This is a genomic window from Blautia sp. MSJ-9, from assembly GCF_018919065.1.
Lineage (GTDB): Bacteria > Bacillota > Clostridia > Lachnospirales > Lachnospiraceae > Blautia_A.
Map to the genome: position 1 here is coordinate 1 of NZ_JAHLQG010000049.1, position 57,671 is coordinate 57,671.

General features: G+C 41.5%; 47 protein-coding genes, 1 rRNA gene and 2 riboswitches (1 of these 50 running past the window's edge). Of the genes, 39 read left to right on the forward strand and 9 right to left on the reverse strand.

Features of this window, described 5'->3' with window-relative positions; translation table 11 throughout:
* From KQI87_RS13905 to KQI87_RS13945, 9 genes are all read left to right on the forward strand, one after another.
* A 23S ribosomal RNA gene (locus KQI87_RS13905) occupies positions 1 to 222 on the forward strand; the annotation flags it as partial.
* A 673-nt stretch (positions 223 to 895) separates the two neighbouring features.
* Complete coding sequence (locus KQI87_RS13910; protein ID WP_173697338.1) at positions 896 to 1,984, forward strand: galactose ABC transporter substrate-binding protein; 1,089 nt, start codon at positions 896 to 898, stop codon at positions 1,982 to 1,984.
* Positions 1,985 to 2,068: 84 nt separating this feature from the next.
* On the forward strand, positions 2,069 to 3,577 hold the full coding sequence (locus KQI87_RS13915; RefSeq protein ID WP_173684383.1) for a sugar ABC transporter ATP-binding protein: 1,509 nt from the start codon (positions 2,069 to 2,071) through the stop codon (positions 3,575 to 3,577).
* 19 nt (positions 3,578 to 3,596) lie between these two features.
* Entirely contained in the window at positions 3,597 to 4,583 is a 987-nt protein-coding gene (locus tag KQI87_RS13920; protein ID WP_216460659.1) for a galactose/methyl galactoside ABC transporter permease MglC, read from the forward strand.
* 97 nt (positions 4,584 to 4,680) lie between these two features.
* Positions 4,681 to 5,013: a hypothetical protein gene (locus tag KQI87_RS13925; protein ID WP_173684385.1), complete on the forward strand. Its 333-nt coding sequence runs from the start codon at positions 4,681 to 4,683 to the stop codon at positions 5,011 to 5,013.
* Between the two features lie 84 nt (positions 5,014 to 5,097).
* A complete protein-coding gene (locus KQI87_RS13930; RefSeq protein WP_216460660.1) occupies positions 5,098 to 6,696 on the forward strand; it encodes a response regulator in 1,599 nt (532 codons plus the stop codon).
* 72 nt (positions 6,697 to 6,768) lie between these two features.
* Positions 6,769 to 8,568, forward strand: a complete 1,800-nt coding sequence (locus KQI87_RS13935) for a sensor histidine kinase (RefSeq protein WP_216460705.1) — start codon at positions 6,769 to 6,771, stop codon at positions 8,566 to 8,568.
* The gene (locus KQI87_RS13940; RefSeq protein WP_216460661.1) at positions 8,565 to 9,515 is read left to right on the forward strand and encodes a substrate-binding domain-containing protein; all 951 of its coding nucleotides are present in this window, start codon (positions 8,565 to 8,567) and stop codon (positions 9,513 to 9,515) included. The genes KQI87_RS13935 and KQI87_RS13940 overlap by 4 nt, the downstream gene beginning before the upstream one ends.
* A 27-nt stretch (positions 9,516 to 9,542) precedes the next feature.
* Positions 9,543 to 10,571: a galactose ABC transporter substrate-binding protein gene (locus KQI87_RS13945; protein WP_216460662.1), complete on the forward strand. Its 1,029-nt coding sequence runs from the start codon at positions 9,543 to 9,545 to the stop codon at positions 10,569 to 10,571.
* Positions 10,572 to 10,653: 82 nt separating this feature from the next.
* Here KQI87_RS13945 and KQI87_RS13950 read toward each other — a convergent pair whose 3' ends face one another.
* From KQI87_RS13950 to KQI87_RS13960, 3 genes are all read right to left on the reverse strand, one after another.
* Positions 10,654 to 11,028 (reverse strand): BlaI/MecI/CopY family transcriptional regulator, encoded by a 375-nt coding sequence (locus KQI87_RS13950; protein ID WP_026649458.1) that lies wholly within the window; start codon positions 11,026 to 11,028, stop codon positions 10,654 to 10,656.
* 348 nt (positions 11,029 to 11,376) lie between these two features.
* Entirely contained in the window at positions 11,377 to 12,018 is a 642-nt protein-coding gene (locus KQI87_RS13955) for a GNAT family N-acetyltransferase (RefSeq protein ID WP_025580832.1), read from the reverse strand.
* 64 nt (positions 12,019 to 12,082) lie between these two features.
* Positions 12,083 to 14,131, reverse strand: a complete 2,049-nt coding sequence (locus KQI87_RS13960) for a M28 family peptidase (RefSeq protein WP_253292538.1) — start codon at positions 14,129 to 14,131, stop codon at positions 12,083 to 12,085.
* Between the two features lie 525 nt (positions 14,132 to 14,656).
* Positions 14,657 to 14,839: riboswitch (cobalamin riboswitch) on the forward strand.
* A gap of 139 nt (positions 14,840 to 14,978) precedes the next feature.
* On the opposite strand from KQI87_RS13960, the gene KQI87_RS13965 reads away from it, so the two are divergent.
* The 11 genes from KQI87_RS13965 to KQI87_RS14015 all read left to right on the forward strand — a co-directional run bounded on the left by KQI87_RS13965 (position 14,979) and on the right by KQI87_RS14015 (position 27,189).
* On the forward strand, positions 14,979 to 16,187 hold the full coding sequence (locus KQI87_RS13965) for a hypothetical protein (protein ID WP_117676950.1): 1,209 nt from the start codon (positions 14,979 to 14,981) through the stop codon (positions 16,185 to 16,187).
* Positions 16,188 to 16,262: 75 nt separating this feature from the next.
* A riboswitch (cobalamin riboswitch) is annotated at positions 16,263 to 16,462 on the forward strand.
* A 196-nt stretch (positions 16,463 to 16,658) separates the two neighbouring features.
* A complete protein-coding gene (locus tag KQI87_RS13970; protein ID WP_196002694.1) occupies positions 16,659 to 18,221 on the forward strand; it encodes an ABC transporter substrate-binding protein in 1,563 nt (520 codons plus the stop codon).
* Between the two features lie 55 nt (positions 18,222 to 18,276).
* Positions 18,277 to 19,224, forward strand: a complete 948-nt coding sequence (gene nikB / locus KQI87_RS13975) for a nickel ABC transporter permease (protein ID WP_306452298.1) — start codon at positions 18,277 to 18,279, stop codon at positions 19,222 to 19,224.
* 4 nt (positions 19,225 to 19,228) lie between these two features.
* Entirely contained in the window at positions 19,229 to 20,056 is an 828-nt protein-coding gene (nikC, locus tag KQI87_RS13980) for a nickel transporter permease (RefSeq protein ID WP_008707164.1), read from the forward strand.
* A gap of 11 nt (positions 20,057 to 20,067) precedes the next feature.
* On the forward strand, positions 20,068 to 20,850 hold the full coding sequence (locus KQI87_RS13985) for an ABC transporter ATP-binding protein (RefSeq protein WP_055053312.1): 783 nt from the start codon (positions 20,068 to 20,070) through the stop codon (positions 20,848 to 20,850).
* Positions 20,843 to 21,814 carry an ABC transporter ATP-binding protein gene (locus tag KQI87_RS13990; RefSeq protein WP_055053313.1) on the forward strand — a complete coding sequence of 324 codons (972 nt, stop codon included), beginning with the start codon at positions 20,843 to 20,845 and terminating at the stop codon, positions 21,812 to 21,814. Before KQI87_RS13985 ends, KQI87_RS13990 begins: the two co-directional genes overlap by 8 nt.
* A complete protein-coding gene (locus tag KQI87_RS13995; RefSeq protein WP_216460664.1) occupies positions 21,814 to 23,169 on the forward strand; it encodes an MATE family efflux transporter in 1,356 nt (451 codons plus the stop codon). Before KQI87_RS13990 ends, KQI87_RS13995 begins: the two co-directional genes overlap by 1 nt.
* A gap of 213 nt (positions 23,170 to 23,382) precedes the next feature.
* Positions 23,383 to 23,601, forward strand: coding sequence for a cation transporter (locus KQI87_RS14000; protein ID WP_055053315.1), 219 nt, complete (start codon positions 23,383 to 23,385; stop codon positions 23,599 to 23,601).
* A 152-nt stretch (positions 23,602 to 23,753) separates the two neighbouring features.
* Entirely contained in the window at positions 23,754 to 25,619 is a 1,866-nt protein-coding gene (locus tag KQI87_RS14005; protein WP_216460665.1) for a heavy metal translocating P-type ATPase, read from the forward strand.
* Positions 25,620 to 25,749: 130 nt separating this feature from the next.
* A complete protein-coding gene (locus tag KQI87_RS14010) occupies positions 25,750 to 26,058 on the forward strand; it encodes an ArsR/SmtB family transcription factor (RefSeq protein WP_081017038.1) in 309 nt (102 codons plus the stop codon).
* Between the two features lie 186 nt (positions 26,059 to 26,244).
* Complete coding sequence (locus tag KQI87_RS14015) at positions 26,245 to 27,189, forward strand: M14 family metallopeptidase (RefSeq protein WP_216460666.1); 945 nt, start codon at positions 26,245 to 26,247, stop codon at positions 27,187 to 27,189.
* A gap of 354 nt (positions 27,190 to 27,543) precedes the next feature.
* Here the strand turns inward: KQI87_RS14015 and KQI87_RS14020 are convergent, their stop codons facing one another.
* Positions 27,544 to 28,026, reverse strand: coding sequence for a DUF2284 domain-containing protein (locus KQI87_RS14020; RefSeq protein WP_216460667.1), 483 nt, complete (start codon positions 28,024 to 28,026; stop codon positions 27,544 to 27,546).
* A 240-nt stretch (positions 28,027 to 28,266) separates the two neighbouring features.
* Between KQI87_RS14020 and KQI87_RS14025 the strand changes: the two genes are divergently transcribed.
* Entirely contained in the window at positions 28,267 to 28,839 is a 573-nt protein-coding gene (locus KQI87_RS14025) for a TetR/AcrR family transcriptional regulator (protein ID WP_216460706.1), read from the forward strand.
* 221 nt (positions 28,840 to 29,060) lie between these two features.
* Complete coding sequence (gene fucO / locus KQI87_RS14030; protein WP_216460668.1) at positions 29,061 to 30,206, forward strand: lactaldehyde reductase; 1,146 nt, start codon at positions 29,061 to 29,063, stop codon at positions 30,204 to 30,206.
* Positions 30,207 to 30,309: 103 nt separating this feature from the next.
* On the opposite strand, the gene citX is transcribed toward fucO, so the two are convergent.
* Positions 30,310 to 30,831: a citrate lyase holo-[acyl-carrier protein] synthase gene (citX, locus tag KQI87_RS14035; protein WP_216460669.1), complete on the reverse strand. Its 522-nt coding sequence runs from the start codon at positions 30,829 to 30,831 to the stop codon at positions 30,310 to 30,312.
* 112 nt (positions 30,832 to 30,943) lie between these two features.
* Positions 30,944 to 32,032, reverse strand: a complete 1,089-nt coding sequence (citC, locus tag KQI87_RS14040) for a [citrate (pro-3S)-lyase] ligase (RefSeq protein WP_216460670.1) — start codon at positions 32,030 to 32,032, stop codon at positions 30,944 to 30,946.
* A 534-nt stretch (positions 32,033 to 32,566) separates the two neighbouring features.
* Between citC and KQI87_RS14045 the strand changes: the two genes are divergently transcribed.
* The 11 genes from KQI87_RS14045 to KQI87_RS14095 all read left to right on the forward strand — a co-directional run bounded on the left by KQI87_RS14045 (position 32,567) and on the right by KQI87_RS14095 (position 46,464).
* On the forward strand, positions 32,567 to 33,661 hold the full coding sequence (locus tag KQI87_RS14045) for a hypothetical protein (protein ID WP_216460671.1): 1,095 nt from the start codon (positions 32,567 to 32,569) through the stop codon (positions 33,659 to 33,661).
* 145 nt (positions 33,662 to 33,806) lie between these two features.
* Complete coding sequence (locus KQI87_RS14050; RefSeq protein ID WP_216460672.1) at positions 33,807 to 35,147, forward strand: MATE family efflux transporter; 1,341 nt, start codon at positions 33,807 to 33,809, stop codon at positions 35,145 to 35,147.
* Positions 35,148 to 35,387: 240 nt separating this feature from the next.
* The gene (locus KQI87_RS14055; protein WP_216460673.1) at positions 35,388 to 36,029 is read left to right on the forward strand and encodes a GTP pyrophosphokinase; all 642 of its coding nucleotides are present in this window, start codon (positions 35,388 to 35,390) and stop codon (positions 36,027 to 36,029) included.
* 137 nt (positions 36,030 to 36,166) lie between these two features.
* Positions 36,167 to 37,840 (forward strand): GGDEF domain-containing protein, encoded by a 1,674-nt coding sequence (locus KQI87_RS14060; RefSeq protein ID WP_216460674.1) that lies wholly within the window; start codon positions 36,167 to 36,169, stop codon positions 37,838 to 37,840.
* Entirely contained in the window at positions 37,830 to 39,728 is a 1,899-nt protein-coding gene (locus KQI87_RS14065; protein WP_216460675.1) for an EAL domain-containing protein, read from the forward strand. The genes KQI87_RS14060 and KQI87_RS14065 overlap by 11 nt, the downstream gene beginning before the upstream one ends.
* Positions 39,729 to 39,867: 139 nt before the next feature.
* Positions 39,868 to 41,094, forward strand: a complete 1,227-nt coding sequence (gene sstT / locus KQI87_RS14070) for a serine/threonine transporter SstT (RefSeq protein WP_216460676.1) — start codon at positions 39,868 to 39,870, stop codon at positions 41,092 to 41,094.
* Positions 41,095 to 41,197: 103 nt separating this feature from the next.
* Positions 41,198 to 41,449, forward strand: a complete 252-nt coding sequence (gene spoIIID, locus KQI87_RS14075; protein ID WP_055152517.1) for a sporulation transcriptional regulator SpoIIID — start codon at positions 41,198 to 41,200, stop codon at positions 41,447 to 41,449.
* A gap of 115 nt (positions 41,450 to 41,564) precedes the next feature.
* Positions 41,565 to 42,401 (forward strand): alpha/beta hydrolase, encoded by an 837-nt coding sequence (locus KQI87_RS14080; RefSeq protein ID WP_216460677.1) that lies wholly within the window; start codon positions 41,565 to 41,567, stop codon positions 42,399 to 42,401.
* A gap of 338 nt (positions 42,402 to 42,739) precedes the next feature.
* Positions 42,740 to 44,242 (forward strand): alpha-N-arabinofuranosidase, encoded by a 1,503-nt coding sequence (locus tag KQI87_RS14085; protein ID WP_216460678.1) that lies wholly within the window; start codon positions 42,740 to 42,742, stop codon positions 44,240 to 44,242.
* Between the two features lie 24 nt (positions 44,243 to 44,266).
* A complete protein-coding gene (locus KQI87_RS14090) occupies positions 44,267 to 44,539 on the forward strand; it encodes a DUF6171 family protein (protein ID WP_216460679.1) in 273 nt (90 codons plus the stop codon).
* Complete coding sequence (locus KQI87_RS14095) at positions 44,536 to 46,464, forward strand: glycoside hydrolase family 127 protein (protein WP_216460680.1); 1,929 nt, start codon at positions 44,536 to 44,538, stop codon at positions 46,462 to 46,464. Before KQI87_RS14090 ends, KQI87_RS14095 begins: the two co-directional genes overlap by 4 nt.
* A gap of 95 nt (positions 46,465 to 46,559) precedes the next feature.
* Here the strand turns inward: KQI87_RS14095 and KQI87_RS14100 are convergent, their stop codons facing one another.
* Entirely contained in the window at positions 46,560 to 47,483 is a 924-nt protein-coding gene (locus KQI87_RS14100; RefSeq protein WP_216460681.1) for an ArsR/SmtB family transcription factor, read from the reverse strand.
* A 187-nt stretch (positions 47,484 to 47,670) separates the two neighbouring features.
* Here KQI87_RS14100 and KQI87_RS14105 point away from each other — a divergent pair, with 187 nt between their 5' ends.
* A complete protein-coding gene (locus KQI87_RS14105) occupies positions 47,671 to 48,627 on the forward strand; it encodes a family 43 glycosylhydrolase (RefSeq protein ID WP_216460682.1) in 957 nt (318 codons plus the stop codon).
* Positions 48,628 to 48,671: 44 nt separating this feature from the next.
* Positions 48,672 to 50,246, forward strand: coding sequence for a glycoside hydrolase family 43 protein (locus KQI87_RS14110; RefSeq protein ID WP_216460683.1), 1,575 nt, complete (start codon positions 48,672 to 48,674; stop codon positions 50,244 to 50,246).
* A gap of 52 nt (positions 50,247 to 50,298) precedes the next feature.
* Here the strand turns inward: KQI87_RS14110 and KQI87_RS14115 are convergent, their stop codons facing one another.
* Entirely contained in the window at positions 50,299 to 51,222 is a 924-nt protein-coding gene (locus KQI87_RS14115; protein ID WP_216460684.1) for an ArsR/SmtB family transcription factor, read from the reverse strand.
* Positions 51,223 to 51,616: 394 nt separating this feature from the next.
* On the opposite strand from KQI87_RS14115, the gene KQI87_RS14120 reads away from it, so the two are divergent.
* The 4 genes from KQI87_RS14120 (at position 51,617) to arfA (ending at position 56,764) form a co-directional block, all read left to right on the forward strand.
* A complete protein-coding gene (locus tag KQI87_RS14120) occupies positions 51,617 to 53,011 on the forward strand; it encodes an ABC transporter substrate-binding protein (protein WP_216460685.1) in 1,395 nt (464 codons plus the stop codon).
* 265 nt (positions 53,012 to 53,276) lie between these two features.
* Entirely contained in the window at positions 53,277 to 54,176 is a 900-nt protein-coding gene (locus KQI87_RS14125; RefSeq protein ID WP_330593985.1) for a carbohydrate ABC transporter permease, read from the forward strand.
* A gap of 1 nt (position 54,177) precedes the next feature.
* The gene (locus tag KQI87_RS14130) at positions 54,178 to 55,053 is read left to right on the forward strand and encodes a carbohydrate ABC transporter permease (RefSeq protein WP_216460686.1); all 876 of its coding nucleotides are present in this window, start codon (positions 54,178 to 54,180) and stop codon (positions 55,051 to 55,053) included.
* 187 nt (positions 55,054 to 55,240) lie between these two features.
* Positions 55,241 to 56,764, forward strand: coding sequence for an arabinosylfuranosidase ArfA (gene arfA, locus KQI87_RS14135; protein ID WP_216460687.1), 1,524 nt, complete (start codon positions 55,241 to 55,243; stop codon positions 56,762 to 56,764).
* A gap of 112 nt (positions 56,765 to 56,876) precedes the next feature.
* On the opposite strand, the gene KQI87_RS14140 is transcribed toward arfA, so the two are convergent.
* Positions 56,877 to 57,671 carry the 3' portion of a MurR/RpiR family transcriptional regulator gene (locus KQI87_RS14140; RefSeq protein ID WP_216460688.1) on the reverse strand. The gene runs 33 nt beyond the window's last position, so the window shows 795 of its 828 coding nt (coding positions 34–828); the start codon falls outside the window, past its right edge; the stop codon is at positions 56,877 to 56,879.

Sequence of the window (57,671 nt, forward strand, 5' to 3'; positions counted from 1 at the left end):
CGGGCCGCTGGTGCATCGGTTAGACTGCCAAGTCTACGGCCGAGTAGCCAAGCCCGGAAGGGATAAACGCTGAAGGCATCTAAGCGTGAAGCCCCCCTTAAGATGAGATATCCCATTCGAAAGAAGTAAACCCCCTTGAAGACGACGAGGTAGATAGGGCAGAGGTGGAAGTGCAGTAATGCATGGAGCTGACTGTTACTAATCGGGTGAGGGCTTGACCAAGAAATCGCAGGAAGTAATGATCTCAGGGAAATGTCAGCATGTATGTAGTTTTGAAGATATAGTAGAAACCAGCTAGTTGTTAGCTGGTTTTTTTGTGCTTAAAAATAGGTCTAAGAGGGACGTCAGAAAAAAGAATGGTTTCCCATGCGGTTTCGGAACCTAGGAATTCTAAGGGTCTGGAGATCTGCTAAAAGCATGAGGAAAAATGCAAAACTCGCCGCGAAAGGGCTCAGACAGGTTGCTATTTTTCCTCATAACGCAGATCCCCACACCCTAAGAATTACTACGGTCCCTGCAAATGCATGGGAAACCATTCTTTTTTCTGACTGTTTATTGACTTAAGTGGGACAGATTTACTGGTGAGAGAATAATTAAATAATTAGCGGTGTGGGAGAAGAATATACAAAGTATGTAAATATATAACGGCATATAATAGGAAGCAATTAATAAAAATGACAATGAGATTTTAAAAGTTTAGAAGAATCCTTGTTATTCTGCATAAAAAACAAAGGATTTCGAAGAAAAACAGAAGTATTTTGTATAGTTTTTTCAAGAATCCATTGTTATAATACAATCACAGTAAAACAAACGGGCACGCGAGAGAGTGAGCGTTGACAAAGGCTCTGCGTGTTTAATAAACAAATCAAACGTAAATTCAAGGAGGGTTTTTACAATGAAAAGAAAATTAGTGAGCTTAGTACTTGCAACAGCAATGATCACATCATCTATGGTGGCAATGCCTGTATTCGCATCTGATGACACAGCAACAGAGGAAACAGCTGACGAGAAGAAAGATGATGCTGCAGATGATACAGAAAAACCTGATGTAGATTTATCAGACAAAAAAGTTGGCATTTGTATTTATCAGTTCTCTGATAACTTCATGACTCTGTTCCGTACAGAACTGGAAAACTATCTGATCGAGCTTGGATTCTCTAAAGATAACATCACAATCCAGGATGGTGCTAATGACCAGGCTACACAGTCCAACCAGATTGACGCTTTCATTGCTGATGGTGTAGATTTACTTATCATCAACCCGGTAAACTCCTCCTCTGCAGAGAGTATTACAGATAAAGTAGTAGCAGCTAATATCCCGCTTGTATATGTAAACCGTGAGCCAAGCGAAGATGAAGAGAAGAGATGGGAAGACAACGGCTGGAACGTTACATATGTAGGATGCGACGCTCGTCAGTCCGGAACAATGCAGGGTGAGATCATTGCTGATCTTGGTCTTGACACAATTGATAAGAACGGAAACGGAAAAGTTGATTATATCATGATCGAAGGTGACCCGGAGAACGTTGATGCTAAATATCGTACAGAATTCTCTGTAAAAGCTCTTGAGGATGCAGGACTTGAAGTTAACCAGCTTGACGATCAGGTAGGTAACTGGGATCAGGCTACAGCTCAGCAGCTTGTTGCTAACGACTTAAGCCAGTTTGGTGATGATGTAGAAGTTGTATTCTGTAACAACGATGCTATGGCACTTGGTGCTCTTCAGTCTATCGAAGCTGCCGGACGTACAGTTGGCGATAACATCTTCCTTGTAGGTGTAGATGCTCTGTCCGAGGCTCTTGATAAAGTAGAAGAAGGCAAAATGACAGGTACAGTATTTAACGATCATATTTCTCAGTCTCATTCAGCAGCAGATGCAGCTGTTAAATATCTTGCAGGCGAAGAAAATGAACACTACATCGGCTGTGATTACGTAAAAGTAACTACAGACAACGTAGCTGATATTAAAGAAATGACAAAATAATTTAATTGATCTTGCTCAGAAAGGTGCGGGTGACTTAAAAGGCACCCGTACTTTTCTGTGAGAAAAGGGAAAGGGAGGAGAAATATGTCTGAGTACAAACTGCAGCTGAAGGGCGTCTGCAAATCTTTCCCAGGTGTTAAGGCACTTGATAATGTACAGCTGTCACTCCGTCCGGGTACAGTACATGCTCTTATGGGAGAGAATGGTGCAGGAAAGTCTACTTTGATGAAATGTTTATTCGGTATTTACAAAATGGATGCCGGAGAAGTCTACTTAGATGGACAGAAAATTGTAGTTAATAATCCTGATGAAGCAATGAAATATGGTATCGCAATGGTACATCAGGAGTTACAGCCGGTTCCGGCAAGAACAGTAGCGGAAAATCTTTACCTTGGACGTTTTCCTACAAAGAAATACGGTCCTTTACAGGTAATTGACCATAAAAAGATGTATGAAGATACAGCATACTGGCTGAAAGAAGTTAAGATGGATTTTGATCCGAAGGCTCTTCTGGGTGATCTTTCTATCGGACAGATGCAGTCAGTAGAAATTGCAAAAGCAGTTTCACACAATGCGAAGGTGGTAATCTTTGATGAGCCTACATCCTCATTATCAGATAACGAAGTAGAAGCTCTTTTCAGGATCATGAATGATCTGAGAGATAAAGGTGTTGCCATGGTTTACATTTCTCATAAGATGGATGAGATCAAACGTATTGCAGATGATATCACCATCATGCGAGACGGTACATATGTAGGAACCTGGCCTGCAGCCGAAATGACTACAGAAGATATCATTACCAAGATGGTAGGACGTGAGCTGACCAATGTATATCCGGAAAGAAAGAATAAACCAGGAGAAGTGGTCATGGAGGTGAAACATTTAAGTTCTATCCATGAGAAATCATTCCAGGATGTATCTTTCACACTCCGCAAAGGTGAAATTCTTGGATTTGGCGGTCTGGTAGGAGCTCAGAGAACAGAGCTTCTGGAAGGCGTTTTCGGAATGAGAGCGATCCAGTCCGGAGAGATTTATATTAAAGGCAAAAAAGTAAATATCAAACATCCGGCAGATGCCATGAAAGCCGGAATCGGTCTGATCACAGAGGACAGACGTGGAAATGGTATTTTTGGATGTCTTTCCATCAAGGATAATGTAGGTGTTTCTATTTATAACAAACATCTGAAAGCCGGATTTGTGCTTGATCATAAGACGATCAACGGAATCGTAGACGACAGTATCAAGAAGCTGCGTATCAAGACTCCGAATATGCAGGAGCATATCGCAAACCTGTCCGGTGGTAACCAGCAGAAGGTTATCGTTGCAAGATGGCTGGCAAATGATCCGGATATCCTGATCATGGACGAGCCTACCCGTGGTATCGATGTTGGTGCAAAACACGAGATCTATGAGATCATGAACGACCTGGCAGCAGAAGGCAAAGCCATTATTATGATTTCTTCAGAAATGGCAGAGCTGCTTGGTATGTCTGACCGTGTTTATGTAATGTGTAACGGAAAGATGCGCGGAGAACTTACAGAGGAAAATGAAATGACTCAGGAACATGTTATGAGTTATGCTACAAAATTCTGATGATGGGAGGAGAAAAATAATGGGTAAAAAGAAATTAAGCTTTAAAGAGATTATGACAAATTATGGTGTTATCATCATCATGGTTTGCCTTATCGTATTCACAGGAATCACAAGACCAAACTTTATAACAACAAACAACCTTACTAATATTCTTGCAACTATGAGTTTCCGTCTGGTAATCGCACTTGGTATTGCCGGATGTATCATTACAGCAGGATGTGATCTTTCCGCAGGTCGTATGATTGGTTTCGGCGGATGTATCGCAGGTACACTGCTTCAGAAAATGGACTATTCCGCTAAATTCTATCCGGATATGAAACCGTTAAACATCTGGCTTGCACTTCTGGTCGTTATGCTGATCTGTGCAGCATTCGGTCTGGTAACAGGTTTCTTTATCGCATACCTGAACGTACCGCCATTCATTTCCACAATGGCTATGATGGAAATCGTTTATGGTATCTGCAGTATTTATACAAATGCAACGCCTCTTGGAGGATATGTAAGTGAGTATACAGGACTTGCTACAGGTAAATTCCTTGGAATGAGCTATCTGGTATGGATCGCAATCCTGGTTGGTGTTATCACATGGTTTATCTTCAACATGACCCGTCATGGAAAATATATGTATGCAATCGGTGGTAACCCACAGGCTGCAGAAGTTGCCGGTGTTCCGGTTAAGAAAACTCTTATCATTATCTATGCAAAAGCAGCAGCTATGTATGGTCTTGCAGGATTTATGATGGGTGCAAAAGCCGGCGGTGCATCTGTTCAGTTAGGTTATGGTTATGAAATGGAAGCTATCGCAGCTTGTACTATCGGTGGTGTATCTGTAACCGGTGGTCGTGGTAAAGTATCTTCCGCTCTGGTCGGTGTTGCAGTATTCGAATTCCTGAAAGCAGCACTTCAGTTCCTGGGAGTAAATGCATACGCTCAGTACATCGCACTTGGTGTTATCATCTTCATTGCTATTTCACTGGATATCAGAAAATACATTGCAAGAAAATAATAAAAAGTATATAATGTTACATATAGGGCCGCCGTTTTGGTACGACGGTCCTTTCTTTATATATACAGCTGCGAAATAAAAAGAGGAGAAATAAAAAATGGGAAACAGTTATTTATCAAATGCAATGATTCCGCTGATGATGACTCTTGTTCTTGGATATTATGCAGCCCGTCTGCTGATCTTTCATGATACAGAATCCATCACAGGGAAAGATAATGGAAAGAAACTTAAGGACAAAGAGAAATATGTGGCAGAATCAGGAAAGCTGATACTTTTTCTTGCGGCAGGTTCTTTTGTTATGGCAATCTTAATGTACTTCAGTGTCCATGCGGCAGTTGTGGAAATTGCGGTGTGGTTTGTGGTTTTCGGTATTTTATGGAAACGTATGAATGATAAATACGGAACTCCGAATTCACATAAGAAGAAATAAGATAACTATTTGACAGAGTGCTGATTGTGAAGGCACTGAACGGTTACGAGACAAAAAAACAAAAATGTAGAGACAGGTGTAGAGATGGAGAAGTATTCAGTACTGCTTGTGGATGATGAGGAAGATGTTATCCAGATTATTATGAAAAAGATGGACTGGGAAAGTATGGGGTTTCAGATTGCGGGCTATGCGCATAATGGTGTGGAAGCTCTGGAGATGGCAGAGGAACTGCAGCCGGATGTGGTAATGACAGATATTAAGATGCCGTACATGGACGGACTGACCTTAAGCCGTAAGCTAAAAGAACTTTATCGCACAGTCAAGATTATTATTTTTTCAGGTTTTGATGAATTTGAATATGCAAAAGAAGCAATTCAGATTGAAGTGGAGGAATATATTTTGAAGCCCATTGATGCCGGAAACCTGAAAGAGGTATTCGGGCGTATCCACGAGAAGATAGGGCGGGAGATGGATGAGAAGAGAAATGTGGATAAGCTGAGAGAATATTACATGGAAAGTCTTCCGATTCTTCAGGAAAATTTCTATACCTCTCTGATTGACGGACGTATTCCTGAGGGGGAGGTTGAAAAATATCTTTCTAACTATCAGATTGATCTTACCGGCCCCTGTTATGTAGTTTCTATTTTACATATCAGCACTACAGATATTCCACAGAATATGAATCCTTTTTTGCTGGGGGTATCAGTGAAAAAGCTGGCAGAAGAACATATGGAAGGGGAATGGAAATCAAGGATTCTGATGTATCTGGGAGATATTGTGGTAATCACACAGCTTGAAGAACAGGAACAGATTACTGCGTTTACGGATTTTATGGATCAGTTCTGTCGTCTGGCAAAGCATGTATGTGAAGCAATGGTAACTGCAGGGATCGGATATGTATGTGACAATCTGCCGGATATCCGGCTGTCATGGCAGGGTGCAAGGAGTGCTGTTTCCTATCGCGTGATCTATGGAAATGCGCGTGCGATCAATATTGCGGAAATTGATCCTATGGAGAATGTGGATGAACGTTGGGAGGAACAGGAAATACAGAAGATTCTTAAAAGAATCCGTATGGGAACAAGAGAAGAACTGGAAACAGAAATCAGTCACTGTGTATGCAGGTTTCTTCAGGATGGAACTACTATGCAGAAATATCAGATTTTTATTATGGGACTTCTTACAGAACTTTTTCGTTTCTGCAATAACAATCAGTTGGACAGTGTTGAATTTTACGGTGAAAAGGGGGAAGCTTTTGATAAGTGCATGCAGATGGAATCCCCGAAGGAACTGGAGCAGTGGCTTCTGAAAGTCTGTGAGAAGTTACAGGAAACCGTTCAGCAGGAACGGCAGGCAAGTACCAGATCTTTTGTTTCCAGAGCTGTGGAATATGTGCAGGAACATTACAGCGACAGAAACATTACTATAGAATCCGTATGTCGTGAACTGGGTGTGAGTGCTGCATATTTTTCTACGATCTTTAAAAAAGAAACAGGTAAAACATTTATCAGTTTTCTGACAGATTACAGAATGGAAAAAGCAGTGGAGCTTCTCATGACTACCAGTGATAAGACTTATATTATTGCGGAAAAAGTGGGGTATGCAGATCCTAATTATTTCAGTTACGCATTTAAAAAGCAGTACAGTATGTCGCCGTCTAAGTATCGTACTGCCAACAGTTAATAACAAAAGACAGGAGAATCAGTGGAAAAGATCAGAGAATTATTAACCCATAAGAACAAAAAAACAAGAAGTATGCAGATGACAATATCTATTTCTTTTACAATTCTGTCTGTATGCTGTATGTGTCTTCTTGGAGTTATGCTTTATCAGCAGTTTACCAGAAAAGCAGAGAATCTTACAGTCGAAAATTCAAGGCAGCTTCTTAATCAGACGACCATCAATCTGGAGGATTATCTGAGGAATATGCGTCGTATTTCGGATGCAATGTATTATACGGTAATCAAGAATACAGACATCGGAAGTGAGAGTCTGGAGGATTCTATGAATCTTTTGTACGAGGCGAACAAGGATAAGCTGGTCAGTGTGGCATGTTATACAAATGATGGGAAGCTGACAGAAGCATCTCCCATTGCCACAGAGAAACCAGGAGTTGATGTAAAATCGCAGAAATGGTTTCAGGATGCTGCCGGAGAACTGGAAAACTTTCATTTCTCCACACCTCATGTGCAGAATCTCTTTGATGACCCATCTTACAGATATTACTGGGTGGTTTCCTTAAGCCGTACGGTGGAGCTTACCAGAAATGGAAATACCATGCTGGGTGTTCTTCTGGTTGATATGAATTACAGCAGTATTGAGCAGCTTCTTGAGAAGGCAAACACAGACACTTCCGGTGAATATGTATATCTGATGGCACCGGACGGGGAAATTATCTATCATCCCAAGCAGAACCTGATCCACATGGGGCTGTATGAGGAAAATAATACCGAGGCAGCAGGATATGAAGATACTACTGTAAAAGAGAATTTCCATGGTGAAAAGCGACTGGTAACAGTAAAAACCATCAGTTACACAGGCTGGAAGCTGATCAGTGTGGTTCCCATGAAATCTTTCAGCATGGGGATGACAGGTATGAGAAATCTGGTAGTTCTTCTGGTAGCTCTGACAGTACTTGCGGCGGTGATGCTGAATCAGATGGTTTCTGCCAGAATATCAAAACCACTGCGCCGCCTGAATGATTCGGTGAAGGAGTGGGAAGCCGGAAATATGAATCCGGATATTTATATAGGCGGTTCCATGGAAGTAGAGCATCTGGGAAAAACACTTCGCTCTACGGTTGCGCAGATTCGTCAGCTTATGGATGATATTGTAGTGGAACAGGAGGAGAAGCGAAAGAGTGAACTGGATGCCCTGCAGTCTCAGATCAACCCGCATTTCTTATATAATACACTGGATTCTATTGTCTGGATGATTACAGGTGAAAGATATGATGATGCGGTATTTATGATCACGCAGCTTGCCAGTCTGTTTCGCATCAGTCTGAGCAAGGGTAAAACTGTGATTAAGATTGAGGATGAAGTCAAGCATGCCAGAAATTACATGAATATCCAGAAGATCAGATATAAGAACAGCTTTGAAGTGGATTTTCAGATAGAGGAAGATATTCTGGATGGGTGTATTGTAAAGCTGGTGCTTCAGCCTTTGCTTGAGAATGCTATTTATTATGGTATGGAATTTATGGACGGAGAGGGTGAAATCCATGTCCGGGGTTACCGCAAGGATAAGGATGTTTATCTGGAGGTGGAAGATAATGGACTTGGAATGCCGGAAGAAGAGGCCGCAGAGCTTCTTAACGGAAAAGAAAGACCGCATAAGCATGGCTCAGGCGTTGGTCTGGTCAATGTCCACAGCCGTCTGAAGCTTCGCTTCGGAGAGGCTTATGGTCTGGTTATTCACAGTTGCCCAGATGAGGGAATGATGGTACAGATCCATATTCCGTATATTCCATATACAGTGGAGACGCAGAAATTTCTGGAAAGTGGAAAGGATTATTCTTCAGTGTCAGCATCCGGAAAGGAGGGTTCGGAATGAAAAAGAACAGAATATCAGGCCTCCTTTTTCTGCTGGTGATCCTGGCTGTGATTGGATACAGTGCACATGAAATGGTAAATCAGGGGAAAGATGAAGATTATATATCTGTATCTGTTGTTGTAAATGACAGCAGCAATGTCCGGTGGGATGCTTTTCGTTCCGGTCTGGAGCAGGGAGCAGAAGATAATCATGTACATCTGAATCTTGTTTCTACAGGCACGTTTCAGAACGCACAGGAAGAACACACAATTGTGAAAAGAGAACTGGATGGAGAGGCAGACGGTGTGATCGTTGAGCCTTATTCCAGTGAGGCAGATGTGATCCTTCCAACAGAATCAGCGAAACCGGTGGTACTTGTGGGAACAGGGATAGAGACAGACAGACTTTTTACTTCTGTAATGACAGACCATGGGAAGCTGGGGAAAAGTCTGGCTGATGCAGTCATTCAGGGCAAAGCAGTTAAAGTAGGGATCTTGAGCGGAAACCAGAGTCAGCTGGGAATGAGGCAACGGTTAAAGAGTGTCAAGGACAAGCTGGAAGAAGCAGGAATAGAGATTTCCTGGATACTCTCGGAAAAGGAACTTGACAAGAAGATGCGAAATGTAGAATATTTTGCAGAGCATCCGGTAGATACAGTAATTTCTCTTGATAATGATGATACGGAAAAAGCGGTGGATATTATTCTGAATGATGACCGTATCTCATGGAAACTCTATGGAGAAGGTCGTTCTGAGAAGCTGATATATTATCTGGATAAGGGGACGATACAGGAACTGGCAGTTCCCAATGAGTATTATATGGGATATCAGAGTATAGTCCTTGCAGCGCAGAATATCAGGTATTATACGGACAAAACAGAACAGGCAGAAGTTGAATTTTATATGGTATCCAAAGATAATCTCTATGATGAAGAAACAAACAGAATTTTGTTTCCGGCTGTAAGATGACCGGACAGACAGATGGGGGAAAAGAAAATGCACAGAAAATATCTGGCACTGGCAGGTGTTCTGAGTCTTGTAACTGTTACTGCCGGAGGATGTAAGGGCAGTGAGGAGAAGGATGTCAAAAATATTAAAATAGGAGTTACCTTATACAGCCAGTATGACACATTTATCTCAGAATTGATGACGGAATTTACAGAATACGCAGCAGATAAGGAGGAATCCAGCGGTGTGGCGATCAATCTGGAAATCCTGGATGCATCACAGAGTCAGCTGACGCAGAATGAACAGGTGAAAAACCTGATTGATAAAGGATGTGATGTGGTGTGTGTCAATCTGGTCGACCGTACAGAGCCTACAACGATCACAGATCTGGCTGAGAATAATCAGGTTCCGATCATATTTTTTAATCGTGAACTGGTTACAGAGGATCTGGAACGTTGGAGTGAACTGTATTATGTGGGAGCAGATGCTTCTCAGTCCGGTGTGCTGGAAGGAGAAATTGCGGCAGATGCATTTAAGAAAAATGCAGATATTGATAAAAATGGTGATGGTATCTGCCAGTATGTGGTTCTGGAAGGTGAAGCCGGACATCAGGATTCCATTGTAAGAACGGAGTATTCGGTGAATACTATGGTTGAAAAAGGAGTGGAAACAGAGAAGCTGGGATATGCCATAGCAAACTGGAACAGGGCGCAGGCTCAGACAAAAATGGCAGCTCTGCTGACGCAATTCGATGGAAAGATTGAGATGATCATTGCAAATAATGATGATATGGCACTGGGAGCAATTGATGCGTTAAAGGCATCTGATATTCCGAAAGAGAACTGGCCCGGAGTTGTGGGGATTGACGGTACAGATGAGGGGATTGAGGCTGTAAAGAATGAGGAAATGCTTGGAACGGTTTATAATGATAAAGAGGGGCAGGCGCGTGAAATGCTGAATCTTGCATTTGTAATCGCAACGGATGGAGATAAGAGTGATATTCCGTTGATCGACGGAAAATATGTGCGCACGCCATATCATAAGCTTACGTTGGAAAATATAGAAGAGTCTGAGTAATTTCTCTGATCCGGTATTTATAGTAATTCTGTAAATAAAAAAGGCTGTTGTTAATGACAGCCTTTTTATTGAGCATTTTTGATTAAAGTGTCTGTATATAAGATAATAATTCAGCTTTCTCAGCTGCGCTTAATTTATTTCCTGCTGTAAATGCAGCGATGAAATCTTTGATGGCTCCGTTGTAAGAATCCTTTACAATCTCCTGGGCATAATTTTCATAGAATTTCTTTGAGGTGACAGATGGAATATAGATAGCTCTTTTTCCGCTCTTGTCAACATTCAAAAAGCCCTTCTGTGCCAGACGGGAAAGAAATGTGTTTACTGTCTGTTTCTTCCATGCTTTCTTTTCTTCCTCATTAAAGTGAACCATAATCTCAGAAAAAGTTGCAGGTGTTTCTCTGGTCCATAAATATTGTAAAATATAAAATTCTGTTGCGCTCATTGCATTTCGTACCATTATTATAAGTCCTCCTTATCAGTGTAGTGATGTGTACTCTGGGGTTATTAAAATTTTTATTGCCAGGTAAATACTTTTGTTTCTGGTAATCGTGGATGTTCAGCAGTCCGTTGAATGGAATGTCTCTGAACAGTTAACAGTAATTAAGAATAGTAGCGGAAAAGTACATATGGTACCATAAACAAACAGATGTGGAAAAGTTTTATCCAACATCTGTATGCTTATTTTAATATAAAAGTATAAATATTACTAGACGTAGAAATAGACAAAAATGTAAGTGAAAAATAGGTTAATTTATCAATTACGGAGCCTTTATGTTAATAATTGCGAGAGCAGTACAGATACAAATTATACAGTAGCCTCTCTGATCATGCAATATTGTTTCAGATCAAAGTGAGGTTTTTCCACTATCCCATATGTTTTAAATCCGAAGTGTTCATAAATAGGAACGTTATTGGGATTATGGGTTTCCAGAGAAATCAGCATCTTGTGTTTCTGGGCGTAATTTATCACTTCATCCATCAGAAGTTCTGCCAGCCCATGATGTTGGTGTCCGGGGTCTACCGCAAGGTAGATCACATGGAGACGTTCTGTCTGGTGAAGCTGATCAGTCCAGCTTGAGTTCAGGTAGTCTTTGCCCTGAATGAAATTCCAGAAGGTTTTCAGGCTTGGATCTTCTTTGATCAGCCATCCGTCAGTGGTAAGTGCAGCTCTGGCCTCTGTGAGACAGTAGTGCAGAAAATTGTAAGGTTCGCTTTCGTCAGAAACAACCAGGATACTGTTCAGTTCGCTGCTGTCAGAATAAATCTCGCATGTCTGAAAGAATTCCGTCAGATCGCAGGAAAAAAGCTCCGGCAGCAGTCTTTCTCTGGTGTCATCATCAGGAATCAGGGTATGATACAGCGGATCCTGTGCGAAACAGACGGTTAACAGTTTCTGTAATCGTGGTAAATCTTCTTCCTGTACTCTGTACAAATTATCACTTTCCATGGTATGTAGTAATCTCCTTATTTATTGCCGGGAACATTGCTGTTCCCGGGAGTGGTAATGTTTCTTAAAAAGACAGTAGATTATTATAGATGTTATCCAACATTGCAGACAGCTTATTAACGGAGGTGTTTAAGTAGCGGATATCGTCCTTATAATAAGCCTTCTGTCTGCGCAGGGCAGCTTCCAGACGACGGATCTCACTGTCGAGTTCCGGTGTTTTTTCTTCCATGCGCTGCTTCAGTTTCTGCACGATCCCGTAGAGATTTTCGTGATGCATGATACGTCCGGCACCCCACATCAGGCGGTCTTTTGGCTGGTGAAGAATGTATTCGGTGAAGTGATAGTAAACTTCTTCATCGAAGAGAAATGCGTACATATTATTGTCTACTCGATAGAGGGCCTTCAATGCATCTGTAATATTTCCCTCGGATAAAGCCCGGCTTGCTTTTTCCAGCTGTCGGATATTTTTGGAGGCAGCTTCCTGTGGGAAAATTACTTCATCTTGCCAGTTGAGACGTACCAGATAGTCTTGTGCCTTGCGGAAAGTTTTCAGCAGCTCCAGTCCGGCATATTCCCATTTGTGGCGGAAAGCAATGCGGGCGTCGGAGTCTGAAAGTGTGGCATATTCCGCATTAATCTGGCAGATTTTGTCATAAATATTTTCGGCAGAATCTATAATTGTCTGCAGGTTTCTGAGCAGAACATTCTGCTCAGGATCAGCAAATGAGAGTGCATTTTCGTGGATACTTTCTGCGACTGCGTTCATGGTATTGCTGAAATTCATCGGTGGCAGGACAAGTCTGTCAATGGCCATGATCAGTTTCAGATAGCATTCATGATGAAACTGATAGACAGCTTCCTGGTAAACATCCTGATTATCATATTGGGAATGATAATAATTCTGCATGAATGGTCCGGCACTGAAGTCATTGACTGTGGATGGGATACCTGCAATCGCCATGGAGAAATCATCAGACCATGTCTCGATGGGAGAGAGAACTGTAATCCCGTCAGGATATGCTTCCTTCGGGACAGTCAGGCTGTCTGTAAACTGTCTGATGAAATCTGCATATTCATAGGTACAGCGGATGGCATCCTGCGTATTGTGTGCGTGTGCAGGAAGTTCAAAGTTCAGGTCTGCAATCACTTTACCCTGCCAGTCAGGATGTACGCGGAATACCTGATTGTAGGCTCCTGTTGACCAGTCGTATTTGGAATCAATGATTCCCCATTCCTCGGCAGCCATTGCACAGAAGACGAGAGTGTGGGCAGGTTTATAGCCGCCCTTTACCAGTGCACGGGCAATGCCGAGCATCATGGCGACTGCTGCATTATCGTCCTGGAATCCATCGAAATAGGAATCATAGTGTGCGGACAGCAGGATCATAGAGTCTGTCTCAGTCCCCTGTATTTTACCTGTGATATTGCCTGCTGTTGTGTCCGGGATCACTCTGGAACGGGCATCCAGTGATACTTTTAATGAGGATCTGCGTAATAAAGCAGCATCCTGTTCTGGAGTGTTACGGATATCTTCTGAATCAGCGGTATTGTCTTCGCAGGCGGAAATTTTATTCCGGAGGGCACGCTTCAGGATACGTGCATCTGCCTGAGACAGGGAGAATGCAGGTGCGAAATCAGGACCTGCGATATCCTGTGCATTCAGCGCAGTTTCTGCGATTTCTCCGTAGCCGTTTGCCTGAACTGCGATCAGGGCAGCAGCGCCGCGCAGATAAGCCTGATAAACAGGGAAGCTGATCCACCATTCGTCGCGTTGGTTGATCTCAACCATAACCAGCTTTCCTTTTACGTTTATGCCTTCATAATCTGCGGCAGTTCCTTTTCCCAGATAAACGAGTTCATAATCTTCAAATCCGTCTGTCTCGAAATTTGTCTGATATCCGCCCATCTGAAAGGTGTGTTCCTGCCCGTCATCATCTGTAAATTTCAGGACTGCCTTCTCGAATTCCCATCCGTCCAGTGAGAATGTATCTCTGGTTACATCGGTAAGTCCGATAGCTTTCATTTCCCTGTATAACATATCTCCTGTAGCTGTTTCTGCAGCGGAACCTGCAGTACGATAGCCCAGAACAGGGTTTGTTTTCTCTTTTTCCATGCGTCTGGCAAGCTGGTAGGACCAGTCTGTGTCAATGCAGGAAATACAGGAATCTTCAATGTTCAATTTATTTCGCCTCTTTCCTGATTTTGTAAAATGATATACTGTAAGTTTTTATTATATAGTAAACTATAAATGAGCAAATTTGAAAAACTGTACAATTGAATCCACGGTATGCGGATAGCAAAAAGTATAAAGCAGTTGAATGTTCGCGTAATGTGCACAACCAGCTATGAATTTTGTGCACTTTTAGATATTTGCTCATTTATAGTAGTAAAAATATTTTAGCATAAACAAAGAAATGCCACAAGAGAAGGTAGTGCTGCAAAGAGACCCTTATTATGGAATAGATACTGGAATCTGAATATTCAAGACCATAGTAAAAGTGAATAAAAAAACATATAAATATTAGATGTAAATTATTGACGTTAACCAAATGGAATTATATAATAAAAATATAATGAAGTTGGGGAAAAGCCTTAGCGCGGAGTAAAAATAGTTTTTGACTTTTAGCCCCTGATATCATATTATAAAAATAATGCATGTTTCCAGTAATATGGAATTAAAAGGGAAACCGGTGCAAGTCCGGTACGGTCCCGCCACTGTAAAAGGGAGCTTTTTATCATATATGTCACTGCTTAAGAGGCGGGAAGACGATAAAATGCGATGAACTTAAGTCAGGAGACCTGCTTGCATTAAAAAAGGTTATTTCTTACGGTGTATAAGAAAGGCTTTATTTTTATACCTAAAATACATTTTAAGAAAAGGATCTTTTTTATTTCAGGAAAGGATGTGAGAAAAGAAAACTTGAATTTTTATACAAATACGACAGAAAGGTAAAAAAGGAATGAAAAAGATAATAAGTTTTATATTGACAATGATTATGCTGCTTACCTGCACCAGTATTTCAGTTATGGCAGCTGACACTCAGAGTGATACAACAAATCAGGACGGAAAAATGACAATAGGAGTGTCCGTATATAATCTGAATGATGCAGAAGTAAGAGCATTTAGAAATTATTTTGAAAATTATGTCGGTATGGCTTTTGATGTCGAGTTTTTATATTCTTCCAGTATAAGTACAGCAGAAGAAGAAATCAGCTTTATCAACGAGCTTCATGAAAGAAATGTAAAGGGAATTATTTCTTTCCTTTCCTCAGATCTTGAAGAAGTTCTTCCGGTATGTGAAGAATATGGTATGTATTATGTACGTGGCTCAGGAACGATCAGTGATGAAATGTATGAGAAAGTAAAGGATAATCCTTATTTTCTGGGAACAATAGGAACATCTGTTGAAACAGAAATGGATGCGGCTGCCAATATGGCGGAGTATTTTGTTTCAGAGGATCAGAATAACCAGAATCATTACATAATAGCATGTGGAGGATCTGCTATCGGTAATGAGATGCATCGTCTGAGAACGATTGGTATTCTGAATAAGCTTCAGGAAGCATATGGCCTGTCATATGAGAAGTCTGTAGAAGAACTGGTGAATACGCAGGATACTGAAGAAATTGAAACAGGCAGTGACATTAAGATTACTCTGGTTCCGGGGTATCCAAAAGATCACCTGGATGAAAAGCTGGCTGATTCGCTGAATACAGGAGAGTATAATGTTATTCTGAGTGTAGTGAGCGCAAGTGATTTTATCAAGATAATTGATGCTTATGAAGAAGAGAACAGTACAGATGTATTGTTGGGTTCCATTGACTGTTTTACAGAAGATACATACGAAATGTTTAATAAAAAGGGATATAACGGCAAGGAAAGAATCGACTATCTTGTAGGAAAATACGGTGCTATCGTTGCACCATCATTTGTTGCCATGAAAAATGCTCTGGAAGGCTTTGCAGAAGATTACCGTGAAGATGGAAGTGCTTTCCGGCTGCAGCAGTCATTCTGGACAGCGGATTCAGTAGATGAGTTTAATAAGCAGTATGCGTTATCTATTGGAATGTATGATAATACATATAGTGTAGAGGATATGATGGAAGTTCTGAAATCCTATACACCGGAAACAAATTTTGAGAAATTCCGGAAATTTACGGAAAAATAGATAGAAAATAAGAGTCTAAAATAATTGACGTATACATGATGGTATGTTATGATAAATGAGTATTCATACGGTCATTTAATGATTTTAGAGATAAGTTCAGACCAGCAGAAGCGTCCTGCTGGTCTGATTAAAAGGGAAACCGGTGTAAATCCGGTACGATCCCGTCACTGTGATAGTTGGTTTTCAGCTGAATGCCACTGGAAGATATTTTTCTGGGAAGGTGCTGAAAATGGGTAAGCTTAAGTCAGGAGACCTGCTTATTTCTGGTAAAAGAGATTCTTGCGGACGACGAGAAATCCTGATTAAGAGTTACAACTTCATGTGTTGCATATATATGTTTGATTCTTTAATGGTAAGATTTCGTGACGGATGTGGGAGCATCTGTCTTTTTTTTCGTTCAAAATCACAGGAATGGACAGTATGAGAAGGAAGAAAAACAACGAAGAAACAAAAAAAGAAAGGAAGTAAAGGATGAAAAAAACAAAAAGAGAATTACTTGTGTTAGCAGCGGCAACAACAGTTGCATTATTAATGGGAGTTACTGTACAGGCGAAGGGTGATGAGAAGGTTTTAAACTTCGGATGTCAGATGTACACAGATGGATGTGTAAACAGTGCAAATGATGAAAACGGTGGATGGAATGCTATGAGATATGGTATTGCTGAAGCATTATTTAAATTCGATGACAATATGGAAGTTATCCCGTGGCTTGCTGAGAGTTATGAAGTAAATGACGAGCATACAGAATGGACGATCAAGCTGAAAGACGGAATTAAATTCTCTGACGGATGTGATTTAACTCCGACAAAGGTAAAAGAGTATTTTGATCACATGAAAGAGGTAGGACCTTCCGGATCTGCCAAACCGGAGAAATATCTGGAATTTGAAGCAGAAGTTACTGTAGATGATGATGCAAATACTATTAACATCAAAACAAGCAAACCATATGCAAACCTTGTAGGACAGCTCTGCCACCCAACTATGGGAATCACAGATGTAGAACATATTGAAAACTACGATAATGGAATTATTGGAACAGGTCCATACAAGATTGAAGAATTCAATGGTGTAGGTGTTGGTTATACATTAGCTGCAAATGAGTATTATCGTGAAGATGTTCCATACGATAAGATCAATCTGCTGTTCATGGGAGATAACTCCGCAAAAACAATGGCTCTCCAGAGTGGTCAGGTAGACTTGGTTGAGAATATCACAAATGTAGCAGATATTCAGGATTTCCAGGACAGTGATGACTTTACTGTTGATATTGCATCCGGTGTACGCTGCGGATTTGCATGGATGAACTTTGATGGTGTTCTTGGAAACAAAACACTTCGTCAGGCAATCCTGATGGCAATTGATAATGATACAATCTGTAATTCCAGAACAATCGGTGGACTTTATACACCAGGATTCTCCGTACTGCCTTCTACTCTGAACTATGACTATGACAAACTGGAAAATCCATATACCTATGATCCGGAAAAAGCAAAACAGATTCTGGATGATGCAGGAATCGTTGATACAGACGGAGATGGAATCCGTGAACTGGATGGTCAGAATATCAACCTCAGATATATTTCTTATGAAAACCGTCTTCTGAATGACTTTGCAGATGCTCAGGCACAGTATCTTGCAGAAATCGGTATTGGTGTTGTTCCTGAATACGGAAGCTCAGATGATCAGTGGAGTAAACTTGCAGCACTGGATTATGACTTTAATAACAATAACTGGATCACTGTTGGTACCGGAGATCCTCTGGCATATATGGCTAACTGGGCAACTGATACCAGCTACTGCGCATACTCCAACCCGGACTATGACAAGTTATATGAAGAATTAAAAGGTGAAATGGATCCGGAAAAGAGAAAAGATCTGATCTTCCAGATGCAGCAGATTCTGGTAGATGATGCAGCGGTTCTGATTGATGGATACTACAACTCATCTATGATCTACAGTAAGAAAGTTGGTTCTGCACATATCCATACAGCAGATTACTACTGGCTGTCAACAGAAATTACTCCTGCAGAATAAGAAAAGTCTGCGAATTGTGAAGTTACTGAATAGTTACAAACAGAAATAAAAAGAGGTGTCTTTTTTGAGTAAAAAGCAAATAATCAAGCGTTTATTACAGATTGTGATCGTATTGATCGGTATCAGCTTTATTACATTTGCACTGACCTTTATGTCACCAGGTGACCCTGTACGAAACATGTACACGGCAACCGGTGTAATGCCTACTGAAGAAATGGTTCAGGAGACACGCGAGGAACTTGGTCTGAATGATCCGTTTCTGGTGCAGTATACCAGATGGCTTAAGAACTGTCTGAAAGGTGACTTTGGCAAATCATACAGCTTAAATAAACCAGTTACAGAACTTCTTGCAGCCAGATTATGGCCGACTTTGAAACTTACATTAATGGCCATGATCCTTATGCTGGTTATTTCTGTACCTTTAGGTATGTTGTCTGCCATATATAAAGATAAATGGATCGATTATCTCGTCCGGGGAATTACATTCCTCGGATGTGCGATGCCTAACTTCTGGGTTGGACTTCTGTTAATGCTGGCATTCTGTGTTTATATCAATGCATTTCCGGTTATCAGTTCTGCGGGAGACTTTAAGAGTCTGTTTCTTCCGGCTTTGACACTTGCGATTGCAATGTCTTCCAAATATACCAGACAGGTAAGAACAGCGGTGCTGGATGAACTGAGTCAGGATTATGTGATCGGTGCACAGGCAAGAGGAGTAAAGAAATCAAAGATTATCTGGGGCAATGTATTTCCAAATTCATTGCTTCCGCTGATCACAATGTTTGGTCTTTCCATAGGATCACTTCTTGGAGGAACCAGTGTTGTAGAAGTAATCTTCTCTTATCCGGGTCTTGGAAACCTTGCAGTTTCAGCAATCACATCCAGTGATTACAATCTGATCCAGGGATATGTATTATGGCTTGCCCTGATTTATATGGTCATTAACCTGATCGTTGATGCATCTTATGTTTATATTGATCCACGTATGCGTTTAAAGGAGTAGAATCATGAAAAAGAAAAACAGATTTTTAGCAAATAAAACTTTTGTCGTGTTTTCTATTCTTGCAGTCTGTATTATTCTGACAGCAGTATTTGCACCGGTGGTAACCAGAGGGGTTGACCCGTTAAAAGGTTCTCTGGTAGATGCACTGCTTCCGCCATGCAAGGAACATATTTTTGGAACCGACAAAATGGGCAGGGATATTTTTTCAAGAGTTATTTATGGAGCACGTGCATCTCTGTCAGCAACCTTTGGTGTTGTTGCCCTGATCTTTCTGGTGGGAACTGTTACCGGAGTCCTTGCAGGATATTTCGGAGGTGTCATTGATGCTGTTATTATGCGAATTGCAGATATGATGCTTGCTTTCCCAGGACTGGTACTTGCTCTTGCTGTTGCAGGTATTATGGGCGCAAGTATCAAAAATGCGATCATCGCTATTGTAGTAGTAAGCTGGACCAAATATGCGCGTCTGGCACGAAGCCTGGTTATGAAGATCCGTGACAGGGATTATGTATCAGCAGCGATCGTTACCGGTTCCAAAACACCGTATATGCTGTTTCGATATATGCTTCCAAATGCACTTCCTACACTGATCATTACTGCTGCGACAGATATAGGTTCCATGATGCTGGAACTGGCAGCAATGTCCTTCCTGGGATTTGGCGCGAAGCCGCCGGCACCGGAATGGGGTTATATGCTGAATGAAGGAAGAGCGTGTATGCAGTCTGCTCCGTGGCTGATGATCTTCCCGGGTCTTGCTATTTTTGTAGTAGTTGTTGTATTTAATATGCTTGGGGATTCCATCCGTGATATCCTCGATCCAAGAAATGAGTAGGAGGAATAAACATGCTGAAATTAGATAATGTGACAATCTCCTACAAAAATGTTCCAACTGTTCAGAATTTTAATCTGGATATGAAAGAGGGACAGATCGTTTCTCTGGTAGGAGAATCCGGAAGTGGAAAAACCACTGTTATCCGTGCTGTTCTGGGACTTCTTGCAGGTGGCGGTAAGGTCACAGAAGGAAGTATTACATTTGAAGGAGAAGACCTCTTATCCTATACACCGGAACAGTGGAGAAAACTTCGTGGTTCTGATATTTCCATGATTTTTCAGGACAGTGGTGCAATGATGAATCCGACACGTAAAGTCGGAAAAGTATTCACAGAATATATTCTTACTCATGAGAAAATTTCCAAAAAAGAGGCATGGAGTAAGGGAATCGCAATGCTGGAGCGAATGAGACTTCCGTCTCCGGATAATATTATGGAATCTTATCCTTTCCAGTTATCCGGTGGTATGAGACAGCGAGTTGGTATTGCGATGGGAATGACTTATCAGCCGAAGCTTCTTCTTGCAGATGAACCGACTTCTGCACTGGATGTAACAACGCAGGCACAGATCGTGCGTCAGATGATGAAGCTCAGAGATGATTATCATACAGGCATTATTGTAGTAACCCATAATCTGGGTGTAGCTGCCTACATGTCAGATTATATTGTTGTAATGAAGAACGGAAAAATGGAAGACCAGGGAACAAGAGAGTATATTCTGAAAGAATCAAAGAATGAATATACCAGAAAACTTCTGGAGGCAGTTCCATCCCGGGGAGGTGAACGATATGTCTGAAAAAAGAGAAGTAATACTGGAAGCGAAACATGTAACCAGAAGATTTGCGGCATCACATGGACGTACTCTGCTGGCGAACAATGATATTAATCTGAAAATGTATAAAGGTGAAACACTGGGTCTGGTAGGAGAATCCGGATGTGGTAAGAGTACATTTATGAGATTTCTGGTTTCTCTTGATACACCTTCAGAGGGTGAGATTCTGTACCGCGGTACAGATATCACGAAATTAAAGGGAGAAGAACTGAGAAATAACCGTCAGAACATTCAGATGGTATTTCAGGACCCGACCTTATCTTTTAATCCGAAAATGAACATTCGTGATATTGTGTGTGAGCCTTTGATGAATTTCAAAAAGATTAAGAAATCGGAGAAGGATGCTGTCTGCAGAAAACTTCTTGAAATGGTAGAATTACCAGGAGATTTTGCAGATCGTTATCCTCACAATATGAGTGGTGGACAGCGTCAGCGTGTTGCGATCGCGAGAGCACTGGCACTGGAACCGGAGATCGTTGTTCTGGATGAAGCAACTTCAGCTCTCGATGTTTCTGTTCAGAAAACCGTAATTGAACTGATTACAAAGCTTCAGAGAGAAAAGAATATTACATTTGGTTTTATCTGTCATGATATTGCACTGGTTCAGCTGGTGGCACATCAGGTGGCTGTTATGTATCTTGGAAACCTCGTAGAGGTTCTTCCTGGAAAAGACCTCGATATGAAAGCGATGCATCCATATACAAGAGCACTGATGGGTGCAGTATTTGATATTAATATGGACTTTTCCAAACCAATTGAGAGTATTGAAAGTGAAGCTCCGAGCCCGTTGGATCTTCCACAGGGATGCCCGTTCCAGGGAAGATGTGAACATTGCATGGATATCTGTAAAAAGGAGAATCCACATCTTATAGAAGTAGAAGACGGTCACAGTGTTGCCTGCCATTTGTTCAAAAAAGGTGGCAGATAATGAAAAAAGATAGTCTGATTTCTGGAAATATAGGAAAAGCATTATTACTTTTTGTACTTCCACTGATTGCGGGAAGTTTGATTCAGCAGTTGTACACAACGGTTGATGCGGTTATTGTTGGTCAGTTTACCGGAAAAATCGGACTTGCAGCAATTGACTCTGTGCATACACTTTTTAAGTTTCCGCTTAACTTTATGAACGGACTTGCAACAGGTGCAACGATTATGATCTCCAGATATTTTGGAGCAAAAGATAAAGAAGGACTGCATTGTGCAGTGCGGACAGCTCTTTTACTCGCCGGTATTCTGGGAATTGTCTGTGCTGTAGCCGGTGTAATTTTTTCTCCATGGCTGCTTGATATCATGTCTGTTCCGGAAGAAGTCCGTGCAGGATCACTGATCTACTGCCGCATTTATTTTGGCGGAATATGGGCAATGATCCTTTATAACATGATGGCAGGAGTCCTGCGGGCATTTGGAGACTCTAAAAATCCTTTATATGTACTGGTAGTATGCAGCGTGGTAAATATTGTTGCAGACCTCATGATGGTAGGGCTTTTGCATACCGGTGTTGGAGGTGCGGCAGCGGCTACTGTACTTTCGCAGATTGTAAGTGTGGTACTTACTATGCATTTTCTCAGAACTTCTGATTTCCTGGAAGAAAAGATAGGAATCAGAACAATGAGAATCTGCAAAGAGCATATGGGAATGATGCTAAACAAAGGTTTTCCATTGGCTCTTCAGTCTATGCTGTTTCCGATTGCCAATTCTATTGTTCAGGCAAGTGTCAACACAATGGGAACTGACAGTATTGCGGCATGGGGAATCTGTGATAAACTGGATTTACTGATCTGGCTGATCGCGGATTCTATGGGACCTGTACTGACGACATATACCGCACAGAATCTCGGTGCCGGTAAGACGAAGAGAGTAAAGAAAGGAGCACTGATCGGTACTGGGTTATCTGTAATCGCAGTAGGAATTATCAGTCTTGTTCTTTACTTCGGTTCAGGACTGATCGGACCGTTATTTATTGATCAGAAAGACGTTCCGACACTGATCCCGCTGGTTGTAAGATATATGCAGATGATGGCACCTTTTTTTGTATTTTATGCAGTTGCAGAGGCGCTTTCAGGAGCCTGCTGTGGTCTGGGTGAAACGCTGGTACCGATGATTACTACATTACTTACAATTTGCCTGTTTCGAGTAGTATGCATTTTGCTTGTTTTACCGTCATTTAAAACAATGGAATGTATTGTATGGATCTATATTGGATCATGGGTTGTGTCCGGTGTTACTTTTGCTGTTTTATATCTGGCAAAAGTCAGGAAACTCTACCATAAGAAAATTAAATAAAAAGATTGCAATCATTTTGTAAATGATAGATGACACAGAGGATATGGCAGGAAGAATGATCAGGCGGTATCCTCTGTTTTTATATATTTGCTATTTTTCTAATATTAAGCTATTGACAGAGGACGAAAATCTGTTATAATAAAATAAACAAATGAACAAGTGCTCATATGATAATGTGAAAAAATATTCATAAGACGGAAAGGAAAAAATACTATGAAAAAGACTTACAAAATCGACGTAGACTGCGCAAACTGTGCAAATAAAATGGAGGAAGCTGCTAAGAATACAGCAGGTGTTAAGGATGCAACTGTAAACTTCATGATGCTGAAAATGATCGTTGAATTTGAAGAAGGACAGGATCCGAAAGCAGTTATGAAAGATGTTCTGGCAAACTGCAAGAAAGTAGAAGACGACTGCGAAATCTATCTTTAATTCAGGAACGATTTCTGTTGATAATATATTTACGGGAATTGTCGTAAATTAGCAGAGAGGGACTGCGGCACAGAGATATATCAGGCGGTTATGGTTATCCACTGATATATATTCTGGCGGCGGTCCTGTTTTATAAGAAGTGAGGTATTAAGATGAATAAGAAGCAAAAGAAGATGCTGATCAGAATCATCGTAGCGGCGGTATTAATCGTGCTTTTTTCTAAATTGCCGATAGATGGATATGTCAGATTTGGACTGTTTATGATTCCATATCTGGTAATTGGCTATGATATTCTTCAGAAAGCATTTAAAGGTATCAGAAATAAACAGGTATTCGATGAGAATTTCCTGATGGCAGTAGCTACTGTGGGAGCAATCCTGCTTGGAGATTATTCCGAAGGTGTTGCGGTTATGTTGTTCTACCAGATCGGAGAACTTTTCCAGAGTTATGCAGTAGGAAAGAGCAGACGTAACATCAGTGAACTGATGGATATCCGTCCGGATTATGCCAATATTGAAGTAGATGGAAAACTTGAACAGGTAGACCCGGATGAAGTTGAAATTGGTACTGTAATTGTTGTACAGCCAGGAGAAAAAGTTCCGATTGATGGTGTGATCATTGATGGTGTTTCTACTTTAAATACCAGCGCTCTGACCGGAGAAAGCCTTCCAAGAGATGCAAAAGCCGGGGATGAAGTAATCAGCGGATGTATCAATATGACAGGTGTTCTGAAAATCCGTACGATCAGAGAATTCGGAGAATCTACCGTATCCAAGATTCTGGAACTTGTGGAGAATTCCAGTTCCAGAAAATCAAAATCAGAGAATTTTATTTCAAAATTTGCCAAATATTATACTCCGGTTGTATGCTACGGAGCACTTGCACTTGCTTTTATTCCCCCGATCGTACTTTTGATCATGGGAAAACCGACTATGTGGGGTGATTGGATTTACCGAGCACTTACTTTCCTGGTAATCAGCTGTCCATGCGCACTGGTGATCAGTATTCCTTTAAGCTTCTTTGCAGGAATCGGTGGAGCAAGTAATCAGGGCGTTCTGGTTAAAGGTTCCAACTATCTGGAAACACTTGCACAGACCAGCTATGTGGTATTTGATAAAACCGGTACAATGACACAGGGTGTTTTTGAAGTAAGCGGAGTTCATCATAATGAGATTTCAGATGAAAAACTGCTGGAATATGCAGCTCTTGCAGAATGTTCTTCTTCCCACCCGATCAGTAAGAGTCTTCAGAAAGCATATGGAAAACCAATTGACAGAAACAGAGTCACTGATATTGAGGAAATCAGTGGTAACGGTGTGACTGCAAAAGTGGATGGTATATCTGTAGCAGCAGGAAATGCGAAATTAATGAAACGTCTTGGAATTTCCTATCAGGAATGTCATCATGTGGGTACAGTAATTCATATGGCTGTAGATGGAAAATATGAAGGTCATATTCTTATTTCTGATATTCTGAAACCTCATGCAAAAGAAGCAATTGCAGAATTGAAGAAAGCAGGCATCAAGAAAACAGTTATGCTTACCGGCGATTCTAAACGTGTTGCAGACCAGGTAGCAAAAGAACTGGGAATTGGGGAAGTTTACAGTGAACTTCTTCCGGCAGATAAAGTAAGCAAAGTAGAAGAATTACTTCATCAGAAATCTGAAAAAGAGAAACTTGCATTTGTGGGTGACGGTATCAACGATGCGCCGGTACTGTCCAGAGCAGATATTGGTATTGCCATGGGTGCACTTGGTTCTGATGCAGCGATTGAGGCAGCAGATATCGTGCTGATGGATGACGATCCGTTGAAAATTTCCAAAGCAATCAAGATTGCCAGAAAATGTATTCATATTGTATATGAGAATATTTATTTTGCGATTGGCATTAAGATTTTATGTCTGATTCTTGGTGCGCTGGGAATTGCAAATATGTGGATGGCTATTTTTGCAGATGTAGGTGTTATGATCATTGCGGTATTAAATGCGATTCGTACTTTATTTGTAAAAAACCTGTAACTGTGAAGGTACTGAACAGTTACAAAAATTTATAGAATAACAGACAGTTGCAGACAGGAAGGAAAATGGTGAAAGCGTGGAAAAACATAAAGACGAGGCTTGTGACTATTATGAAATTCATGAAGATTCAATGGAAATTATAAATAAAACAATGCCAGAAGAGACGGAACTTGAGGATTTGGCAGATTTGTTTAAGATTTTCGGAGATTCTACAAGAATCCGTATTCTGTTTGTGCTTTTCGAAACAGAGGTATGTGTATGCGACCTTGCGAAAGCACTGAATATGACACAGTCTGCAATTTCCCATCAGCTTAGAATCCTGAAGCAAAACAAACTGGTGAAGAACCGACGAGAGGGAAAGTCCATTTTTTATTCTCTGGCAGATGATCATGTGCGGACGATTATCAATCAGGGAAGAGAGCATATAGAAGAAAATTAATCCGATGTGAACGTATGGTAAAAGTAAAAAGCAGGGAGTTGATATTTCAAGTATTGGCTCCCTGTTTGAAAATATAAAAGTTTTATAGAACTAACTATTGAAAGTGGAATTTACAGAATGAAATAAGAGCCTGCCAGTGGATGATAAGATCTGGCAGAGATGGAATGAGTGGAAGGAGAAGATTTGATGCGAACATTACGAGTAGCAGACCTGGAAGCAAAACCGGGTGAGAAAGTATCAGGATTTGTGCACATCATCGGGGCAGAATTTGGAATTCCGGTAACACTGATCTGTGGAGAAAAAGAGGGGGAGACTGTTCTGATCTCCGGTGGGGTACATAATGCAGAATATGTAGGAATACAGGCTGCCATGCAGCTTGCAGACGAACTTGATCCGAAGAAGATCGCAGGAAATATCATTGTGATCCGTCTGATGAACAGAACCGGATTCGAGCACCGTACCATGAGTCTTACTTATGAGGATGGAAAAAATCTGAACAGAGTTTTCCCTGGAAATCCGAATGGTACACTCAGTGACAGAATCGCCTATACGGTTGTAACAGAATTTTTCCCGAAAGCAGATTACTATGTAGATCTGCACTGCGGTGATGGATTTGAGGGTTTGGTATCTTATGTATACTGTACAGGGGCAGCAGCACCGGAAGTAGCTGCAAAGAGTCGTGAGATGGCAGAGATTGCGCATGTAGATTATCTGGTAACTTCCATGTACGGAACAGGCGGAGCTTACAATTATGCCGGAAGCATGGGAATCCCAAGTATCCTTCTGGAACGTGGACACAGTTCCCGCTGGTGTGAAGACCTGGTCGCAGAAGATGTTCACGATGTGAAGAATATCCTCAGACATCTGGGAGTTCTTCGCGGAAAATCCCATATGCACGGCAAACCACCGGTAGAAGTAAGTCCTGTTATCTATGAGGATGCACCTGTATCAGGATGCTGGTACCCTGCGAAACAGCCGGGCGAGACATTCAAAGAAGGAGAAGTACTGGGAAGGATCTGTGATTATTTTGGACGCGAACTGTTTGTATACAGAGCCAAAATGGGCGGCATTATTCTTTACCAGACCATCAGTCTGTGTATTATGAAAGATATCCTATGGAACCTGGGATGAGGATACACAGGGTAAGATCGAGGTTGGATGTGAGGTGTGCGGGAATGCGAAACATAAGCATGGACACCATCATCATAAGTCAGATGACAAGCATCATAAACGGCATGAACATCATAAGCATCATGAGGATGAATAATATTTAAGTAAGACAGAAATAGGATTCAACCAACTTAAGTGGACAGTAAAGAAAATGAGTTTGTTAGTTCGACATAAGTATAAAGATAGAATATAAAAATACGGTTACGGTATATCTGTAAAGTAATTTCAGATACAGTGTAGCCGTATTTGTTTTTTTATAGCTTATGAAGCTGGCACATAAGGATAAAAGATTGTAAGAACTAAGCCAGATGGGAGTTAATCTTCATGAAACAGAATCTGTGTAAAGAATCTCACATCTGAATCATCCGCCCAACAGACCATACCTACTGCATCTGCCATTTTTTGTGCATCCACACTGTAGGCAGACATACAGGAACAATTCTTATACGGTCCTGCGCTCATGATCAGGACATCTTCTTTTCCATTTTCCTGCATCCATTTTGCAAGCTGTTCCGTAAGAATATTCTGAGCATGTTTTGCCTGTTTGAAAAGAACCGGGTCCATGACCGGATCTTTCAGGACAGTCTGGAGAACCAGTGCTTTCTCGTATTTTAATGCCTTCTCATGCATTTCTTCAACAGTACCGCAGGCAGGCGGACATGCTGGAACCAGATTATAATTTCCGCAGAGATTATCCTCACAGAACTGCCTGTACTCCGGTACAAATACCAGGTCTTTCGTATCCATGATCGCTGCATTTGCAAATCCCATGGAAAGTGCTTCCTTTATTAAATCCATAAAAAAGTCTCCCTTCTTAAGTTGGATTGTCTGTCTTCAATCTGTCATGATTATAACATTTTAAGATGAATAAAGACAGAGTCATGGAGATAAAAATACAGATTCTGAAATATACGTGTCATTGTACACGAAGTGAGCAGTAATATATATGCTTCAAACGGAGATCATGCTGGAAATACAGGATAGAAATTGGTATAATAAACGCATTAAGTTTTATCTGTGAGAGGGATTTGGATGGATATGATAAATGAAGCAGGTAAGGGAGAGAAAACGAAATATCGTCTTGCGCAGTCGATGAAAGAGTGTATGAAAACAACATCTGTAGATAATATTACGGTAAAACAGATCACAGAAAACTGTGGTGTTACCAGACAGACTTTCTATCGGAATTTTATGGACAAGTTTGATCTGATCAACTGGTATTTTGATAAGCTTCTGGTGAAATCTTTTGAGCACATGGGAATGGGAAAAACGGTTTATGATGCTCTGGTAAAGAAATTCACCTATATTCAGGAGGAGCATATTTTCTTTGCTGCGGCGTTTAAGTACGACAGCCAGAATAGTCTGCGTCAGCATGACTTTGAACTGATTTTGGCTTTCTATGAGAATCTGATCCGTGAGAAAACAGGAAGAATTCCGGATGAGACGATACATTGCATTCTGGAAATGTACTGCCAGAGTTCGATTTATATGACTGTAAAATGGGTACTGGGAGAACTGGAATGTACACCGGAGGGTCTGACAAAAATTCTGGTTGACGGTATGCCTGGGAAACTCTCGGAGTTGTTTGAAAAACTTGAAATATTGTCATAAACATAACAATATTAGTGCATAATTTTGCACCTGCTTTTTCGTAATTATTGCACAAATTTTGTAAGAAAGTTACACTTGAGTGAAAGTGTAACTTTCTTTTTTGAATTTATATTGTTAAGATAATAACAAAGATAAGCAATGCGGAAGCTTACCAAAGACAAAATAAATTGTATTCTGTGATACATCAATACTACAGAATACTGAAAGGAATGGAAATCATTATGGCAAACAGAATTAACTTAAATCAGACATCTTATCATGGAGCAGGAGCAATCGAGGAGATCGCAAACGAAGCAAAAGCACATGGCTTTAAGAAAGCTTTTGTATGTTCTGACCCTGATCTTGTAAAATTCCATGTAACAAGCAAAGTTACAGATATTCTTGAGAAGAACGGACTTGCATATGAACTGTATTCAGATATCAAACCAAATCCGACAATCGAGAACGTACAGCACGGTGTTCAGGCATTTAAAGATTCTGAAGCTGATTATCTGATCGCAATCGGCGGTGGTTCTTCCATGGATACTTCCAAAGCAATCGGTATCATTATTGCAAACCCTGAATTCGAAGATGTAAGAAGTCTGGAAGGTACAGCTCCGACTAAGAAACCTTGTGTACCGATCATCGCAGTTCCGACAACTGCAGGTACAGCAGCAGAGGTTACTATCAACTACGTTATCACTGATGTAGAAAGAAAACGTAAATTTGTATGCGTTGACCCACATGACATGCCAATCATCGCAATTATTGATCCGGAAATGATGTCCTCCATGCCAAAAGGACTGACAGCTTCCACAGGTATGGATGCCCTGACTCATGCAATCGAAGGTTACACAACAAAAGCTGCATGGGAAATGACAGATATGTTCCACTTAAAAGCAATCGAGCTGATCTCCAAATCTCTCCGCGGTGCTGTTGAAAACACCAAAGAAGGACGTGAAGGAATGGCTCTTGGACAGTACATCGCAGGTATGGGCTTCTCTAACGTAGGTCTTGGAATCGCTCATTCCATGGCTCATACACTTGGCGCTGTTTATGATACACCACATGGTGTTGCATGCGCTATGATGCTTCCGATCGTTATGGAATACAACCAGGAATGCACAGGTGAAAAATACTGTGAGATCGCCAGAGCAATGGGTGTCAAAGGTGTAGATGAAATGTCTCAGGATGAATACAGAAAAGCAGCAATCGAAGCTGTTAAGAAACTCTCTGTTGATGTAGGAATCCCGACTAAACTGGAAGCAATCAAAGAAGAAGACCTCCAGTTCCTGGCAGAATCCGCCCACGCAGATGCATGCGCACCAGGAAACCCGAAAGACGCAAGCGTAGAAGATCTGAAAGATCTGTTTCGTAAGATTATGTAATTTGACTCAACTGAAAGTTAAGCAAATATAAAAAAGCACGATTCATAACGGCAGATTTCCTGATTAGGAGAAACGTTGTGAATCGTGCTTTTTATTACCATAATTATTTTTCAGAAGAGAGATATTCCTGTATCTTTGAATCAATGAATTCCTGCATTTCCGGGACGCTGTGCCTGCGTCTGGATGCACATTCCTGTGCCTGGCAGTTGCAGATAAAGCATTTCCGGAATGTATTTCGTGACATTTTATTTCCGGCGGGATCAAGGACATCAATATCGAAAAGTCTGCCGATCGGATGGGTTTCTTCGATATGGGTCATGGCATCTTTGATACGTTTGCTGTCTTTACAGTCGACTGCAAGGATTAGTTCATTGCCTGTTTTTTCATTATGTTCTACAGATTCCAGAATTGCGATATGATTGTCTTCCAGGTATTGAAGAATATCGTGAACACCGCTGTGGAACACTTTTGTAATATCCTCGTTTGTCTTAATTGGACCAGGAATATTCATGCAGAAAGAAATAATAGTAGTGTGATATTTTTCCCGATACTCATCCTGTTTTCTGGCACGTCGTTCGCGGCAATTCAGCATATCTGTAAGTATTACGGTTTCTCCATGTAACATAAGCTATTTTCCTTTATTTTAACCAAATCAAGTAAATCCATTGCTTCAATTGCGAATATCTGCTTGACTTATGAGTAAGTAGCAAAGCGAATGATTTTATCCGCCTGACTTATCAGTAATGAATTACGTTTTCATGTTCCTGAATTTTTTTAATAATCTCGTCTGCTTCAGAACTTATAAAGAATTGGTATGTGGCTTCCGGAACGAGTGGTTTAATAGATTCAATTTTTCCATCATGGATCGCCTGCCGTACAGTCGAGGCGCTGATAGCAGTTCCGTCATGTTCCAGACGCGGTATAATAATACATTCAATATCTGATTTCGGCAGTTCCTCTGCCATAATCTGGTTGTAAATTCCTGTCACCTGACTGGTCGGTTCTTTGCCTACATATCTGCGGTTGATATGCAGTGTCTGTGCGATAGATTTAAAGATGGTAAGATCCAGCAAAGCATGTCCGGTGATAACAGAAGATTCGTCTTTTTGAAAATAACTTGGAAAGGTTGCATTGCTGATGATATAAGGACCGCTGTCATGATAGCAGATATTCGGCAAATGTGAAGTTGCTTCCATAATGAGCCTCTTACGTACAGAATATGGCACCAGACTTGCATCCTCACTGACCATAAACAGATGCAGAATATCATTTTCGGCGGCAGCCTTTTCTACCAGATATAAATGTCCGTGGGTGAATGGATTGGCATTCATGACAAGGGCGGCGATATTTTGAGTGTTCCGGGAATATTCTATATTATTATCAGAAGATGGAGTGTTTTTAGTACAGCTATTCTGGAGCTTTTTCAGATAATCAGAAAATCCAGTCCGCCTGTTTTCCATAAACACAAGCTGATCAGACACCCTTGCAATCTCCGAGAACCCAAGATCTCCGAAGAATTTCGCAGTATCGCATTTCGTATAAAGAAACAAATGCGTATTCCCGCGTTCAAACTGAATCTCGATCAGATGAGTTACAATCTCATTCATAAGCCCCTCGCCCTGATGCAGATGACTGACTGCCATACATCGCAGAGTATTACCGAAAAGACTGCCGGTGGCAATGATATTCATATCTTCATCATACATTCCACATGTATAATCCAGATTAGGATCTCTCCGGATACCTTCTTCTTGAAGCAGTTTCTCAATCTGAGTATTGGCAAAGCGGTCATTAGGATATATTTTTGCTATATTATAGTTCGACATAAGTTTTACTCCTGCAGATTTAATTCAAAATAAAAGTAGTATTTTCTGTAATTATAAGCAAAATTTTGTTAAACGTAAATGATGTAACTTATTCTAAAAAGGAATGTAAAAATAAGAAAATCCCTCGCAAACACGCTCTGGCCATTGCCTTTGCGGATCAGGATTTCCTCTTGTTACTGTTCACTGGTAATATCCCGCGAGGTGTTTTTTGTGAGCGAAGGTCACAGAAAACCCGAGACATACTGCGCGAATTTATGCGATTAGCATAAATTCTGTGCATCGCGAAGCGTGTTGCTGGGAACGGAGTGAACAGTAACTTCCTCTTTTCCCTTTGCATAATAAAACTGATTACAGGGTTGACAATAACAGGAGTTTAGCCTACTATTATCTCTAACAGGAGCTGGCTTTTGAAAATGGAAAAGCTGGCTGTTTTACTGATATGGTACATAGATACTGGAGGGTAGCTTACCGGACAGAGATAATTTTGTATGGGGATTGTCCGGAGACACATAAGAGAAGATGGAGGATAAATAAATGGAAAACTGGAATGATGTGAAACTTGTGCCGGAGTTTTCAGAGCAGGGCGTAGACTGTTATCGTCTGGAAGGCGGAAACTACGAGAACGAATATTATGTGGTTTCTGAAGCAGAGACGAGGAAGCTTCTGAATACACCGGAGGTAGTTGGATACGAGGTTTATCATTGCCTGATCCCGTCCACTTCTCAGATGCTTTATTACTTCAAGGAACAGAAGAAAGTTACAACTGCGAATATTCTTTCAATCCTGCGTGGCGCATTAAACTATCCGCTTGAAGAGAGCTGTTACAGAGAACACATCCGTGTTCACGATATCAGCTTCCTTTCCAGCGAGCGTGTGTTCAATGAGGATGAGATTGCAGGTCTGGAGATCAAATACAGCAAGCTGACAATGGTGCCGGACAGTACACTTCTGATCGGTGATATCATTGCAACAGGTGAGACTCTGATCCACTGTTTACGTTATGTGACAGATTTCTACAGAGAACATGGCGCAAGACTTCGCAATATTATTATCTTTACGATCGGTGGAACTACAGGAATTACGATCCTTGAACGTCTGACAAAAGAGATTCGTGAGTTCTGGCCGGAATTCGAGGGATTTATCACTGTATATTATGAAGGAATCTTCAGCACATATCAGGATAAAGGTGTATCCGGCATCAATCTCCCGGATGTAGACTTCTACTGGAAAGACGGCATCATTGCACCGGAATTCAGAAGAGAGACTTTATCTATGAGAAATCCTCTGTTTGAGAAATGTATCATTTATGATGGTGGTGCAAGACGTTATGAGATCCATGAGCATGTAGAGGAAGTTCTGGAATTCTGGAAAGAAATGCTGGCACGTGCAGACAAGATTGATTTCAAGGCATTACTGGATGAGAAACTTGGCTATGCGACACCGATCACATTTGAAGACTGGGTGAAAGCAAACCATTATGAAAAGATCAGCCCATCTGTAAATAAATGGTTATATAAACAGGAACAAGGTTATGTCCAGAGTATGCAGGATGTTACGTTGAAAGAGATTGCAGAGGAGAGAATCCAGGAATTTACAACTGCGTTAAAGAAATATATTCTTGGAAATTAAGCGAAGAAAAATTATTCGTTTAAAACAAGAACAGTCGAAATATTACGGGATTAATTTCAACGTAGTGTTTTGGCTGTTTTCTGCATATTCAGATAGCATTCAGGTTTTAGACAGAGCAATGGGAAAGGGGAGAGTATTTAGCCCTATGGAATACAATTTGACAGAGGGCAGCATTACAGGAAAACTGTTGAAGTTTGCATTCCCTCTTATGATAGGAAATCTTTTGCAGCAATGTTATAATATCGCGGACACGCTGATCGTAGGCCGCTTTTTGGGGGCAGATGCACTGGCAGCAGTGGGATCTGCCTATACTTTGATGGTGTTTCTTACTTCTATTATATTGGGGCTGTGTATGGGAAGCAGTGCTTTTTTCTCCATGCAGTATGGTGCTGGTGATACAGACAGGCTGAAGAAGAGTTTCTTTCTGTCTTTTGTGCTGATCGGAGCAATCACTTTGACTTTAAATCTGCTGGTAGTGTGGAAACTGAGGCTGATCATCCGGCTGCTACAGATCCCGGCGGAGATCCAAAGGTTGATGAGAGACTATCTCTGGATTATCTTTATGGGAATGGTGGCTACCTTTTTATATAATTACTTTGCAAATCTGCTCAGAGCAGTGGGAAATTCCGTAGTGCCATTGATGTTTCTGGCTTTTTCCGCAGTGTTGAATATTGTATTGGATCTGGTGTTTGTGCTGGTTTTCCATTGGGGAGTGAAAGGTGCGGCAGGCGCGACAGTTTTTTCCCAGTATGTTTCAGGCGTGGGGATCATGATCTATTATTATGTGAAATTCCCGCATTTGCGTGTGAATAAATGTCATATGAAATGGGATACTTCTATTCTGAAAGAGATTACAGGACTTTCTGTACTGACCTGTATGCAGCAGTCTATCATGAATCTGGGAATTTTGATGGTGCAGGGACTGGTCAACAGTTTCGGGACTGCGGTTATGGCAGCATTTGCGGCAGCAGTGAAGATAGATTCTTTTGCCTATATGCCGGTGCAGGATTTCGGAAATGCGTTCTCGACGTTTGTAGCGCAGAATTATGGTGCAGGAAAGAAAGACAGGATCAGACAGGGGACTGCAAGTGCTGTGAAGCTTTCCTGTGTGTTCTGTTTTGTAGTGAGTGCACTGGTATTTATCTTTGCAGCACCGCTTATGAGGATATTTATTGAGGCATCCAGACAGGATATTATTGAGATCGGGGTTGGGTATCTGCGTATTGAGGGAAGTTTTTATTTCGGAATTGGAATTCTGTTTCTGCTATACGGATATTACAGGGCGGTCAACAAACCTGCAATGTCAGTGGTGCTTACAGTGATTTCTCTTGGAACCCGAGTGGTGCTGGCATATGTGCTGTCTGCAGTTCCGGCTATTGGCGTGAAAGGAATCTGGGCGGCAGTGCCGATCGGATGGATTCTGGCTGATCTGACGGGATTGATCTATAGGAGAAGAATGCGTGTACATACAGGCGAAAATATCTGATATGGTGCATATTGGGCTGAATTTGTAAAAGAAATAGTATTGGTATAGTTTATAAAATGATTAGAATTGGAACATCAATTAAACACATTTTTCCTGTATGATAGAAATGTAATGGGGAAAAAAGCAGTTATTTTACAGCTTGAGTGTGGAAAAGCAGGGAAATTCACACAAAAATACGATATAAGAAACGTAAAGGACAAAAAAATAACTGCAGAGGGTATTTACAGGAGAAATGAAAATATGACAGATGAAGAATACTATGAATTTATACAGCCATACGAGGATGCCAAGCAAATGCTCCTTACCCGTCTGGATGTGCTGAATCACAACCTGTACGGGGAAGCATCTGCAAGGCCTATTCACAATATTCAATGCAGGATCAAGAAGAAACAGAGTATTGAAGAGAAATTACACCGAAAGGGAAAAGAACCTACGGTGATGAATGCGAAAGATTATCTGCAGGATATTGCCGGAGTCAGAGTGATCTGCTATTTTGTGGATGATATTTACAATCTGACAGAGATTCTGAAGAGTCAGGGCGATCTGATCGTGATCAAAGAGCGTGACTATATCGGCAGTCCCAAACCGAATGGATACCGAAGTTATCATGTGGTCGTGGGTGTGCCGGTATATTGTCTGGACGGAATGGAGTATTTTCCGGTGGAGATACAGTTTCGGACCATGTCCATGGATTTCTGGGCTAGCATGGAACACAGAATTTCATATAAAAAGAAACGGACAGATAAGGAACAGCTTCGTGATGAATTAAGAGAGTATGCAAATATGCTGGTAGAAATTGAGAGCCGGTTTGAACAGTATAATGAGACAGATCATCAACAGGAACGAATATCTGCCAGAACGAAAGGAGAGCCACCACTGTAAAAGGTGGAGGTTCTTCTTTTTTCGTGGATTAAACAGGGGGCTGGCTTGTTTTTTTGAGGATGGAATGTTAGTATAATATCAGTGATGTATAACGCTGTACCGTGTTGTAACGTTAGCTTTAAGAAGGAGAAAAAAAGTTGAAACATAACCAGAGAAAGAGAAACGAAAGTATAGAAATACTTTTGTTTATTATGGTACTGGCTGTTTTTGCCGCTGTTTTGGGAATTATGGCATTGGGAGAGAAATGGCAGCCAGTGAATGAAATCCGGCAGTTGTCATCTGGATGGTATTATTTCGATGACGGGAGGCGGACGGAGATCACACTTCCGAAGGAAATAAAGGCAGAAAATGAAAAGCCTCTGATATTGTATAATGATAATATTAATAGTTTTAATGCAGGCATGGTTATTACCACAAAAGGTGCAGAATATGATCTGAAGATCAGTCTGAATGGAGAGGTTCTCTATGAGTATCAGGATTCTGCTTTTGTAAGAAATGCACAGATGAAATCCAAACTGGATTGTGACGGAGAGATTCCGACAGATATTCGGAAAGGAACCCTGACGTTGACTTATTCTACACCGCAGCAGGGAAAATATAAGATTTCAGAAGTTTTTATTGGAAGTGGAAGTGCAGTGACTGCATGCCATGTATGGGATTCTGCATTGATCATAGGAATTGCAGCCTGCTTTATTGTTCTGAGTGTGATTTCTCTGCTGACAGCTGTTTATCTGAGATGCCGTCAGATGACAGATAACAGATTTCGGGATGTTGCCCTGTTTTTGCTTATTTGCGGAATATGGCTGATTACGGATTCTTCTGTAGTCCAGACATACAGCAGTCATCCGGATATGGTGTGCACGATATCTTTCTATATGTTTATGATGCTGGCAATACCGATGCTTCATTTTGCACAGAAGATTGGTAAATTGAAGAATGAGAGGATTCTGGATCTGGGAATCGTCATGTTTTATGTGAATGCATTTATCCAGGGACTTCTGAATTATTTTGATATTTTTGAATTTGTGGATATGTTGTTTGTGACACATATTCTTTTGTGGATGTGGGTACTGTTGTCAACATTTCTTCTCTGGAGAGAGTATAAGAAGAATCCTCAAAGAGATGTCCGCATTGTTATGATTGCATACTCCATCATATCTGCCAGTGGAATTCTGGCATTGCTTTTGTACTGGTTGTTTAAGATCTCTTATTATGGTGCAATATTTGAACTGGGAATTTTGCTGTTTTTAATTCTGATCATTGCAAATATGGTGATCAGTTTGGCCGAGAAAGTCCGTTACAGAACGGAGATGCAGGCATATGAACGTCTGGTAAGAGAAGACTGGATGACTGGAATGCAGAACAGAGAACCTTTTGAAAATATGATCGCAGAATTGCCGAAGACAGTAAATCAGTATAAAGATGTATTGTTGATCCTCATGGACATTAATCATCTGAGACGCATTAACAATGACTGTGGAAGAGTAGCAGGAGATGAGGTTGTTGTAGCAGCCGCCAGATGTATTGAGAATGCATTTGGATCGTTAGGCAAATGCTATCGCACAGGAGGAGATGAGTTTGCTGCAGTAGTATATGATCCAGATATGGACAAAGCGGCTTTGTCTGAACGATTGGATAAAGAAATCCGAAATTATAACAGAAACAGCAGATATCGTTTATCTATAGCTCGTGGATTCAGTTCGATCCGCGACGAAAAAGGAAATATTAAGACAACCGGAGAATGGAAATACGAGGCAGATACGAATATGTATCAGAATAAAGCAGAGGAGGGCAAAGCACATGAGGTATAATATTAACTTCCAGATATCGGCCTTAATTATCGTCGTGTTGCTTTTGCATCATTTTGTGACACGGAAAAAATTACATAATGCAAATACAAAGATATTTACTTATGTTCTTATCCTGAGTGGAATATATATTCTGTTTGATCTGATCAGTACACTGGCAATCATGAGTTATGAGCCAGCATGTGAGAATATGGCGCTTATAATACTTACAGTGGTTTATCTGTTTGATATTATGCTGCCTTATATTCTGTACTGCTGTGCGGTTGTTTCGCGGGGGCAGGGAAAGAAGATAGATGGGGTTTCTATGATCTGTACAGTTGTTACAGTGATCATGCTGATCCTTATGCTGATCAATCTGACCAGTGGATGGTTCTTTTATTTTGATCAAAGTACAGGCTATCATAGAGGCAGCGGCTATGTAATGCTTTATATTTATGCACTGCTATATATTGTTCTGGTTATCCATCAGACTCTGAAAAAAAGAGAAGATTTAAATGTTCATAAAATGGGGGTTCTGACTGAGATTGTGGTGATTGAAGGGTTGTGTATGGGTGTTGAATTGTATACACAGCACGTTATGCTCTCAGGATTTGGCCTGGCACTTGGTCTGGTATTTCTTTATCTCACTATGAATAATCCGGGAGATTTCATAGACAGTACCACAGGTGTTTTTGACAAGCAGTATTTTGATAACTGGATTCAGGAGAAACTGGACAAAAGGACAGAGTTTCATCTGATTGCCGTGGAGGCATTTATGCTGAAGCAGATCAATAAAGTTTATGGAAGCAGTGTAGGAGATCAGCTGCTGGTTCAGATCGCAAGGGAGCTACAGAATATCACGGGATCTGTACAGGTTTTCAGAACTACTGGTAATTGTTTCCTTGTGATCATGGATTCTCTTACTGAGTATGAGAGAAACAGACAGCAGATAGAAGAGTATTTCAGAGAACCGTTTATAGTTGACGGAGAGAAAATTGATTTTCCGGCAGTTATCTGTGGGATTATCAATAGTGAGAAAATGGAGCAGGAAGATGTATTGCTTGCTTATGTGGAATATCTGGTATCACTTGTGAAACATACAGATGAGACAGTGGTGATCCAGTCTGATGACAGGATTCTGGAAGGTTTCCGCTATGAGAAAGAAGTGGAACATTTTCTTAAGAATGCAGTAGAGAAAGATTTGTTTGAAGTTTATTATCAGCCAGTTTACTGGATAAAAGAGGAGCGCTATATTACGCTGGAGGCATTGAGCAGACTGAAGCATCCGAATATGGGAATGATCCCGCCAGATGTATTTATCGGCATTGCGGAGAGACAGGGACTGATCGCACAGATCGGACTTCTGCAGCTTCGAAGAGTGTGTCGTTTTATTAAAGAAAATGAACATATAATGGACAGTATCCGAAATGTAAAGTTCAATTTGTCGCCGTCGGAACTGCTGAAACCGGGACATAGTCAGGTACTTATTGATATCATAAAAGAATTCGGACTCTCTCCGGCATATTTTCAGTTTGAAATTACAGAAACTGTGGCAACGGAGTACAGTGAAAGTTTCTGCAAGGCAGTAGAGGATTTTCAGAATGCAGGAATTGGGCTATGTCTGGATGATTTCGGATCAGGATATGCAAATCTGAATGCCGTTTTGAAACTGCCATTTGATGTAGTAAAAATGGACCGTTCGCTTTTGACCGGAATTACCTGTGATGAACAGGCAGCGATTTTTTATCGCAGTATTGTAATGGTAATGCAGAATATGGGTTATATGATCGTAGCAGAAGGTGCTGAGACAGAGGAAGAAGTGAATCTGTTAAGGTCATGGGGCGTGGATATGGTACAGGGATATTACTTCTCCAGACCATTGCCGGAGAAAGAACTGTTGAAATTGTTTTAAGTGAATTGCCAAAATTACTTTTGTCAGGGGATGTTGTATTAGTAAGATAATGTAACATCCCCTTGCATATTCCAGGGAATTCCTTTATAATGTACCGTATCAGTGTTTTATCAAATTAAAGGGAAAGAGGAACAAAGAAATGAAGAAATTTTGGGAAAAATGGACAGAGATTGCTCTGGTAAAGAGAATTCTGGTTGGCCTGATCCTCGGTGCAATCCTTGGAATCGCAGTTCCGGGTGCAACAGGAATCTCAATCCTGGGAGATGTCTTTGTAAGCGCGTTAAAGGCTATCGCGCCATTACTGGTATTCTTCCTGGTTATCAGTTCTCTGTGTAATGCAGGAAAATCTCACGGAGGAGTTATCAAGACAGTTATCATTCTGTATATGTTCAGTACAGTGCTGGCAGCAGTGATCGCAGTATTTGCAAGTATGGCATTTCCTGTAGAGATGACACTTGCAAATGCAGCAACAGATACGAGTGCACCACAGGGTATCGCAGAAGTGTTAAATAATCTTCTTCTGAATGTAGTTGCCAATCCGGTATCTTCTCTGGTAAATGCAAACTACGTAGGTATTCTGATGTGGGCAGTCCTGTTGGGACTTGCATTCCGTGCAGCAGATAAAATGACAAAGGAAGTTCTGGCTGATGTTGCAGATGGAATTTCCATGGTCGTAACATGGATCATCAATCTTGCACCTGTCGGAATCTTTGGTCTTGTATTTAATACAGTATCTACAAACGGTCTGGAGATTTTTACAACTTATGGAAAACTGCTTCTTCTGCTTGTTGGATGTATGTTGTTTATCTATTTTGTAACAAACCCGATCCTGGTTTACTGGTGTATTCGCCAGAATCCATATCCGCTGATCTTCCATTGCCTGAAGAGAAGTGCGCTGACAGCATTCTTTACCAGAAGTTCCGCAGCGAATATTCCGGTAAATATGAAAGTCTGCGAAGAGATGGGACTGGACAGAGATACTTATTCCGTAACTATTCCACTTGGTGCGACAATTAACATGGATGGTGCGGCTATCACCATTACAGTTATGACAATGGCAACTGCATTTACGCTTGGTATTCATGTAGATATCCCGACAGCGATCATTCTGAGTTTACTTGCTGCTCTGTCAGCATGTGGTGCTTCCGGTGTAGCTGGTGGATCACTTCTTCTGATCCCGATGGCATGTTCCCTGTTCGGAATCTCCGATGACATTTCCATGCAGGTTGTTGCAGTTGGTTTCATCATCGGTGTTATTCAGGACTCCGTAGAAACAGCCCTGAACTCCTCTTCAGACCTCCTGTTATCTGCTTCAGCAGAATTCAGACAGTGGAGACTGGAAGGGAAAGAGATTAAATTTAAATAAGTTTAGAGAATCTTGCAAGCAGGATTTTTCTTGTGAGAGATTGCCTCATATATGATATTTCTTGTGCATACACTGTAAAAACAGCGTCTTCGGAGGCTTATCCGTGAAAGATTATATCGAGGAGCGGGCAGTGGAAATTGCAAATTATATTATTGAGACAAAGGCAACGGTGCGTCAGGCAGCTAAGAAATTCGGAATTAGTAAGAGTACGGTACATAAAGACTGCACTGACCGTCTCAGCCAGCTCAATCCGGGTCTTGCATGTGAAGTGAGACAGGTTCTTGATGTGAACAAGCAGGAACGGCATATCAGGGGCGGGCTCGCTACCAGAGAAAAATATTTACATCAGCATTAAACATAAAAAGAGGCTATTGTCGTATGCGGCAGTAGCTTTTTTTATGCAATTTTTGTATAATAAATTCAGACATTTTATGATTTTTTGTTTTTGTATGCATAAGGAGGACAAGAAGATGGCATTAATAGAAGTGAACTTCTTTTCAAAAGCACTGATGCGCCCGGTAACAATGAATGTGATCCTGCCGGCAGATAAAGTGTTTTTTGAGGAGGAAACAGAGGAAGACAACAAACCATTTAAGACTCTGTATCTGCTTCACGGGGTAATGGGAAATTATACAGACTGGGTAACTGGAACATGTATTAAGAGATGGGCAGAGGAGAAGAATCTGGCGGTAGTGATGCCATCCGGAGCAAATATGTTCTATCTGGATCATCCGAACGTGAACGAAAATTACAGTGAATTTATCGGAAAAGAGCTGGTAAAGATTACACGAAGAATGTTCCCGTTGTCACATAAAAAAGAAGATACTTTCATCGCCGGATTATCCATGGGAGGATATGGCGCGATCCGAAATGGTCTGAAATATCATGACACATTCGGATATATCGCAGGTCTTTCCTCTGCCATGATCCTTGAGAAAATGGATGTAGCAGATGACAGTTCCCCGATGTTCTTTGAGAAAAAGAGTTTTTTGGAAGGTGTATTTGGAGATCTGTCACAGATCAAAGACTGCGAGATCAATCCGGAATGGATCGCGGAAAATATGAAAAAAGACGGAATTCCATTTCCACATATGTATCTTGCTTGCGGACTGGATGATCCGCTTCTTCCTCCAAACCGTAAGTTCAGAGATACGATGCGTGAACTTGGAGTAGATGTAACTTACGAAGAAGGCCCGGGAGCACATGAGTGGGATTTCTGGAACCGCTATATTAAGAAAGTTCTGGACTGGCTGCCGCTGGATAAAGACAGCAAAGAAGGGCTGAACAGTGGAAATGTAGGATTGTAAAATCTGACTGGACCGAGAGAGTCACAATAGATTGAGATGAAATCTGTTGTGGCTCTTTTTATGTGTTATAGAAAATTACTCCGTAATGTTCCTATAATTATAAGGTTCTCTGGGCAGGAGCGCATTGTAGCAGAAAAGAATTTCATCGCAGAAGTAACTCGCTGCAGATGAAGAATCCTGTTTGCAGGATACTTTTTACACAAAATTACTATAACAATTTTACAGAAAACATATTGAATATCATATAGAAGTTGTGTATAATGAAACCACAAAATAAAGTATATTATTTTAGATAAAAGTAAAATAAAAACCAAAAATCACCAACTATGGAGGTAAAAATGACTAATCTTGTAATCAATCCATCAAAGAAGCAGAGCAAAATCAACAAAGAGATCTACGGACATTTCTCAGAGCATCTGGGAAGATGTATCTATGAAGGAATCTATGTAGGCGAAGATTCCCCGATCCCGAATAAGAACGGAATGCGTACAGACGTAGTAGAAGCACTGAAGCATATCAGGATTCCGGTACTTCGCTGGCCGGGTGGATGTTTCGCAGATGAATACCACTGGAAAGATGGTATCGGTCCGAAAGAAACACGTAAGAAAATGATCAACACACACTGGGGCGGTGTTGTAGAAGACAACAGCTTTGGTACACATGAATTCTTTGAACTCTGTGAGCAGCTTGGATGCGAAGCATATGTCAACGGAAACCTGGGAAGCGGAACTGTACAGGAAATGTCTGAGTGGGTTGAGTACATTACATTTGAAGGCGTTTCTCCGATGGCTGACCTCCGTAAGAAAAACGGACATGAGAAACCATGGAAATTGGATTTCTTTGGTGTAGGTAATGAGAACTGGGGCTGCGGTGGAAACATGAATCCTGATTTCTACGCAAACGAATACCGTCGTTACCAGACTTATGTCCGCAACTATCATCCGGATCATCTGGTTCAGAAGATCTGCTGTGGTGCAAACGTAGATGATTATGAATGGACATCTGAAGTATTAAAGACAACACATAACCACTGCCTGAAAGAACTTCACGGAAACATGGACGGACTTTCCCTTCATTATTATGTACATCCGGAAGGATGGGAGATCAAGGGAAGTGCTACAGATTTCGATGATAAAGTATGGTATAAGAGTCTGAACAAAGCACTCTTCATGGAAACTCTGATCGAGCGCCATGGACACATCATGGACGAATATGATCCTGAGAAAAAGATTGGTATGATCGTTGACGAGTGGGGCGCATGGTATACAGTGGAACCAGGCACAAACCCTGGCTTCCTGTATCAGCAGAACACAATGAGAGATGCCCTGATCGCAGGTATCACTCTGAATATCTTTAACAAACACAGTGACAGAGTAAAGATGGCAAACCTTGCGCAGATCGTAAATGTGCTTCAGTCCGTTATCCTTACAGATGGTGCTGATATGATCCTGACACCAACCTATCATGTATTTGATATGTACAAATATCATCAGGATGCAATGCTTGTAGACAGTTCTATCGAAACAGAAACCATCGGTGTGGAAGAAGAGTGGCAGGTACCGAACCTGACAGAATCTGTATCTGTAGCAGAAGATGGAGCTGTACATATCACATTGACAAACCTGTCTCTGGATAAAGATTATGAGATCAGAACTATCCTTACAGACTATCAGGTAAATGAAGTCAAAGGTGAGATCGTACACGGCGAAATGCATGAAATGAACACCTTCGAAACACCGGACCAGGTACGTGTAAAAGAATTTAACGAAGTAGAAAAAACAGCAGAAGGAATCAGATTCACAATTCCTAAATGCAGTGTTCTTCATCTGGAAGTAAGATAATTACGGGTAAAAAAGGAGTATGATATGAACGGGAAGCTGCGTGTGTGCAGAAAATGTCTGCCCGGACAGAATAATGAAGAGGCTTTTTACGAGGATCTGTCACGCTACATTCAGCGCATGGATGAGGATCTGAAAGTAGACCAGCAGACTTACGAAAAAAGGCTTAACATATGCAGCACCTGTGACCGCTTAATGAATGGGATGTGCAGACTCTGCGGATGCTTTGTAGAACTGCGGGCTGTACAGAAGGTGCGAAAATGTCCGGATCTTCCGGCAAAATGGGAGGCGCAGAAATGAAAGACGGTTTAAAAGAAGGGTTATTAAACAAGGTAAAAGTGACCGATAAATTCTGGCACGGATACCAGGAACTGGTAATGGATACAGTTATTCCTTATCAGGAGAAAATACTAAATGATGAGATTCCGGGAGTAGAGAAAAGCCATGCACTGGCAAACTTCCGTATTGCAGCAGGACTGGAAGAGGGCGAGTTTTATGGCATGGTTTTCCAGGACAGTGATGTTGCCAAATGGCTGGAAGGTGTGGCATATGCATTGAAAGTCCGTCCAGACCCGGAGCTGGAAGAACGGGCAGATAAGGTTATTGAGATCATTGAAAAAGCACAGCAGGATGATGGCTATCTGAATACATTTTTTACTATCAAAGAGCCGGAACACCGTTGGCAGAATTTACAGGAATGCCATGAATTATACTGTGCCGGACATATGATGGAGGCAGCAGCCGCTTACTATGAAGTGACAGGAAAAGACCGTCTGCTTCATGTGATGGAGCGTATGGCAGAACATATCGAGAAACGTTTCGGAACAGAAGAAGGCAAAGAACCGGGCATCCCGGGACATCAGGAAATTGAGCTGGGGCTTCTGCGTCTCTATGAAGTAACCGGAAAAGAAAACTACAAAGATCTTGCCAGATATTTCATCGAACAGCGTGGAAAAGATCCGGATTACTTTGTCAAAGAAAAAGAAAAAAGAGGCTGGGTTCACTTCGATATGGATGTGAATAACAGAGAATACAATCAGGCACATGCTACTGTCTATGAGCAGAAAGAAGCAGTAGGACATAGTGTCCGTGCAGTTTATATGTATACTGCCATGGCAGAACTGGCTTCTCTTTACAAAGATGAAAAACTCTATCAGGCATGCTGTGATCTCTGGGAGAACATGACTCAGAAGAGAATGTATATCACCGGAGGAATCGGCAGTACCGTAGACGGAGAAGCATTTACCATTGATTATGATCTGCCGAATGACACCGTTTATGCGGAAACCTGCGCATCTATCGGATTGGTATTTTTTGCAAGAAAGATGCTTGATAATGTGATGGATGGACGTTATGCAGATGTGATGGAACGTGCACTTTATAATGGAATCATCAGCGGAATGCAGCTTGACGGAAAGCGGTTTTTCTATGTGAATCCACTGGAAACAGAACCTGGAGTCAGCGGGAAATTATACGGATATAAGCATGTTCTGCCGGAGCGTCCGGGCTGGTATACATGTGCATGCTGTCCTCCCAATGTAGTCCGTCTGCTGATGTCTCTTGGTAAATATCTGTGGAGTGAGACAGAAGATGGGGTTTATTCTCATATCCCGGCAGGCACAGAAGCACACTTTGATAAGATGGATGTAACTGTAGAGAGCAACTATCCGTGGGATGGCAGAGTGACCTATCATATAACCGGAAAAACAGAGGAAGAGACTATCCTGGGAATCCATATCCCATCCTGGGTACGCCCGGGTTCTGTTCAGGTGCGTATAAATGGAAAAGTGAAAGATATCACGACAGATGTGGAAAAGGGATATCTGATCCTTAAGAGAGTGTGGGAAAATGATGAAGTAGAACTTGTTTTCCCGATGAAGATCCGCAAGATTTATGCAAACCTTAAAGTAAGAGAAGATGCTGGCTGTGTAGCGTTTATGCGCGGGCCGATGGTTTATTGTTTCGAGGGTGTGGATAATCTGGGTCTGCTTCAGTCTTACCACATCTTTGAAGATGCAAAGATGGAAGAGGAAGTCTGCAAAGAGGGCCTGCTGGAAGGCTGCGTCCTGCTTAAGATCAAAGCACGTAAGCTGGAAACAGTGGGAGATTCTCTGTACAGTGAAGTTGCACCGGTGAGAACGCTGACAACACTGACAGCAGTGCCGTATTACACATGGGGCAACCGCGGAGAAAATCAGATGAGAGTCTGGATGCGCGGAGAATAATCGGAGAATCAGATGAAATATAAAACAAAAGCAAGGAATTATGTGGCAAAACACATGGGTTCCTTGCTTTTGCTGTTTTCAGATATTCTGTAAAATTATACATTTGGAGTATAATGCACTTTCACATTAATATCCTGATTATAGTTTCCGAAATCTTTTCCGAAGAGTGTCAGACCGCCAATATTCAGAGATGGTTCATCCACCTGGAAACGGAATACCATATCATCCTGAGAGGTAAAAGTGAGCTGCTGTGTATTCACATCAGAAATCTTTAATCCATCGATAAAAGTACCATGACGGTCAATGACAAGCATCTTCAGCAGCCCATACTGATTCCAGTTCGGGAACCACCAGTCAGGAGTGAACATACCGTGGACATCACCGAAATCTCCGGGGCTTGTCCAGGTTCCGACCTTTGTATTGTTCAGGAAAAAGGAAATATCAGAAGGCCAGTCACTGTTGACTCCGGGAGCTTCTGAGCTGATCTCAAAGGAGAGTGTCAGACGATCGATCTTCTGTCCCGGAGGGAGCATATTTGGAATGCGGTAATCAATAAATCCCCGTCCAAACCATAAAATCTTTGCATCTACATGGCTCGGATGAGCAAAATAACGAGGATCATCTACCTCACCGATGAGATTATCGGTAGTAGACAGTCCACAGGTCGGATAAACAGAATAATTAAAGTAGTTGCCGATCGGAATGTCAATAGAGTAACTGTCTTCAGCCGGGCTGTCATTGTTAGATGCAATATCAACCAGAATCTTGTCAACATTAATGCGACAGACCTTTTGGTTTCCGTGGCCGGAATGCTCTGGAAGAATTGCGAGAATTCCAGATTCTTCGAGTTTCTTTACATGGCTGGTCAGGGCACCGTTGGTAATCCCCAGACTGGAAGCCAGTTCATTCATATTCATTTCCTGATGCTCAAGGAGAGTCTGGATCAGCCGTATGCGGATGTCAGAACCAAGAGCTTTGAAGACAGGGACCGCCTGCTCCAGACTTTTAATATATAACATAACGGATTTCCCTTTCTGTTAAAAATGATTTTGCAACGTTTACGGTAAATTATAACGAATCTGCAAAAAATGTGCAACGAAAAGAAAAAAATATAGTTGATATTTTCTGAAAAATGCAGTACAATTTTAAATACATAAAAAATAATTTATATAAATCTAAAATAAAAAGCGAACAGGAGGACATACAATGAGTGAAGAACTTAAGTACAATGAGCCATGGATTCTGCAGAGAGCAGATCCATATGTTTACCGCCACACAGATGGAAACTATTATTTTACAGCATCCATACCGGCCTATGACCGGATTGTGCTGAGAAGAAGCGAAACTCTGGCAGGACTGAAAGATGCGGAAGAAGTGACAGTCTGGGAGAAACACAAAGAAGGAATCATGAGCGAACATATCTGGGCGCCGGAGCTTCATTATCTGGATGGTAAATGGTATATCTATTTTGCAGGCGGGGACAAAGATGATGTCTGGGCAATCCGCCCATATGTGTTGGAATGTGCAGATACAGATCCGCTTACAGGAGTCTGGACAGAGAAAGGTAAGATGGGACGTGCGGATGCAGATGAATTTTCTTTTGAAGCTTTCTCTCTGGATGCAACAGTATTTGAAAACAAGGGAAAACATTACTATGTATGGGCTGAGAAGGTAGGAGTCGGCAAACAGATTTCCAACCTTTATATTGGTGAAATGGAAACTCCGTATAAACTGAAAACCGTTCAGGTACTTCTTACTTCGCCGGATTATGACTGGGAAAGAGTTGGGTTCTGGGTGAATGAAGGACCGGCAGTCATTCATCATGACGGCAGGATTTATCTTACTTATTCTGCATCTGAGACAGGCGCTGCATACTGCATGGGAATGCTTGCAGCAGATGAAGATTCTGATCTTCTTGACCCGAAATCCTGGACAAAAGAACGTTATCCGGTTCTTCGTACAGATGAGTCCAGAGGAATCTATGGACCGGGGCATAATTCCTTTACTGAAGACGAAGAAGGAAACCCGATCATGGTTTATCATGCGAGAACAGAAGCAGAGATTGAAGGGAATCCGCTGTACAATCCAAACCGTCATGCCATGCTGATGAAAATCCGCTGGGATGAAAAAACAGGCGCACCGATATTTTCTTACGAAGATTAACGAAACCTGAGATGGGATAATATTTGGAAAACAGGAGAACTGGTATGAGAAAAAAATGGGGAATAATTCTGGGGCTGACAGGAATGATGCTTCTCGGATCACAGAGTATATATGCTGCGGAAGCTGCTGATGGCACAGCAGAGACAACAGATGTGGCAAACGAAAAAGAAACAGCAGGCACAGATGATATTGAGAGCCGGATTAAGAAAGGCGGATTCACTGCCGGAGTTTCTGTGCATGATCCATCTGTCATCAAAGACAATGACACTTACTATATCTTTGGCTCCCATATGGAATCTGCGAAGTCCACAGATCTGAGAAACTGGACCGGTTTTTCCTCCGGGGTCAACGCAGAGAATAAGCTGTTTGACAATCTTTTTGACGGAGAAGAAGACGGCGATCCGGCAGCGTTTACTTATGTAGGAAAGAACGAAGAAGGTGGTTATTCCGTGTGGGCGCCGGATGTCATCTATAACAAAAAAATGGGAAAATATGTGATGTATTTCTGCACCACATCCTCTTATGTGAAATCCAATATCTGCTTTGCAACAGCAGACGACATTGAAGGTCCGTATCACTATGAGGATACATTCCTGTACTCTGGTTATAGCTATCATGATGTTAAGGAAAGTAATATCGAAGAACTGATGGGAACAGACCCGAGGCCATATACAGCAGCGTCTTATGACAACAATAACTGGCCAAACTGTATTGACCCGGATGTTTTTTATGATGAAGACGGGCGTATGTGGATGGTCTATGGCTCCTGGTCCGGTGGTATTTTTCTGATTGAGATTGATGAAGAGACAGGCTATCCGATTTATCCGGAAGCAGACGAAGCAAATCATGTGGACAGTTATTATGGCAAGAAACTTCTCGGTGGTTATCACAACTCCATCGAAGGCCCGCATATTATGTATGATGAGACCAGTGGATATTATTATCTGTTTTTGTCCTATGGAAATCTGCAGGCAAAAGGAGGTTATCAGATGCGTCTTTTCCGCTGTGATACTGTGGACGGAACTTATACAGATGCAGCAGGAAAGGATATGTATTTATTTGTGGAGCATAAGGATCATGGACTGAAAATGATGGGAAATTATACATTCCCAAGTCTTACCCAGACCTATATGGCACCAGGCGGTCAGACTGCATTTGAAGATGAAGATGGTAAATTATATCTGGTCTATCATCAGCGTTTTGCTAAAACCGGAGAACTTCATGAGCCTCGTGTACATCAGTTGTTCCGCACAAAAGACGGATGGCTGGTTGCTGCGCCATTTGCCACAGACGGCGAGACATTGAAAGAGGATGGATATTCCGGAGATGAAATCCAGGGTACTTTTTATCTGGTAAATCATGGTACGGATATTTCGGACAAGGTACATAAACCGCAGAGGATTCAGCTTAATGCAGACGGAACAGTTACCGGAGAAGAACTGGAAGGTGCATGGGAAGCAGAAGAAGGCACACCATATATTGATGTGACTCTCGGTGAAAAAACTTATACAGGAGTTGTCCTGGAAATGACCGATGAGGCAGGCAATGATACGATGTGCTTCAGCGCTAAGGGGGACAATAATGAAACCATATGGGGCGTAAAATATCTGTTGCCATAAATGATTGTGGGAGTATCCGGGCAGTATATAGATCTGAAGTCAGGCGGAGAAATCAGATGTTTTCGGGATGATATCCTATGGTAATCCGTATATGTTGGTTATAATCTCCGAAACCTGCACCAAAAAGAGTACACCCGCCGGGATGCTCAGCGCCCGGAAGAACAGAAAAGCGCAATTTCATAACGGACTGATCAGTGAGTGCAAGCTGTCTGGTGGAAACATCGGACAGCTTTTCTGCGTCCAGAAAAGTGCCTTCAGGAGTGATCGTCAGTTTTTTTAGCAAACCATACTGATTCAGAAAAGAAAACCACCAGGAAGGATTGTATTTCCCTCTGCGGTTTCCGTAATCTCCAGGACTGATCCAGGTGCCAAGGATCACACCGTTCAGGGAAAAGGTAATGTCCGAAGGCCATACATCACAGAATCGGGGTGCTTCGGAACTGATCTCAAAGGAAACTGTCAGTTCTTCGATCACGCTGTGCTCAGGGATGAAATTGGGCAGTATATACTCCAGATATCCGGTGGTGAACCAGACGATCCTTGCCTGGCGGCTGACGGGGTGTATAAAATACCGTGGCTGATCCAACTGTCCTACAAAAGAAGTAGAAGTTGCCATACCACAGGTGGGAGTTACTGAGAAATCAGAAAAATGTCCCACACCAATTTCTGCACTGTAAATCTGCAGATCAGGACCGGAAAGCGCCATATTTACCAGAAGCTGATCCCAGTCTTTTATAAAATAGCAGCGTTTCTGTGTTCCGTGCGTGAGAGATTCATCCCTGAATTCTATCAGCCCGGCTTCGGCCAGAAGATTAAGGTGAGGGGACAGGGTTGTAACGGGAATCTTCAGGCTTTGTGCAATCTGCTTAATGTTCAGCCCTTCTTTTTGCTGGATCAGACGCAGGATCTGTACACGGACAGGGGAACCGAGAGCTTTGAAGATGGAAAGACCATCGGAAACAGAACAGGATTTCATGTAAAAAACCTCCTTTTAGCTGTATTTACGGTATATAATGCTAAATAAGTAATTTTAGAAAAATACGTTTTGATTAGTTATTTTACCATAAAATTAGTTAAAAAAACATAGGGAAATAGCAAAAAAATAGATAGATTGACGAATAAATAACAGGCATTTATTTTAGATAAAACTAAAATAATAAAAATAAATCAAAAATATATTGACATTTACAGGAATAAATTATATAATATCAACATAAACCGGAGCTGAAAATAAAAAAGTTGTGCAAAATGACCATAATAAAAGATGGACTATATATTTTAAAAAAATACGAAATAATTATGGGGTTTGTACAATGGCATCATTGAAACCGGAAGAGCGCAAAGAAATGCAAAAAAAGGAGGATCTTTTTATGAAGAGAAGAAAATTGTTCGCGTTATTTATGACTGCGGCTATGGCAGTGTCCAGTATGGGCATGGCAGTGAATGTCTTTGCAGAAGAAGACACAACAGAGGAAGCTGCTGAGAGCGAAGAACCGGCTGAAGGAGAGCCTACAGCAGTAACAACCGTAGGTCCTGATGATGGAACAAAGTATGAGATGTGGTCATTTGTAGACCTGCATAACGAATTTTACGGAAAAATGGTAGAGAAATGGAATGAAGAGAATCCGGACAAACAGATCCAGATTACATTCAGTACATATCCATACTCTGATATGCATAACAAATTAATGATGTCCTTACAGGCAGGATCCGGTGCTCCTGACCTCTGCGATATCGAGATCGGACAGTTTCCGAACTATTCCGGCGATGACAGCCCTCTGTATTCCATGAATGATGCACTTGCTCCATATGAAGACACAATGGTACAGTCCAGACTTGATGTTTATTCCAAAGCTGACGGAACAAGACTTGGTGTTCCTTTCCATGTAGGTGCAACTGTTATGTACTGGAACGCGGATCTTCTTGAATCTTACGGATTAGATTACAAATCTGTAAAGACATGGGATGATTATACCAAACTTGGTGAAGAGTTAAAAGAAGCTTCCAACGGTGAAGTGTACTTAACTTCTGTTGATACAGGCGGTGTTGACTGGATGTGGCTTGCAATGGCTGAGAACGGTGAAGATTGGACAGGCGGTCCGGACGGAACTGTAAACGTACAGCTTGATTCTGTAAAAGAAATGCTCACAATGCAGCAGAACTGGTTAAACGATGGAATCGCAATGGTATCCACAGACGGACATGTTGACCTTGAAGCTGGTTTCTCTAACATCATGGATGGCAAGATTGCTTCCTTCCCGAAAGCTATGTGGTACATGAGCCGTTTCAAAGATTACATGCCGGAGATGGAAGGCAAATATGACATCACAACATGCCCTGTATTTGAAGAAGGACAGAAATGCTCCGTTGGTATCGGTGGTACAGGTACTGTTGTAACCAATCAGTGTGAGAATCCTGAACTTGCAGCTGAATGGCTTGCATGGGCTAAATGCTCTGAAGAAGGTGAAAACCTGATCTGGAACGAACTTGGATTTGATGTCTGCAACACAGCATTATGGTCTGACGAAGCGTTTGCTTATGATGAGTCCAATACATATAATACATTCTTCCGTGTAAAACCATACGAAGTGCTGAATGAACTTGCTGAAAATGATGCGATCGGAACTATTTACACAACAAAGAACTCTCCGACATTGAACGATTACATGTGTACAACAACTCTGAACAATGTATTAGAGGATGGCATGGATGTAGAAGAAGCGCTTCAGGATGCACAGGATTATCTTGATTTCGAGTGTGAATAATAAAATGATAATGGTTCACTGATCAAGTGAATAAAGAACGGTTACTGCAGTGACCGAAATGATATGGGAGGCCAGGGAACCGCATTCCCTGACCTCCTTTACTGCTATCCTGGTGAGAAATGAGATTTTCACAGGATGTGGAGTCTGATTTCTTTTCAGGATAACAGTAATAAGAAAAAAGAAATTAACTGTAACTGTCCAGTAAATCATGATTCTGTGAGATACTGAAAAGTTACCTCTATTTTTAGAAGAGGAGGAATTCATTGTGAATAAAGTGAAAAAGATGCTCTATTCTCAGAAGGTGGCACCCTACGTATTCGTACTTCCGTTTGTTATCAGCCTTCTGGTATTCTGGTTATATCCGCTCATCAGTGGTATTGTAATGAGTTTTCAGGATATTTCATTTGGCGGTTCTCAGTGGGTTGGTCTGAAGCATTACCAGAAACTGGCTTCCGATAAGTTCTTCAAGACGGCTGTATTTAACAGTGTGGAATACATGCTTCTGACACTGCTCCTGCTGATTCCAATCCCAATGATGCTTGCAGTACTGATGGAAAGCCGTCTTACCAAAGCCAAAGGCGTATGGAAAGTGATCATGTACATTCCGGCACTTACATCTGTAGTTATTTCCGGTATGTTATTCCGACTGATGTTCTCAGAAGGTGATAACGGACAGATGAACCAGTTAATGCATTTGCTTGGAAATGCAAGTATTCCATGGCTGAAAGCAAAGACTACCGGATGGATAGCTCTGTTATTACTCTGTATGTGGAGATGGACAGGTGTTAACATGCTGTATTTTATTTCCGGTTTAAAGAGTATTGATACATCTCTTTATGAATCAGCAGACATCGACGGTGCCAACGCAAAACAGAAATTCTGGTATGTGACACTGCCGCTTCTGAAACCGACAACCATCTATGTTATTACAATTTCCGTATATGCCGGTCTGTCCATGTTCCTTGAGAGTTTTATGCTGTGGAACGGTAACTCATCACCGAAGAACATTGGTCTTACTATCGTAGGATATCTGTATAAACGTGGTATTGAGAAAAATGATATGGGTTATGCGTGTGCCGTAGGTATGGTGCTTCTGGTCATTGCCCTGGCTATCAATGTTGTCCAGCTTGTGGCAACAGGAACATTCAAGAAGGAGGAAAAGTGATATGGCAAAAACAGCAGCTCAGCCAAAGACAATGGAATCAAATCATAAAGTTGCGTCTGTATTATCCACAGGGCTTTTCGCTATCCTCTGTGTGCTGATCGCATTCCCGCTTCTTGCAGGTTTCTTCGCTTCCTTCCAGGAAGGCCGTGAAGTGGTTATGAAAGGTATGTCCCTGAATCTTGATTTTTCCAAGATGCATCTGGATAACTACAAATACCTGTTTTCCGGAAATGAGGATTCCCGAAAATATTTTATGTGGTATAAAAACAGTCTGATCCTGACACTGATCACAGTAGTTCTGACACTGCTGGTATGCTACTTCATCGCATACGGTCTGACCATGTACAAATTTAAACTTCAGGGATTTTTATTCTTCCTGGTAATCGCAACTATGTGTGTTCCTTTTGAAATCTTGATGCTTCCTCTGTACAACGAGGTTACATCTCTTGGGATCATCAATACAAGAGCCGGTGTTATTCTCCCCGGACTATGTGGTGCGTCGACGATTTTCTTCTTTAAACAGTACATGCAGAGTCTTCCGAAAGAACTTCTGGATGCAGGAAGAATCGACGGATGCACAGAGTATGGTATCAGTGTTAAGATTATGATGCCGATAACCAAACCGGCATTTGCATCCATGGCAATCCTCTGTGCGATGGGTTCCTGGAACAACATGTTATGGCCGATGCTGGTATTCCGTGATACAAACAAATTTACACTGCAGATCGGTCTGAATACATTGCTTACACCTTATGGAAATAACTACAACCTTCTGATCGCAGGTTCCATGTTCGGTATTCTTCCAATCCTGATTATCTACCTGATCTTCCAGAGATACCTGATCGATGGTATGACATCCGGTGCTGTTAAGGGTTGATCAAAAGTTGTAAGTATTTGAATTATAACTTACTGATATGATAAAAAATGAGCTGTCCCATTGAGTTTTGAAATTAATGTTACTGTAACTGGTGATCATTTAACATTACTTATGAGGCAGCTCAAATAACATAATGGTAAACTAATTTTTCAAACCAATTACTAAGAACGGAGGTTCAAAAAACATTATGGCAAAACAGGCAAAAATGGTAGTGGACAAAGCATTCTCCATTTCCAAGATCGACAAAAGAATTTATGGTTCCTTTATTGAACATCTGGGAAGAGCTGTATACGATGGAATTTATCAGCCAGGACATCCACTTTCCAATGCTGACGGATTCCGTAAGGATGTCATTGATCTGGTAAAAGAGCTGGACGTGCCGATCGTACGTTATCCGGGCGGAAACTTTGTATCTAACTTTTACTGGGAAGACAGTGTAGGACCGGTTGAGGAAAGACCTCACAGACTGGAGCTTGCATGGAGAAGTCTGGAGAAGAACGAAGTAGGACTTCATGAATTTAAGAAATGGGCAGATGCAGCTAATTCAGAAGTAATGATGGCAGTCAATCTTGGAACAAGAGGAATCACAGATGCATGCAACCTTCTGGAATACTGCAACCATCCAGGTGGAACCAAATACAGTGATCTCCGTATCAAACACGGACAGAAAGATCCATACGGATTCAAAACCTGGTGCCTTGGAAATGAAATGGACGGCCCATGGCAGATTGGCCACAAGACTATGGATGAGTACGGAAGACTGGCAGAAGAGACAGCCAAAGCAATGAAACTCATTGATCCGTCTATTGAGTTCGTTGTATGCGGAAGTTCTAACAAAGATATGCCGACCTTCGCGCTTTGGGAAGATCATGTACTGAGTCACACTTATGATTATGTAGATTATTTATCCCTTCATACATACTACGGAAACCGTTCTGACGACAGCAACGACTTCCTTGCAAAATCCGATGACATGGATGAATTTATCCGCACCATCATCGCAACCTGCGACTATGTAAAAGCGAAAAAACGCAGCAAAAAGAACATGTACCTCAGCTTTGATGAGTGGAATGTATGGTATCATTCCAATGATGCTGACAATGATATCACAGAGAATCATCCATGGCAGGTGGCACCGCCGCTTCTTGAGGATATCTACAACTTCGAAGATGCTCTGCTGGTAGGTCTGATGCTGATCGTTCTGATCCGTCATTCTGACAGAGTAAAAGTAGCATGCCTTGCACAGCTCATCAACGTTATCGCTCCGATCATGACAGACCCGAACGGTGGCGGTTCCTGGAAACAGACTATTTTCTATCCGTTCATGCATGCATCCAAATATGGCCGTGGTGTTGCACTTCAGCCGGTAATCTCTTCCACAGAGCATGAGACAAGCGGACATGGAAGCATCACAGATATCGAGGCAGTTGCTGTTTACAATGAAGAAAAAGAAGAAGTTACTATCTTCGCAGTAAATAGAAATCTGAAAGAAGATGTTGTTCTGAATACAGACGTAAGAAGCTTCGAAGGCTACAGAGTTGCTGAGCATATCGTACTTGAAAGCGATGACCTGAAGGTAGTCAATGCATTTGGACAGGAAAACGTAAAACCAAAAACAACAGAGCAGACAACCATGGATAATGGTGAACTGACAAGTATGCTTCATAAAGCATCCTGGAATGTGATCCGTCTTGTAAAAGATAATAAATAAAAATGATCCCTCTTAAGTGGACAAGGTAAATAACCAAGATCTACTTAAGGGGGACTTTTTTATGTCTGTTTTGACAATGGATAGTGTCGGGAATATTTCTTATATATCAGAACTATTTGATCAGAAAAGGCTGAAGTGTCTGTATCGTGTATTCATGCAGTGCTTCTTTTTTACTTCTGTCAATCTGCAGATAATGCGCATAAAGTACATCCAGAACCAGCAGGATCGGGAACTGCGGGGAAATAATGTTTCCATATTCCAGATGTTCCATACTTGCAAAGATCAGAGTTTCATCGCAGAACTCCTGATAAGATTTATCCTGTCTTGCGGTCATAAGAAGGGTATAGGCACCTCTCTGGTGAGCTGCTTTCAGGGAAGAAATAATATCGTCTGTCTGTCCGCTGACACTGATCCCGATGACCAGACAGTTTTCATCCAGAATGACAGAATTTACCTTCATAATATGACTGTCTGTGACAGCTTCGATATTCAGTCCGATCCGCATAAAACGTAGCTTCATCTCCTGCGCTACGAGTCCGGAACTGCCTCTGCCGTAGACATAAACACGAGGTTTGGAAACCAGCAGATTTGTGATCCGTGCGATCTGTGCTTTGTCCAGCAGAGCGTTGGATTTATTCAGAAGTTCCTGATAAGTATTAAATTCCGATACTTCGAAATTCGGGATGTTCTCTTCGGGACCCGGAGTCAGGCTCTGTTTGTATTCATAAATAAACTCCCGGTATCCGTGAAATCCGCATTTCTGGGCGAAACGTGAAAGGGAAGCCTCCGACACATACAGAAGTCCTGAAATATTTTTGGAAGAGAAATCCTGTTCTTCTGTATTGTGGATAAAGAAATCAGCGATCGTTCTCTCCAGAGGAGTAAATGTATGATAATAAGATTCAAT

What these genes read in the sequence shown, in the direction of transcription:
- KQI87_RS13910 (WP_173697338.1), top strand. Translation starts at nt 896, where the DNA reads ATGAAAAGAAAATTAGTGAGCTTAGTACTTGCAACAGCAATGATCACA.
- KQI87_RS13915 (WP_173684383.1), top strand. Translation starts at nt 2,069, where the DNA reads ATGTCTGAGTACAAACTGCAGCTGAAGGGCGTCTGCAAATCTTTCCCA.
- KQI87_RS13920 (WP_216460659.1), top strand. Translation starts at nt 3,597, where the DNA reads ATGGGTAAAAAGAAATTAAGCTTTAAAGAGATTATGACAAATTATGGT.
- KQI87_RS13925 (WP_173684385.1), top strand. Translation starts at nt 4,681, where the DNA reads ATGGGAAACAGTTATTTATCAAATGCAATGATTCCGCTGATGATGACT.
- KQI87_RS13930 (WP_216460660.1), top strand. Translation starts at nt 5,098, where the DNA reads ATGGAGAAGTATTCAGTACTGCTTGTGGATGATGAGGAAGATGTTATC.
- KQI87_RS13935 (WP_216460705.1), top strand. Translation starts at nt 6,769, where the DNA reads ATGCAGATGACAATATCTATTTCTTTTACAATTCTGTCTGTATGCTGT.
- KQI87_RS13940 (WP_216460661.1), top strand. Translation starts at nt 8,565, where the DNA reads ATGAAAAAGAACAGAATATCAGGCCTCCTTTTTCTGCTGGTGATCCTG.
- KQI87_RS13945 (WP_216460662.1), top strand. Translation starts at nt 9,543, where the DNA reads ATGCACAGAAAATATCTGGCACTGGCAGGTGTTCTGAGTCTTGTAACT.
- KQI87_RS13950 (WP_026649458.1), bottom strand. Translation starts at nt 11,028, where the DNA reads ATGGTACGAAATGCAATGAGCGCAACAGAATTTTATATTTTACAATAT.
- KQI87_RS13955 (WP_025580832.1), bottom strand. Translation starts at nt 12,018, where the DNA reads ATGGAAAGTGATAATTTGTACAGAGTACAGGAAGAAGATTTACCACGA.
- KQI87_RS13960 (WP_253292538.1), bottom strand. Translation starts at nt 14,131, where the DNA reads ATGGAAAAAGAGAAAACAAACCCTGTTCTGGGCTATCGTACTGCAGGT.
- KQI87_RS13965 (WP_117676950.1), top strand. Translation starts at nt 14,979, where the DNA reads ATGAAAAAGATAATAAGTTTTATATTGACAATGATTATGCTGCTTACC.
- KQI87_RS13970 (WP_196002694.1), top strand. Translation starts at nt 16,659, where the DNA reads ATGAAAAAAACAAAAAGAGAATTACTTGTGTTAGCAGCGGCAACAACA.
- nikC (WP_008707164.1), top strand. Translation starts at nt 19,229, where the DNA reads ATGAAAAAGAAAAACAGATTTTTAGCAAATAAAACTTTTGTCGTGTTT.
- KQI87_RS13985 (WP_055053312.1), top strand. Translation starts at nt 20,068, where the DNA reads ATGCTGAAATTAGATAATGTGACAATCTCCTACAAAAATGTTCCAACT.
- KQI87_RS13990 (WP_055053313.1), top strand. Translation starts at nt 20,843, where the DNA reads ATGTCTGAAAAAAGAGAAGTAATACTGGAAGCGAAACATGTAACCAGA.
- KQI87_RS13995 (WP_216460664.1), top strand. Translation starts at nt 21,814, where the DNA reads ATGAAAAAAGATAGTCTGATTTCTGGAAATATAGGAAAAGCATTATTA.
- KQI87_RS14000 (WP_055053315.1), top strand. Translation starts at nt 23,383, where the DNA reads ATGAAAAAGACTTACAAAATCGACGTAGACTGCGCAAACTGTGCAAAT.
- KQI87_RS14005 (WP_216460665.1), top strand. Translation starts at nt 23,754, where the DNA reads ATGAATAAGAAGCAAAAGAAGATGCTGATCAGAATCATCGTAGCGGCG.
- KQI87_RS14010 (WP_081017038.1), top strand. Translation starts at nt 25,750, where the DNA reads ATGGAAATTATAAATAAAACAATGCCAGAAGAGACGGAACTTGAGGAT.
- KQI87_RS14015 (WP_216460666.1), top strand. Translation starts at nt 26,245, where the DNA reads ATGCGAACATTACGAGTAGCAGACCTGGAAGCAAAACCGGGTGAGAAA.
- KQI87_RS14020 (WP_216460667.1), bottom strand. Translation starts at nt 28,026, where the DNA reads ATGGATTTAATAAAGGAAGCACTTTCCATGGGATTTGCAAATGCAGCG.
- KQI87_RS14025 (WP_216460706.1), top strand. Translation starts at nt 28,267, where the DNA reads ATGATAAATGAAGCAGGTAAGGGAGAGAAAACGAAATATCGTCTTGCG.
- fucO (WP_216460668.1), top strand. Translation starts at nt 29,061, where the DNA reads ATGGCAAACAGAATTAACTTAAATCAGACATCTTATCATGGAGCAGGA.
- citX (WP_216460669.1), bottom strand. Translation starts at nt 30,831, where the DNA reads ATGTTACATGGAGAAACCGTAATACTTACAGATATGCTGAATTGCCGC.
- citC (WP_216460670.1), bottom strand. Translation starts at nt 32,032, where the DNA reads ATGTCGAACTATAATATAGCAAAAATATATCCTAATGACCGCTTTGCC.
- KQI87_RS14045 (WP_216460671.1), top strand. Translation starts at nt 32,567, where the DNA reads ATGGAAAACTGGAATGATGTGAAACTTGTGCCGGAGTTTTCAGAGCAG.
- KQI87_RS14050 (WP_216460672.1), top strand. Translation starts at nt 33,807, where the DNA reads ATGGAATACAATTTGACAGAGGGCAGCATTACAGGAAAACTGTTGAAG.
- KQI87_RS14055 (WP_216460673.1), top strand. Translation starts at nt 35,388, where the DNA reads ATGACAGATGAAGAATACTATGAATTTATACAGCCATACGAGGATGCC.
- KQI87_RS14065 (WP_216460675.1), top strand. Translation starts at nt 37,830, where the DNA reads ATGAGGTATAATATTAACTTCCAGATATCGGCCTTAATTATCGTCGTG.
- sstT (WP_216460676.1), top strand. Translation starts at nt 39,868, where the DNA reads ATGAAGAAATTTTGGGAAAAATGGACAGAGATTGCTCTGGTAAAGAGA.
- KQI87_RS14080 (WP_216460677.1), top strand. Translation starts at nt 41,565, where the DNA reads ATGGCATTAATAGAAGTGAACTTCTTTTCAAAAGCACTGATGCGCCCG.
- KQI87_RS14085 (WP_216460678.1), top strand. Translation starts at nt 42,740, where the DNA reads ATGACTAATCTTGTAATCAATCCATCAAAGAAGCAGAGCAAAATCAAC.
- KQI87_RS14090 (WP_216460679.1), top strand. Translation starts at nt 44,267, where the DNA reads ATGAACGGGAAGCTGCGTGTGTGCAGAAAATGTCTGCCCGGACAGAAT.
- KQI87_RS14095 (WP_216460680.1), top strand. Translation starts at nt 44,536, where the DNA reads ATGAAAGACGGTTTAAAAGAAGGGTTATTAAACAAGGTAAAAGTGACC.
- KQI87_RS14100 (WP_216460681.1), bottom strand. Translation starts at nt 47,483, where the DNA reads ATGTTATATATTAAAAGTCTGGAGCAGGCGGTCCCTGTCTTCAAAGCT.
- KQI87_RS14105 (WP_216460682.1), top strand. Translation starts at nt 47,671, where the DNA reads ATGAGTGAAGAACTTAAGTACAATGAGCCATGGATTCTGCAGAGAGCA.
- KQI87_RS14110 (WP_216460683.1), top strand. Translation starts at nt 48,672, where the DNA reads ATGAGAAAAAAATGGGGAATAATTCTGGGGCTGACAGGAATGATGCTT.
- KQI87_RS14115 (WP_216460684.1), bottom strand. Translation starts at nt 51,222, where the DNA reads ATGAAATCCTGTTCTGTTTCCGATGGTCTTTCCATCTTCAAAGCTCTC.
- KQI87_RS14120 (WP_216460685.1), top strand. Translation starts at nt 51,617, where the DNA reads ATGAAGAGAAGAAAATTGTTCGCGTTATTTATGACTGCGGCTATGGCA.
- KQI87_RS14130 (WP_216460686.1), top strand. Translation starts at nt 54,178, where the DNA reads ATGGCAAAAACAGCAGCTCAGCCAAAGACAATGGAATCAAATCATAAA.
- arfA (WP_216460687.1), top strand. Translation starts at nt 55,241, where the DNA reads ATGGCAAAACAGGCAAAAATGGTAGTGGACAAAGCATTCTCCATTTCC.